The organism is uncultured Arcticibacterium sp. (genome assembly GCF_964021845.1).
In the GTDB taxonomy this organism is placed as follows: domain Bacteria; phylum Bacteroidota; class Bacteroidia; order Cytophagales; family Spirosomataceae; genus Arcticibacterium.
In genome coordinates this window covers 1-57,671 of sequence record NZ_CAXHZC010000002.1, presented here as the reverse complement: position 1 = coordinate 57,671, position 57,671 = coordinate 1, and the positions used below count along the sequence as shown (strand labels likewise).

The 57,671-nt window shown below is 37.7% G+C and carries 47 protein-coding genes (1 of these 47 running past the window's edge); 22 read left to right on the top strand and 25 right to left on the bottom strand.

Annotated elements, in window-relative coordinates:
* Both AADJ06_RS06970 and AADJ06_RS06965 read right to left on the bottom strand, forming a co-directional pair.
* Positions 1-898, bottom strand: partial view of a DEAD/DEAH box helicase gene (locus AADJ06_RS06970; protein ID WP_341225701.1) — the 5' portion only. 377 nt of this gene lie to the left of the window's left edge; 898 of the gene's 1,275 nt are visible here — the first part of the coding sequence; its start codon is at positions 896-898; its stop codon lies off the left edge, out of view.
* Between the two features lie 15 nt (positions 899-913).
* Positions 914-2,398, bottom strand: coding sequence for an FGGY family carbohydrate kinase (locus AADJ06_RS06965; protein ID WP_341225700.1), 1,485 nt, complete (start codon positions 2,396-2,398; stop codon positions 914-916).
* 583 nt (positions 2,399-2,981) lie between these two features.
* Here AADJ06_RS06965 and tnpA point away from each other — a divergent pair.
* The gene (gene tnpA / locus AADJ06_RS06960; RefSeq protein ID WP_341225699.1) at positions 2,982-3,440 is read left to right on the top strand and encodes an IS200/IS605 family transposase; all 459 of its coding nucleotides are present in this window, start codon (positions 2,982-2,984) and stop codon (positions 3,438-3,440) included.
* Between the two features lie 66 nt (positions 3,441-3,506).
* On the opposite strand, the gene AADJ06_RS06955 is transcribed toward tnpA, so the two are convergent.
* Positions 3,507-4,655, bottom strand: a complete 1,149-nt coding sequence (locus tag AADJ06_RS06955; RefSeq protein ID WP_341225698.1) for an amidohydrolase family protein — start codon at positions 4,653-4,655, stop codon at positions 3,507-3,509.
* 102 nt (positions 4,656-4,757) lie between these two features.
* Positions 4,758-5,237 carry a 2-C-methyl-D-erythritol 2,4-cyclodiphosphate synthase gene (gene ispF / locus AADJ06_RS06950; protein WP_341226210.1) on the bottom strand — a complete coding sequence of 160 codons (480 nt, stop codon included), beginning with the start codon at positions 5,235-5,237 and terminating at the stop codon, positions 4,758-4,760.
* A 399-nt stretch (positions 5,238-5,636) separates the two neighbouring features.
* Here ispF and AADJ06_RS06945 point away from each other — a divergent pair, with 399 nt between their 5' ends.
* From AADJ06_RS06945 to AADJ06_RS06935, 3 genes are all read left to right on the top strand, one after another.
* Entirely contained in the window at positions 5,637-6,662 is a 1,026-nt protein-coding gene (locus AADJ06_RS06945; RefSeq protein ID WP_341225697.1) for a hypothetical protein, read from the top strand.
* A 420-nt stretch (positions 6,663-7,082) separates the two neighbouring features.
* Positions 7,083-8,027 (top strand): hypothetical protein, encoded by a 945-nt coding sequence (locus AADJ06_RS06940; protein WP_341225696.1) that lies wholly within the window; start codon positions 7,083-7,085, stop codon positions 8,025-8,027.
* Positions 8,028-8,088: 61 nt separating this feature from the next.
* Positions 8,089-9,285 (top strand): porin, encoded by a 1,197-nt coding sequence (locus tag AADJ06_RS06935; protein WP_341225695.1) that lies wholly within the window; start codon positions 8,089-8,091, stop codon positions 9,283-9,285.
* 2 nt (positions 9,286-9,287) lie between these two features.
* On the opposite strand, the gene AADJ06_RS06930 is transcribed toward AADJ06_RS06935, so the two are convergent.
* A complete protein-coding gene (locus tag AADJ06_RS06930) occupies positions 9,288-9,842 on the bottom strand; it encodes a DUF255 domain-containing protein (protein ID WP_341225694.1) in 555 nt (184 codons plus the stop codon).
* A gap of 413 nt (positions 9,843-10,255) precedes the next feature.
* Here AADJ06_RS06930 and AADJ06_RS06925 point away from each other — a divergent pair, with 413 nt between their 5' ends.
* The 4 genes from AADJ06_RS06925 (at position 10,256) to AADJ06_RS06910 (ending at position 13,385) form a co-directional block, all read left to right on the top strand.
* On the top strand, positions 10,256-10,888 hold the full coding sequence (locus AADJ06_RS06925; protein ID WP_341225693.1) for a peroxiredoxin: 633 nt from the start codon (positions 10,256-10,258) through the stop codon (positions 10,886-10,888).
* Between the two features lie 107 nt (positions 10,889-10,995).
* Positions 10,996-11,610 carry a MarC family protein gene (locus AADJ06_RS06920; RefSeq protein ID WP_341225692.1) on the top strand — a complete coding sequence of 205 codons (615 nt, stop codon included), beginning with the start codon at positions 10,996-10,998 and terminating at the stop codon, positions 11,608-11,610.
* Positions 11,611-11,618: 8 nt separating this feature from the next.
* Positions 11,619-12,308: a DUF2461 domain-containing protein gene (locus AADJ06_RS06915; RefSeq protein WP_341225691.1), complete on the top strand. Its 690-nt coding sequence runs from the start codon at positions 11,619-11,621 to the stop codon at positions 12,306-12,308.
* A gap of 162 nt (positions 12,309-12,470) precedes the next feature.
* Positions 12,471-13,385 carry an OmpA family protein gene (locus tag AADJ06_RS06910; RefSeq protein WP_341225690.1) on the top strand — a complete coding sequence of 305 codons (915 nt, stop codon included), beginning with the start codon at positions 12,471-12,473 and terminating at the stop codon, positions 13,383-13,385.
* 73 nt (positions 13,386-13,458) lie between these two features.
* On the opposite strand, the gene uvrB is transcribed toward AADJ06_RS06910, so the two are convergent.
* Positions 13,459-15,489 carry an excinuclease ABC subunit UvrB gene (gene uvrB, locus AADJ06_RS06905; protein WP_341225689.1) on the bottom strand — a complete coding sequence of 677 codons (2,031 nt, stop codon included), beginning with the start codon at positions 15,487-15,489 and terminating at the stop codon, positions 13,459-13,461.
* Between the two features lie 128 nt (positions 15,490-15,617).
* Here uvrB and AADJ06_RS06900 point away from each other — a divergent pair, with 128 nt between their 5' ends.
* The 4 genes from AADJ06_RS06900 to AADJ06_RS06885 all read left to right on the top strand — a co-directional run bounded on the left by AADJ06_RS06900 (position 15,618) and on the right by AADJ06_RS06885 (position 18,271).
* Positions 15,618-16,460 carry a carbon-nitrogen hydrolase family protein gene (locus AADJ06_RS06900; protein WP_341225688.1) on the top strand — a complete coding sequence of 281 codons (843 nt, stop codon included), beginning with the start codon at positions 15,618-15,620 and terminating at the stop codon, positions 16,458-16,460.
* A 127-nt stretch (positions 16,461-16,587) separates the two neighbouring features.
* Positions 16,588-17,499, top strand: a complete 912-nt coding sequence (locus AADJ06_RS06895; protein ID WP_341225687.1) for an alpha/beta hydrolase — start codon at positions 16,588-16,590, stop codon at positions 17,497-17,499.
* Entirely contained in the window at positions 17,499-17,930 is a 432-nt protein-coding gene (locus AADJ06_RS06890; RefSeq protein WP_341225686.1) for an RHS repeat-associated core domain-containing protein, read from the top strand. The genes AADJ06_RS06895 and AADJ06_RS06890 overlap by 1 nt, the downstream gene beginning before the upstream one ends.
* Positions 17,931-17,998: 68 nt before the next feature.
* Positions 17,999-18,271, top strand: a complete 273-nt coding sequence (locus tag AADJ06_RS06885; protein ID WP_341225685.1) for a hypothetical protein — start codon at positions 17,999-18,001, stop codon at positions 18,269-18,271.
* A gap of 864 nt (positions 18,272-19,135) precedes the next feature.
* On the opposite strand, the gene AADJ06_RS06880 is transcribed toward AADJ06_RS06885, so the two are convergent.
* Entirely contained in the window at positions 19,136-20,002 is an 867-nt protein-coding gene (locus AADJ06_RS06880; protein WP_341225684.1) for a glycoside hydrolase family 16 protein, read from the bottom strand.
* A gap of 116 nt (positions 20,003-20,118) precedes the next feature.
* Between AADJ06_RS06880 and AADJ06_RS06875 the strand changes: the two genes are divergently transcribed.
* Positions 20,119-21,273: a DEAD/DEAH box helicase gene (locus AADJ06_RS06875; protein WP_341225683.1), complete on the top strand. Its 1,155-nt coding sequence runs from the start codon at positions 20,119-20,121 to the stop codon at positions 21,271-21,273.
* Here AADJ06_RS06875 and AADJ06_RS06870 read toward each other — a convergent pair whose 3' ends face one another.
* The 3 genes from AADJ06_RS06870 to AADJ06_RS06860 all read right to left on the bottom strand — a co-directional run bounded on the left by AADJ06_RS06870 (position 21,274) and on the right by AADJ06_RS06860 (position 25,939).
* A complete protein-coding gene (locus AADJ06_RS06870) occupies positions 21,274-21,759 on the bottom strand; it encodes a biopolymer transporter ExbD (RefSeq protein ID WP_341225682.1) in 486 nt (161 codons plus the stop codon).
* Positions 21,760-21,909: 150 nt separating this feature from the next.
* Positions 21,910-24,018 (bottom strand): M3 family metallopeptidase, encoded by a 2,109-nt coding sequence (locus AADJ06_RS06865; protein WP_341225681.1) that lies wholly within the window; start codon positions 24,016-24,018, stop codon positions 21,910-21,912.
* A 58-nt stretch (positions 24,019-24,076) separates the two neighbouring features.
* Positions 24,077-25,939 (bottom strand): heparinase II/III family protein, encoded by a 1,863-nt coding sequence (locus AADJ06_RS06860; RefSeq protein WP_341225680.1) that lies wholly within the window; start codon positions 25,937-25,939, stop codon positions 24,077-24,079.
* 237 nt (positions 25,940-26,176) lie between these two features.
* Here AADJ06_RS06860 and AADJ06_RS06855 point away from each other — a divergent pair, with 237 nt between their 5' ends.
* Positions 26,177-27,406 carry a PQQ-dependent sugar dehydrogenase gene (locus tag AADJ06_RS06855; RefSeq protein ID WP_341225679.1) on the top strand — a complete coding sequence of 410 codons (1,230 nt, stop codon included), beginning with the start codon at positions 26,177-26,179 and terminating at the stop codon, positions 27,404-27,406.
* A gap of 3 nt (positions 27,407-27,409) precedes the next feature.
* On the opposite strand, the gene AADJ06_RS06850 is transcribed toward AADJ06_RS06855, so the two are convergent.
* On the bottom strand, positions 27,410-28,111 hold the full coding sequence (locus AADJ06_RS06850; RefSeq protein ID WP_341225678.1) for a DUF4377 domain-containing protein: 702 nt from the start codon (positions 28,109-28,111) through the stop codon (positions 27,410-27,412).
* A 205-nt stretch (positions 28,112-28,316) separates the two neighbouring features.
* On the opposite strand from AADJ06_RS06850, the gene AADJ06_RS06845 reads away from it, so the two are divergent.
* The 4 genes from AADJ06_RS06845 to AADJ06_RS06830 are packed head-to-tail and all read left to right on the top strand — an operon-like array spanning position 28,317 to position 31,244.
* Positions 28,317-28,976 carry a TetR/AcrR family transcriptional regulator gene (locus AADJ06_RS06845; RefSeq protein ID WP_341225677.1) on the top strand — a complete coding sequence of 220 codons (660 nt, stop codon included), beginning with the start codon at positions 28,317-28,319 and terminating at the stop codon, positions 28,974-28,976.
* A 3-nt stretch (positions 28,977-28,979) separates the two neighbouring features.
* Positions 28,980-29,831, top strand: a complete 852-nt coding sequence (locus AADJ06_RS06840; RefSeq protein WP_341225676.1) for an ABC transporter ATP-binding protein — start codon at positions 28,980-28,982, stop codon at positions 29,829-29,831.
* Positions 29,828-30,526 (top strand): hypothetical protein, encoded by a 699-nt coding sequence (locus AADJ06_RS06835; RefSeq protein WP_341225675.1) that lies wholly within the window; start codon positions 29,828-29,830, stop codon positions 30,524-30,526. Before AADJ06_RS06840 ends, AADJ06_RS06835 begins: the two co-directional genes overlap by 4 nt.
* A 7-nt stretch (positions 30,527-30,533) precedes the next feature.
* On the top strand, positions 30,534-31,244 hold the full coding sequence (locus tag AADJ06_RS06830) for a hypothetical protein (RefSeq protein ID WP_341225674.1): 711 nt from the start codon (positions 30,534-30,536) through the stop codon (positions 31,242-31,244).
* Positions 31,245-31,333: 89 nt separating this feature from the next.
* Here the strand turns inward: AADJ06_RS06830 and AADJ06_RS06825 are convergent, their stop codons facing one another.
* Together AADJ06_RS06825 and AADJ06_RS06820 are read right to left on the bottom strand one after the other, a co-directional pair.
* Positions 31,334-33,463 (bottom strand): molybdopterin cofactor-binding domain-containing protein, encoded by a 2,130-nt coding sequence (locus tag AADJ06_RS06825; RefSeq protein ID WP_341225673.1) that lies wholly within the window; start codon positions 33,461-33,463, stop codon positions 31,334-31,336.
* 111 nt (positions 33,464-33,574) lie between these two features.
* Positions 33,575-34,036: a (2Fe-2S)-binding protein gene (locus tag AADJ06_RS06820; RefSeq protein WP_341225672.1), complete on the bottom strand. Its 462-nt coding sequence runs from the start codon at positions 34,034-34,036 to the stop codon at positions 33,575-33,577.
* A gap of 339 nt (positions 34,037-34,375) precedes the next feature.
* On the opposite strand from AADJ06_RS06820, the gene AADJ06_RS06815 reads away from it, so the two are divergent.
* Positions 34,376-36,835, top strand: a complete 2,460-nt coding sequence (locus tag AADJ06_RS06815) for a TonB-dependent receptor (protein WP_341225671.1) — start codon at positions 34,376-34,378, stop codon at positions 36,833-36,835.
* Between the two features lie 28 nt (positions 36,836-36,863).
* Here AADJ06_RS06815 and AADJ06_RS06810 read toward each other — a convergent pair whose 3' ends face one another.
* The 3 genes from AADJ06_RS06810 to AADJ06_RS06800 form a co-directional block, all read right to left on the bottom strand.
* Positions 36,864-38,030 (bottom strand): cytochrome-c peroxidase, encoded by a 1,167-nt coding sequence (locus tag AADJ06_RS06810; protein WP_341225670.1) that lies wholly within the window; start codon positions 38,028-38,030, stop codon positions 36,864-36,866.
* Positions 38,031-38,247: 217 nt separating this feature from the next.
* Positions 38,248-41,601 (bottom strand): ThuA domain-containing protein, encoded by a 3,354-nt coding sequence (locus tag AADJ06_RS06805; RefSeq protein ID WP_341225669.1) that lies wholly within the window; start codon positions 41,599-41,601, stop codon positions 38,248-38,250.
* 66 nt (positions 41,602-41,667) lie between these two features.
* On the bottom strand, positions 41,668-43,329 hold the full coding sequence (locus AADJ06_RS06800) for an AMP-binding protein (RefSeq protein ID WP_341225668.1): 1,662 nt from the start codon (positions 43,327-43,329) through the stop codon (positions 41,668-41,670).
* 138 nt (positions 43,330-43,467) lie between these two features.
* On the opposite strand from AADJ06_RS06800, the gene AADJ06_RS06795 reads away from it, so the two are divergent.
* Positions 43,468-44,733 carry a replication-associated recombination protein A gene (locus AADJ06_RS06795; protein ID WP_341225667.1) on the top strand — a complete coding sequence of 422 codons (1,266 nt, stop codon included), beginning with the start codon at positions 43,468-43,470 and terminating at the stop codon, positions 44,731-44,733.
* Positions 44,734-44,777: 44 nt separating this feature from the next.
* Here AADJ06_RS06795 and AADJ06_RS06790 read toward each other — a convergent pair whose 3' ends face one another.
* From AADJ06_RS06790 to AADJ06_RS06750, 9 genes are all read right to left on the bottom strand, one after another.
* Positions 44,778-45,317 carry a hypothetical protein gene (locus tag AADJ06_RS06790; protein ID WP_341225666.1) on the bottom strand — a complete coding sequence of 180 codons (540 nt, stop codon included), beginning with the start codon at positions 45,315-45,317 and terminating at the stop codon, positions 44,778-44,780.
* A gap of 98 nt (positions 45,318-45,415) precedes the next feature.
* Positions 45,416-46,375, bottom strand: coding sequence for a glycosyltransferase family 2 protein (locus tag AADJ06_RS06785; RefSeq protein ID WP_341225665.1), 960 nt, complete (start codon positions 46,373-46,375; stop codon positions 45,416-45,418).
* A 30-nt stretch (positions 46,376-46,405) separates the two neighbouring features.
* Positions 46,406-47,092, bottom strand: coding sequence for a methyltransferase (locus AADJ06_RS06780; protein ID WP_341225664.1), 687 nt, complete (start codon positions 47,090-47,092; stop codon positions 46,406-46,408).
* Complete coding sequence (locus AADJ06_RS06775) at positions 47,092-47,718, bottom strand: ribonuclease H family protein (RefSeq protein ID WP_341225663.1); 627 nt, start codon at positions 47,716-47,718, stop codon at positions 47,092-47,094. Before AADJ06_RS06775 ends, AADJ06_RS06780 begins: the two co-directional genes overlap by 1 nt.
* An 8-nt stretch (positions 47,719-47,726) precedes the next feature.
* Positions 47,727-49,490, bottom strand: coding sequence for a D-alanine--D-alanine ligase (locus AADJ06_RS06770; RefSeq protein WP_341225662.1), 1,764 nt, complete (start codon positions 49,488-49,490; stop codon positions 47,727-47,729).
* Positions 49,491-49,592: 102 nt separating this feature from the next.
* Positions 49,593-49,841: a NifU family protein gene (locus tag AADJ06_RS06765; protein WP_341225661.1), complete on the bottom strand. Its 249-nt coding sequence runs from the start codon at positions 49,839-49,841 to the stop codon at positions 49,593-49,595.
* Positions 49,842-49,912: 71 nt separating this feature from the next.
* The gene (locus tag AADJ06_RS06760; RefSeq protein WP_341225660.1) at positions 49,913-51,004 is read right to left on the bottom strand and encodes an Mrp/NBP35 family ATP-binding protein; all 1,092 of its coding nucleotides are present in this window, start codon (positions 51,002-51,004) and stop codon (positions 49,913-49,915) included.
* Positions 51,005-51,094: 90 nt separating this feature from the next.
* Positions 51,095-52,069: a GSCFA domain-containing protein gene (locus AADJ06_RS06755; protein WP_341225659.1), complete on the bottom strand. Its 975-nt coding sequence runs from the start codon at positions 52,067-52,069 to the stop codon at positions 51,095-51,097.
* Between the two features lie 101 nt (positions 52,070-52,170).
* A complete protein-coding gene (locus AADJ06_RS06750) occupies positions 52,171-53,898 on the bottom strand; it encodes an IlvD/Edd family dehydratase (protein ID WP_341225658.1) in 1,728 nt (575 codons plus the stop codon).
* Between the two features lie 112 nt (positions 53,899-54,010).
* Between AADJ06_RS06750 and AADJ06_RS06745 the strand changes: the two genes are divergently transcribed.
* Together AADJ06_RS06745 and AADJ06_RS06740 are read left to right on the top strand one after the other, a co-directional pair.
* Positions 54,011-55,222, top strand: coding sequence for a DUF937 domain-containing protein (locus AADJ06_RS06745; protein WP_341225657.1), 1,212 nt, complete (start codon positions 54,011-54,013; stop codon positions 55,220-55,222).
* Between the two features lie 219 nt (positions 55,223-55,441).
* Positions 55,442-57,671, top strand: a 2,230-nt coding sequence (locus AADJ06_RS06740) for a SprB repeat-containing protein (RefSeq protein ID WP_341225656.1), incomplete at its 3' end; no start/stop codon positions are given.

Genomic DNA, 57,671 nt, shown 5'->3' with positions numbered 1-57,671 from the left:
CTATTAAAACCCTGTTTTCGCCCGAACGGAAATGTTTCATCACATCTTTTCTGTCGGAGTGCTCTTTGCCGCTATGTATAGTTTCCGAGTCTATATCCACGCGTTTCATGGCAGCCATGACTCTTTCTGCACGAACCTTTGTCCTGACAAAAACTATCATTTTCTTGTCCGGGTTCTCTTTGATAATTCGCTCTAAAAAGAAACGCTTATCATCCATTTCGACATACACCAGCGAGTGAACAATATTCTTAGAAACAGGGTCTTTAGGCGAAATTTGAATCCTGATGGCATTTCTAACTAAAGAATAGGCCAGTTTTTTAATGGTTTCATTAATTGTTGCCGAGAAAAAGAGCGTTTGTCTGCTGAGCGGTAAAAACCGAATTACATCTCTGATATCATCAATAAAACCTAGATCCAACATGTGGTCAGCCTCATCTAAAACTAAGATTTCTACAGTACTTAAATCTAAATGTCCCTGACTTCTCAGGTCAAACATTCTACCTGGTGTAGTAACTAAAATGTCAATACCAGAAGATAATCTGTCAATTTGAGGGGCTTGGTCTGTGCCTCCAAAAAGAGCAAAGGATTTTATACGCGTATGTTTCCCAATGCTCTGAAAAACCTGATTTATCTGAATAGCAAGCTCATGCGTAGGAGCCATGACAAGGCATTTGATGCCTTTTTTCTTAGACCTTTTCTTTTGTTCATTAATAAGGTGAATTATCGGAATGGCAAAAGCCGCCGTTTTCCCAGTACCCGTTTGGGCAATAGCCAAAACATCTTCACCTTTCAATATAGGCGGAATGGCCTTGTATTGAATATCAGTAGGCTTTTTGAAGTCTAGTTGTTCTAGACTTTTCTTAATCTCTTCGGAAATACGGTATTGAACGAACCTCATTGCTATGCTATATGCTTAAACACACAAAGCTAGTGCATTTAGCCAGCTTTGATAAGCTTCTTGGTAAGCATCTTTATTGTTTTCCTTAGGTTCTATTACTTTTAGGAGCGTCAAACCTTCCATTGTTTGTTCCAAAGAATCAAATATTCCGGCACCAAAACCACCTCCTAAGGCAGCTCCCTTGGCACCATCGGTATCATAAAGTTCTACGGGCGTCTGCGTAGCATTTACCAAAGTTTCAGAGAAAACATCACTTAAAAACATGTTGGCTTGTCCAGCCCTAATTACTTTCGGGATAACGCCGTTTGCTTGCATCATGTCAAAACCGTATTTCAAAGAGAAGGCAATTCCCTCTTGAGAAGCTCTATAAATATGGGCATCAGAATGCTGATTAAAATCAAGATTCATAAACTGAGCACCTACTAGTTTGTTTTCTAGCATACGCTCCGCTCCATTACCAAAAGGTAAAACAGAAAGACCATTTGAACCAATGTTTACTTTTGAGGCGACTTGATTCATTTCAGGATAATCTAAGCCCTTGGCAATATTATGTTTTACCCAAGAATTTAAAATTCCAGTGCCGTTAATGCAAAGTAGTATTCCAATTCTGGTTTGCTCGTCTAGTTGGTGATTGACATGGGCAAACGAGTTTATTCTAGATTTTGGGTCATAAGAAACCTTATCACTTACTGCGTAAACAACGCCTGAAGTACCTGCGGTAGCAGCAATTTCACCTGGGTTTACCACATTTAATGATAAAGCATTATTTGGCTGGTCGCCAGCTTTATAGGCTACAGGAATTCCAGCTGGGATGCCGAGTTTGTTAGCTATTTCTTTAGATACTTCTCCGTGGTTTGAGAAAACTGGCTTTATCTCAGGAATTAAATCCATATCAAAACCATAAGTTTTCATTACATCTTCCGAGACCTGGTTGTCACAAAAATCCCAGAAAATACCTTCTGAAAGTCCTGAGTTAGAAGTGGTGATTTCGTTGGTAAGCATCATGCCTATATAATCACCAGGGAGCATTATTTTATGGCACTTCTCAAAGACTGCTGGCTCGTTTTCTTTCACCCAAGCCAGTTTTGAGGCGGTGAAATTACCTGGTGAGTTTAATAAATGAGCTAATGCTTTTTCTTCGCCTATTTGTTTGAAGGCTTTATCGCCTACTTCTACCGCACGGCTGTCGCACCATATTATAGACGGACGAAGCACGTTCTTGTCTTTGTCTACCATTACCAAACCATGCATTTGGTAGGAGATACCAATGGATACAAGGTCTTTGGTGTCAAAACCGCCTTTAGTAATAACTCTTTCAATGGCCTTTTGTGAATTCTCCCACCACATTTCAGGTGATTGCTCTGCCCAGCCAGCTTGTGGAGATGAGATTGCTGTTTCGGTATCTGGGTATTGTGCAGATGCTATTACTTTTTTAGTTTTAGCGTCTACCACAGAAGCTTTAATAGAAGAAGTGCCGATGTCTAGGCCGAGTAAATACATAGGGTATTTGAGTTATATAAGGTTTGAATCTCAAAGCTAAGGAAAATGTGGAATATTTTAATTGTCTATTAGACACTTAATTTAAGCTGGAAGTTTTTTAGCCCCAGCGGGGCGAAATGTTAATAGTAATTTGGACAACAAAGAGTTTAGAAACCCCATAGGGGTGACATGTAGTTTTTGATAAGTTCTTGTTGCGATAAACATGCCGCTCCGCTGGAGCTAGTTTTTTTGTGTTGGTGTTCTTCTATTAATATTTCGCTTCTCTGGAGCTTTTCCTCAGTCTGATGTAGAATTGGAAATTTATGCGTTTTGCTTCGCCAAGCTAGCCCCAGCGGGGTGAAATGTTAATAGTAATTTGCACAGCATAGCGTTTGAAACCCCAGAGGGGTGATATGTAATTGTTTACGATTAATTTACCATGAAAAACATGTTGCTCGGCTGGAGCTTTCTTAATGTATTTCTATTGATATATCGCTTCTTTGGAGCTTTCTTGATGCGTTTCTATTACTACCGGTTATACCAACTAGCTACTTAATTGACTTATAACTTTATCCATTTCAAACGAAATCGCTATTTTTATTCCATGGCTAACACATACACACAACTATACTTCCATGTCATTTTTGCTGTGAAAGGAAGGAAAAGCTTAATACAATCATCTTGGAAAGAGGAGCTCTATAAATACGTCTCGGGAATTATTTCTAATAATAATCATAAGATGATGATAATTAATGGGATGCCAGACCACGTTCATATTTTAATGGGTACGCAGGCTAACATTAATCTATCCGACCTTATCAGAGACATTAAGGCAAATTCCTCCAAATGGATAAATGAAAAACAACTCGTGAGAGGTAAGTTTGAATGGCAGGCGGGCTTTGGAGCTTTTACTTTGGGGCAGTCGCAACTGCCGACAACTATTAATTATATCAAGCAGCAAGAAGAGCATCACAGCAAGAAATCATTTAAAGAAGAATATCTCCAATTCTTAAAATCTTATGAAATAGATTACAAAGAAGCTTATGTGTTTGAAGAGATATAAATTTTAAAAAAAAATACCCTGAGCTGTAAACTCAAGGTATTCTCAATATCAACACTAAGTCATTCCCTATTCTGGAAACATACTCTTATCAATACTAGGAAGTATTTTCAAGGCATTTTTATAATAAAGCTTCTTCAAAACCTCATCAGATAAACCTAAGCCGTACATTGGCCAGAAAGCGTGATACTTTTTATGGTATTCAAAATACTCATCTTCTGTTTCTAATACATGGAAATACGTTTCATACTCTTCTGGTTTCCAGGAGTCTTTTCCGAATAAAACACGGTCTTGCCATTTGGTAAAGAACTTATTTGCCGCTCGCGGCTGACGTCCTAGTTCAGCTATTACCGCACCTATTTCCACGTAAGTATTTGGTAGAGCAATCATCAGGCTGTCAAGCTTTTGAAGGTTATTTGCGTACCAACCCATGTGGGCGTTTATAAATGTAGTGTTTGGGTGTTTTGCAAAAACATCATGCTGCTGCTCTATTAACTCTTCAAAAGAGTAATCACCTTTTGTGGTGTCTCTTGCTCTTCTTGGGTGTGTTTTCAATTCAAGCCACCTTTCGTTATACCTGTTTAATGGATTCCAGAAAGAAGCAGGCTCAGCAGTATGTATTAAAACAGGGATTCCTAGTTTGCCTGCCATATCCCAAACTGGGTCAATTCTTTCATCGTTAACGGCTACCACACTTCCGTCGGCATTGGTAACATTAAAACCAAGGCTTTTATAAATCTTAAGTCCACCTGCCCCACGAAGTTTTACATCGTCTTCTAGCATTTTTACTGCTCTTTCAGTCCAGCCAGGTTCACTTATGCCGTTAAAATCTATATTGGTGAAAATGATAAACCTGTTGGGGTAATTATCATTGACCGCTTTTACATAACCTACTAATGTTTCAGTGGATTTGTCTATGTCTCTGGTCCAGCCACGTCCACTTAGGTTAATCATAACTTTCATGTTTAGGCTGTCCATGTCGTGCACTATATCGTCAAGTTTAGCTTTGGTGTTCATTCCAAACTGATGATTATGGATATCTATGAAAGGAAATTTTGCGGTGGTAGGTACATTAGATTCAACTATCAACGTTGATTTTGGTGTATATTCTTCAAATGAGATTTCACCGTCAGTACTTTCACCAATGGCTATTTGCTGGGCTAATGATATTGTAGATATAAATAGAGTTATGAGTAGGAGGGTATATTTGTTTGACATAATATATGTTTAATCAAATTGGAATTAGCTAAAAGTAACTCTATGTAGGGAATCATTGCTTTTAACAAAATTTTATTTTTCCAAAATCGCAAAAGAAGTCTATTAATCCTTGAAAACTAAGCAAACTGCATGTGCTTCTAGGCCTTCTTTTCTTCCTACAAAACCCATGTTTTCGGCGGTAGTGGCTTTTATGCTGACACAATCTTCCGGAATGTTAATGCAAGTTGCAATCGCCTTTTTCATTTCTGGAACGTATTTACCAATTTTAGGTTCTTGAAGAATAAGTGTAGAATCAATATTTCCTACTTTCCAGCCTTTTTCAATAATCATTCTGTTCACTTCAGTAAGGAATATTTTACTATCGGCTCCTTTCCATTGCGGGTCAGTGTTTTTGAAATGTAGTCCAATATCTCCTAAAGAAAGGGCACCTAATAATGCGTCGCAAATAGCATGTAAAAGGACATCAGCGTCGGAATGACCCATTGAACCCACGGTATGAGGTATTTTTATGCCACCAAGTGTTAGTTCATAACCAGCCGCAAGCTCGTGGACATCATAACCATGTCCAATTTTAATATTCATCATGTTTCAAAAGTAACAAAACATTATGCGGATGATTTTATATTTAACCAACATTTTTTGTTTGAAAGATTTTTGAGAAGATTGGTTTTGGCGTAGATAGCGAGAAGTTTTTGCGACTTTCTTGTGAGGGTTTTACCGAATCTTAAGACCTGGTTTAGGGTGTTAACATTGTTGAATTACCAAATTTAACAATTTATTAATATTGGAATACGGGGGCTACTTTTATTAATCGTGACTTTTGCGACATAATTAAGAACATTTGTCAATGAGGCAAATGATAGGAGTGAGTTTAACTATAAAGTGTTTGTTAGGGCTTTCTGTTATGATTAGTGTTCTAGTCGGTTAGACGTTTGTTTCACTATTATAGGCAGCGGTATAAACCTAATTAGATTATAAATTATGGATCAATATCTATCAATTTTTTTCTTTTTGCTAGCATCGTATTCTGTGATTGCTAATGATTCTATCCAGACACTCGGGACTTGGATGTCTTCAAATAGAAAAACCCCATGGTATTATTTAGCCTCCTTTGCAGCTATAGGTTTGATTTTGACTGTTTCCTATAGTTGGTTTGCTAATAATGGTGATATATCATACGGAAGGTTAGAGAAGATCCCCTTCGTACAAGTTCAGTGGTATCATGGAATAGCACCTGTGGTGTTAATTCTTATGACAAGAATGGGAATTCCGGTTTCAACGTCATTTTTGATTCTGGCCACATTTGCATCTACTGTAGTATTAGAGTCTATGCTTCTGAAGTCTATAGTAGGTTACGGGGTCTCTGCAGTAACAGCTTATATCTTTTGGATAGCCATTTCAAGGGTTTTGGACGAGAAGAAGAGTATTAGAAATAATAAGCAAAGTGGGCTTTCGGGGCTTATTTATAAATTTTTTATCAAAAAGGATGGTGAAAAGGGCTTGAGTTACACCGACTTTCAAAAAAAGTATTGGAGTTCGCTTCAGTGGGTTTCTACGGGTTTCCTGTGGTGGAGTTGGTTAACACATGATGTAGCCAACATTTCAGTTTTCCTTCCTCGTCAGATATCAGGGCTTCAATTGATTTTAATACTGGTCTTTTTTACCAGTGTAATCTTCTTTATTTTTAGAGAAGGCGGAGGTAAAATTCAAGGTATAGTATTGACCAAAACTAATACTAAATATGTGAGGTCTGCCACAATAATAGATTTTGTATATGCTATTATTTTGTTCTTCTTTAAAGAAGTTAATTCTATACCAATGTCCACCACATGGGTGTTTATAGGACTTCTGACAGGTAGAGAAATGGCTATTACTACTTTATCAAAACACAGGAAAATTAAGAACCTTTTCCCTATCATTCGTAATGATTTTGGGAAACTAGTACTTGGGATGACCGTTTCTGTTGTGATAGCTTTGGGTGTGAATTACCTGGCGGCTAAATACTAATATTCCGTTTCAAAACGAGTTTTCTTAACCTTAACGTTATTTAATAGTGCTTTTACTTAAGAAGCTCTATTTTTTTTGTTATACCCTTGTTATCAGTGTGTTGTGGTTTTATGTTGCTTGTTTATACATCGACAAAAAGTGGAATTATGTCGAATTTAATGTAAAGTTAACAATTTCTTAATATTGGATTATTTTTACACACTCTGTTATTTTAGACTTTTGTGCCAATAAGTATATGAGTTAAGTATAAAAGTCTTAAAATAAGTGCCTTTTCCCGAATTAAGAGGATTTGTGCAAAGTGTTTTGGAGGTGTTTTGGAGTAGCACCGGCCGAAAAGCCTTTCAAGTTTTCTATTTGGGAGTAAGGATGGTATACAATTATTAGCTTAGCAAATATTATTTTAAAGGTAATTTTTAAAAAATGGAGCAGTTCCTTTCTATTTTCTTTTTCTTGTTAGCATCCTATTCTGTAATAGCCAATGATTCTATTCAGACTTTAGGAACATGGATGTCGTCTAATAAAAAGACTCCTTGGTATTATTTGGCCTTATTTGCTGCGGGTGGTTTAATACTGACAGTCGGGTTTAGTTGGTTTGCCTATGACGGTGACATATCTTATGGACGTTTAGAGAAAATTCCCTTTGTGAAGGTTGAGTGGTATCACGGAATAGCTCCGGTGGTTTTGATATTTTTGACAAGGAAAGGAATACCAGTTTCTACCTCTTTCTTAATTCTGGCCACTTTCGCTTCTACAGTAGTATTAGAGAGTATGCTGCTTAAGTCTATAATAGGGTATGCATTGTCGGCAGTTACAGCCTACATATTTTGGATTCTTATTTCCAAGGTATTAGATGAAAAGGCGAGTATCAGAGGGAGGAATAAAGAGTTATGGCTAAAGCTGCAGTGGGTTTCTACAGGTTTTCTTTGGTGGAGCTGGCTTACACATGATGTTGCTAATATTTCGGTTTTTCTACCAAGGCAAATTTCGTTTCTTCAATTGATATTAATCTTGGTTTTCTTTACAGCAGTTATTTTCTTCATCTTTAGAGAGGGTGGAGGTAAGATTCAAAACATAGTTAGAACCAAAACTAATACGAAGTACGTCCGCTCCGCTACAATAATTGATTTTGTGTACGCCGTTATTTTATTCTTTTTCAAAGAGGTTAATTCTATTCCAATGTCAACCACATGGGTTTTTATTGGATTGTTAACTGGTAGAGAAATGGCAATAACTACACTATCAAAGCATAGAAAAATGAAAAAACTGTTTCCTATTATCTCTAATGATTTTGGCAAATTAGTTATAGGTATGACCATTTCAGTTGTAATAGCACTTGGTGTTAACTACTTGGCTACTCATAGATAAGCACTTTTAGAAGACTGAGGAATTAGTCTTCTTTTAATACCAATATAGAATCAAGAAAAGAATGAATTTTTTAAAAAAGGCGTTGACCTTAATGGTATTGTTATGCCTAAGTTTTATCACTCAACTTACAGCTCAGAAGATTGAATCAGTTAGTGATAACTGGTATGAAAGACTCGGTTTTGGTGGCTATACTCAATTAAGATATAACAGACTTTTTGAAACTACAGATGAATTAGAGTGTGATCAATGCGACAAATCTTTAGGTAAAGACGGTGGCTTTTTCTTGAGGCGGGCACGAGTTAAGTTTGCTGGAAATGTAGCTCCTAAAATGTACGCCTATTTGCAGTTTGACATGGCAACTTCAGGAGGTAGTTCTCTAACCCACCTGTTAAGCCTTAAAGATGCATATTTTGATGTTTCTTTGGATGATGAAAGAGAATATCGGTTTAGAATTGGTCAGAGCAAGGTGCCATATAGTTTTGAAAACATGCAATCGTCTAGTAATAGGCTAGCTTTAGACAGAAACGATGCTTTAAATTCTGCTGCTAAAGATGAACGTGATTTAGGTGTATTCTTTTATTATACGCCTGTCGAAATTAGAAAACGACTTGCTTTTTTAACTAAAAGTGGTCTAAAGGGTTCTGGTGATTATGGAATGTTCGGCTTTGGACTTTACAATGGTCAAGGGGCTGGAAGAGTAGAGAAAAATGATAATATTCATGCGGTTGTAAGAATGACTTATCCTTTTGAATTTGCTAACGGTCAAATAGTTGAAACTAGTATTCAGGCATACAAAGGGAAGTACACAATACCCTTAAGTGAAGGGAACTTGTCTAATCAAAACTTATTTGATGATGAAAGAATCGGGGGAACATTAGTTGTTTACCCACAACCTTTAGGTTTTCAGGCCGAGTATAATGTGGGAAAAGGCCCAGAGTTTAATGCCAGCCTAATGGAAACTGAACTCAAAAACTTAAAAGGCGGCTATGCCCAACTAATGTATAGAGCCACCAAAGGCAAGCACACCTTCATACCATTTCTTAAGTATCAATACTATGATGGCGGAAAGAAATTTGAAGTAGACGCACGCTCTTATTTAGTACGAGATTTTGAACTAGGAGTAGAGTGGCAGTTTAATAAGTATTTTGAACTAGTAGCACTTTACATGATTTCAGATAGAACCTTTGAAGATGCCTTAAGACCGGTTCATCACGTTAAGGGTAATACTTTGAGGTTTCAACTTCAATTAAATTACTAATTTCATAGACTTACTAAAGAGGTCTTAAATATATCTTTATAGGTCGTTGCTTTATAAGCATCAAATGCTTCTTTTTTGTGATAATCTTCACCAATGAAGGTAATTACTTCATGAAAGGCTCTAGCCTCCATATAGCCAGGTATTGGTTGAATCATGTTAAACTCTTCATCTAAATAAACGATGCTAGGATAACTTAGTTTTCCCTGTAAAAGTGCTACAGCTATGTCGTTTGCTCTGTTTTGAGCATTGTATTTATACGTAGTGGTACCCAATGTGATATCTTCACGGCTTTCGGCGTCTAGCTTTACGGCGTAAAAGTTTTCATTTACATATTTTACTACTTCTGGGTTTTTGAAGGTTTTCTTATCCATTACTTTGCACCATCCGCACCAATCTGTATAAACATCGATAATTACTTTCTTTGGATTATTTTGAGCGGCAGCGTAAGCTTCCTCAATACTCATCCAATTAATAGTAGCTTCTGTTTCTTTTTTAAAAGACGAAGTTCCTATAAACAATAAAGCGGTTAAGAGTAAAACAGAGATTCTTTTTAACATGGAAAGTTTTTTTAATATGCTTCTTATAAACATGAAAACGCAAAAAACATTCCAATTATTCTATCTAAACTCAGGATTGCTCTGTACGAATACTCATTTATAGTGTTTTCCTTATTAAAAATATTCAATAAGTGACCATTTCAAAAGTCTTTGCTTAGACATTGGTATTTGTTTTCTATGATAACTCAGAAGTAACTTTTTGTTCTAATATGCAGTCTATACGCCTAATAAGTTTGTCTACGATGATTTATATTTTTAAGCAATTAAGTACAAGCGTCTATTTTTGATGAAAAAACAACTTGGAAAAATGCAATTAAAGTTAAAGGAAATGCTTGTCAAAATTGGTTTAAAGATTGGACTAAAGCGGCTCTTCACAGTAACTTTGCAAACTTGAATTAAAACAGAAATTATATATGTCGTTAGTAGGTAAAAAAGCACCAATTTTTAAGGCAGTAGCTGCCGTTGAAGGATATACTTTAGATGAAAATTTTTCACTAGAGAAGTACATAGGAAAGAATGAGGTTTTATTATTCTTTTACCCAAAGGATTTTACTTTTGTTTGTCCTACTGAGCTTATTGCTTTTCAAAACAAAATAGCTGAGTTTGAAGAGAGAGGTGTAGTAGTAGTAGGATGTTCTACTGATACGGAGCAAACGCACTTGGCATGGTTACGTACGCCAAGAAAGCAAGGCGGGATAGAAGGTGTTAAATACCCAATCGTAGCTGATACAGACAAAACTATCTCAAATAACTTTGGTGTTTTAGGTGGTTCATACCAAATGGCTGACAATGGTCAATTGGAGTTTGTAGGAGAGCCAGTAGCTTTCAGAGGAACATTCTTGATAGATAAAGAAGGAATTGTTCGTCATGAGGTTGTAAACTATTTCCCAATTGGAAGAAGTGTAGACGAAGAATTAAGAACTATTGATGCTTGGCAGTTTAGCCAGAAGTATGGCGAAGTTTGTCCTGCAAACTGGCAGTCTGGTGATGACACACTGAAAGAGAGTCATGAAAGTGTATCAGAATATTTAGCGGCCAACGCCTGATAAAAGAACTTTTCATAAAGTTTAGCCGTCTTAATTTTAAGACGGCTTTTTTTTGCCCTTTAAGTTTTGTATAATCTCAAATACCAGAAAGAAAAATTATAAGATTTATGAAGGAGACTTTTGCAACCATACTATTTCTAATTGCTGTTTTAGACCCGCTTGGCTCAGTACCAGTGTATTTAGAGGCTACTAAGCAGTTTGACATGAAGTATAAAAAGAAGGTGGCCAAAAGAGCTTCTGTAATAGCCTTTTTTATACTTGTGTTTTTTATAGTTATTGGCCAGCTTATTCTAGAAGGTATGGCCGTTTCTCTTGACGCTTTTCAGATTTCTGGTGGCGTTATTTTATTCTTGTTTGCTTTGACCATGATTTTTGGGGACGGAAAGCCTCAAATGGAAAAGCATTTAATCAAGGATTATAAGCACGTAACTATTTTTCCTGTAGCTATTCCTTCCATAGCATCTCCTGGAGCCATAATGGCGGTAGTGCTCATGACTGATAATCATATTTACAGTTTTCAACAGCAATTGATTTTTACGCTATTAGTGGCGGTAGTGGTTGGTTTGACCTGTTTACTTTTATTGGGTGCTAACATAGTTCAAGACAAAGTAGGGGAGTATGGAATTACCGTAATAAGTAAGATTATGGGCCTCATTCTGGCTTCGTATGCCGTTCAGAGTATTTTAAGTGGCTTAAAAGACTTTTTTCACATTGTAAATTAATTTTTTTTATGAAAGAGGCTTTTGATTTTCTTAAGGATTTAAGAGAGAATAACAATAGAGAGTGGTTTCAAGCTCATAAGCTAAGGTATGAGTTAGCACTGGAAAAAGTGATTACAGTGGCCGATGAAATTTTGCTATTGATGCGTAAAGATGACTTGATAGAAACGCCTACAGGAAAGAAAAGCTTGCAAAGAATATATAGAGACGTTCGCTTTTCAAAAGATAAAACACCATATAAAACTAACTGGAGTGGAGGTTTACGGCGAGCTACCGCTCAAAGAAGAGGCGGTTACTATTTCCATTTGGAGCCAAATGGTCGTTCTTATTTAGCGGGAGGTTTTTGGGGTCCGAGTAAAGAGGATATGAAACTTTTGAGGGAACACTTTAGCGAAGAAGCAGATGAATATAGAGCAGTAATTAATGGTGCCGATTTTAAAAAATATTTTGGCGAAGTTAGAGGAGAACAATTGAAAAAGTCACCGAAAGGATATGATATTGAGCATCCAGAAATTGACCTTTTACGATATAAACAATTTTTGCTAAAACATCCTGTGACAGATTTGGAAGTTTTGTCTTCTGATTTTCCTGAAAAGGCAGCCCATGTTTTTGGTAAAATGAGGCCATATTTCGACGTAATGTCTAGTTTTTTGACGACAGACTTAAATGGAATCGAAATAAATTTGGACGTTAAAAGCTAATTCTAGGTATAAAGGGGGCGTTTTTGGAACAGAATTGTGCCTTACGTCTATTAATTAGCTGAAAAGATGTATTCATCTACACAATAACTTGGTTTTGCTATCTCCTTTTGCTTAAGTTTGTAGCAAGATTTTGAAAAATTTAACCAAAAACTCTGATAAAATATGAAATTAACAACACGTCTAGCGGTGATTCTATTGGCATCGGCTGCATTCACCTCTTGTGTGAGTAAGAAAAAATTTGTAGACCTTGAGTCTCAGTTGGCACAGTCTAAAAGCTCTCTTGAAAGCTGCAGCGACGACCTATTGAAATACAAACAAGATTTAACTAAAGCTGAAAACGATTTAGCAAACGAAAGAGCAAGTGCTTCAAACACTGCAAAATTACGTGAAGAGCAAATTGCTGACCTAAGAGGTCAAGTTTCTGATTTGCAGTCTGCTCGTAATCAGCAAATGCAACAAGTAGAAGGTTTAACTGTTTTGTCTAAAGCAGCTGCTGATAACATTGATAAAACTTTAGCTCAACTAGAGCAAAGAGATCAGTATATCAATTTGCTTAGAAATGCTAAAAACAAAGCAGATTCTATGAATCTTGCACTTGCTATCAATTTGACAAAATCTCTTGACGTTGATATCGAAGATGAAGACGTAGAAATTAAAGTTGACAGAACAGTGGTTATGATTAACCTTTCTGATAAAATGCTTTACAGAAGCGGTAGCTCAAGAATCACTGCGAAAGCAAATGATGTATTGGGTAAGATTGCCAAAATTATCAAATCAAGACCTGAGCTTGACGTGATGATAGAAGGTTATACTGATGACCAGTCTATTAATACTGATTGTATTCAGGACAACTGGGACTTAAGTGTTAAAAGAGCTACTTCTGTAGTGAGAGTTCTTCAAAAGAATTTCGGTGTTGACCCTAATAAGTTAATTGCTGCCGGTAGAGGGGAGTATAACGCTATTGCAACAAACGAAACAAGAGAAGGAAGATCAACTAATAGAAGAACAAGAATTATCTTGATGCCTAAAGTTGAGCAATTCTACGACTTATTAAACCCAGATTTAGCTGGAAAATAATTAGTTAAAAGACTTATATGAAAAAAGAGATGTCCAACGGCATCTCTTTTTTTTGTGAAATATGTTATGGTTTTTATAAACCTTGAACTTCCTGTAGTTTCGCTTCTAGTTGTTTTATTTCGTCTCTAAACTTGGCAGCTTGTAAAAAGTCAAGTTCCATTGCAGATTGCTCCATTTTTCTTTTAGATTCTTGAATGAGTTTTTCAAGTTGAGGTTTGTTTAAGAACTGTGTTACTGGGTCTGCAGCAATATTATAAGTTTCGGGCTCTACATAATACCCTCTATTAATAGGTTTAGTATCTGCAATAGAGGTTTGGTCCATAATAGCTTCTTTGCTTTTTAGGATAGTGGTAGGCGTGATGCCGTGAGCTTCGTTATACTCTATTTGAAGAGCTCTACGTCTGCTGGTTTCATCTATGGCTTGTTCCATAGACTTGGTGACTTTATCAGCATACATAATCACTTTACCATTTGAGTTTCTGGCCGCACGGCCAATGGTCTGAATAAGGGAGCGAATATCTCTTAAGAAACCTTCTTTGTCGGCATCCATAATGGCAACCAGAGATACCTCTGGCAAATCAAGCCCCTCTCTCAAAAGATTGACCCCGACTAATACATCAAAAACACCTAATCTTAACTCTCTTAATATCTCAACTCTTTCCAGTGTTTTGACCTCGGAATGAATATAACGGCATTTTATGCCCACTTTGTCAAAATATTTGCTGAGCTCCTCTGCCATTCTTTTGGTAAGTGTCGTAACCAAAACTCGCTCTTCTCGTTTGATTCTAAGGTCAATTTCGTCGAGTAGGTTGTCAATTTGATTTAAACTTGGTCTAACGTCTATCTCGGGGTCTAAAAGACCTGTAGGTCGAATAATTTGCTCAATAATAACACCATCAGACTTGTTTATTTCATAATCAGCTGGTGTGGCAGAAACGTAAATTGATTGCCCGATTAACTCTTCAAATTCAGGGAACTTCAAAGGTCTGTTATCCATGGCGGATGGTAATCGGAAGCCATTTTCTACCAAAGAAACTTTACGAGAGCGGTCTCCACCATACATTGCTCGTATTTGTGGTAAGGTAGCGTGACTCTCGTCTACTACTAAAAGAAAATCTTCAGGGAAATAATCAAATAGACAAAAAGGTCTTTGCCCTGGCTCACGCTTATCAAAATACCTAGAGTAGTTTTCAATTCCACTACAATATCCTAACTCACGCATCATTTCTAGATCAAACTCGGTTCTTTCTTGAATTCGTTCGGCCTCATGAGGCCTTCCTTCTTCTTCAAAATACTTTATCTGTTTTACCATGTCATCCTGAATCTGTTTCATTGATTCTTGCATGACGTCTTTTCCAGTAACAAATAGGTTGGCAGGGTAAATGATGAGTTCGCCAAGGTCGTCCATTTTTTTACCATTAGCCGGGTCTATCATCTGTATTTCTTCAATTTCATCTCCCCAATAAAGAATTCTATAGGCATAATCTGCATAGCCAGGGAAAATATCAACGGTGTCTCCTTTTACTCTGAAGGTACCTCTTCCAAATTCAATTTCTGTTCGAGAGTATAATATATCTACCAAACTATGTAGAAATTGATTTCGGCTTAGCTCTTGCCCTTTTTTTATATGAACTACACTTTTTTGATATTCGGTAGGATTTCCGGCACCATAAATACAAGAAACTGACGCTACTACAATTACGTCTCTCCTACCGGACATTAGTGAGGATACGGTTTTGAGCCTTAGTTTTTCAATCTCTTGATTTATTTGAAGGTCTTTTTCTATATAGGTACCAGTGGTGGCTATGAAGGCCTCCGGTTGATAGTAGTCATAATATGAAACAAAGTATTCGACTTTGTTTTCAGGGAAAAACTGCAAGAACTCACCGTATAATTGAGCCGCCAAAGTTTTGTTATGGCTCAAGATGAGTGTTGGTCTGTTTATTTCTTTGATAACATTAGCTACCGTAAAAGTCTTTCCAGAGCCTGTTACCCCTAAAAGAACCTGATCTTGCTCTCCAGTATTTAGTCCTTGAACCAATTTTTTTATGGCTTGTGGTTGGTCTCCGGTAGGTTTAAAATCTGACGTAAGTTTGAACTCCATTCTTTATAGTTTTCTTGCTTTGCAATATAGTCCAAACAAATGCTTCATCCAGTATAGTTCCGGTTTTTGCTAATTGCTTAAAGTCGGAATAATTAATTAATTTAAAAGTTCAAACCTTATTTCTCTAAATGTTTAAAATCAATATATTTCTCAAACGCCTCAAATTGACTAGATGGCTGCCATTAGTTTCAATTTTCCTCTCTTTTAATATATGTGCTCAAAAAATAGTAAAAGTGGGGATGGCTCAAATTTTCTGTTTAGACAGTGATAAAAGTGGTAACCTAAGGAGAATAGAAAATGCCGTGCTGGAGTCAAAAGAGCAAGGTGCTGAAATTGTAGTATTTCCAGAGATGGCTCTAGTAGGTTGGGTAAACCCTGATGCTCATCATTTGTCAAAACCCATTCCAGGAGAAGATTCTGATTTTTTGGCTCAATTAGCAAAGAAGTACAGTGTATATATTTGTATAGGTTTGGGAGAAAAAGAGGGTGATAAATTGTATGACAGTGCACTTTTAATTAGCGATGAGGGTAACATTCTACTGAAGCACAGAAAGAATAATATACTTACGGAGTTAATGGAGCCATCTTATAGTAAAGGTAATGGTGTGCAGGTAGTTCAGACCAAGTTTGGTAAGATTGGTGTTATGATTTGTGCAGATACCTTTAAGGAAGATTTAATACAGCAGATGTCGGAGCTGAAGCCAGATTTAATGTTGATTCCCTACGGATGGGCAGCTAAGGTAGATGAATGGCCTGAACATGGAAAAGAACTTCATGGTGTAGTTAAGAATATTTCTGAGCGTATAAAGTGTCCGGCAATAGGGGTGGACTTAGTTGGTCAAATTTCTAAGGGACCATGGAAAGGCCTGACTTATGGAGGGCAGAGTGTTGCATACTCTAAATCTGCAGAGTTAGTACATATTTCTAAAGACCGGGATAAGGATATAGTGGTATTGGAAATTGAACTTTAATAATAGACTTTACCTAATCAACCTCGGGACTGATTTATTTATGAAATTTTAAATAGAAGGGGGCAGCTTAGGACAGTAAGTTGACTTGAAACCGCTAAATTGTGGACTAATATCAACCCTCTTAAAAATGAACGAAATTTCAAAAAAACTTATCGGGCTTAAAGCAGTCTTTTTTGTAGGCCTAATTATGATAGGCTTCTCAGCCAACTCCCAAGAGTATGAAACACTGACATACCTAGAAGGCGATACGGCAAGACTTCAATTAGACCTTTTTTTACCTCAGGACAAATCTGCTAAAGATGTACCCTTAATGATTTTTGTACATGGAGGAGGCTTTTCGGTAGGAAATAGAACTTCAGGACATTCGTTTGGCAGGTATTTGTCAAAAAACAATGTAGCCTATGCCACCATTTCCTATACACTATCTAGAAAGGGAAAAGGATTTGGCTGTGATACACCACAAGAAGACAAAATTATGGCCATGAGACTGGCTGCTAGCGAACTTTGGGAGGCCACTGCCTTTCTTTTAGAGAAGGCGGACGAAATTGGTTTTGATAAAAATAAAGTCTTCATTTCAGGAAGTAGTGCTGGAGGAGAGGCAGTGCTGCATGCAGCTTACCTTGATAGAAAAAAGATGAGCTTGCATGGCAACTCTTTACCTAGTGATTTTAAGTATAAGGGCATGGTTTCGGGTGCAGGTGCTCTGATTGACCTGAATCTCATTACTGAAAAAACGGCTATGCCTACTTTGTTTTTTCATGGTAATAAGGATAACGTGGTGCCTTTCGTTACGGCATCTCACCATTACTGCGGACCGGAAACAGTAGGGTGGATGATGCTTTTTGGCTCTCAGCCACTTTATAATCACATGAAGTCATTGGGCGTAAGTGCCCAGTTGCAGGCTTTTGTAGGAGGTAAACACGAGTTTGCGGGTTGGTACTTTCATCATAAACAAGAAGTGCTTTTAAACTTTATGAATAAGGTTTTGGCGGACGAGCAATTCTTTATTGAAGAAGAGGTTGTGGAGAGTGCTAAGTAATGGAGGAACTTCTTGACTATGGGTTTAGAATTTATAACCCAGTTATAGGAAGGTTTAACCATGTTGACCCTTTAGCCATGGATTACGCATATAAGAGTACGTATGATTATGCGGAGAATGACCCTGTCAATGCAATAGATTTAGACGGATTAGAAAAACTTGTTACCAGAGTGTACAATGTTCAACAAAAAATACAAAGTAACGGGAATTACTCATTTAAATTAAATCAGCTAGGCCTTCAATCAATTACAGGTGGTGGAGATTGGAGTGGTTATAAACAGAATGACGTATTTTACTATAACAAGAAGCAATATCAATCTTTAAATGACATAAAGGGTTATAAAGAGTCTAAAGATGGGCAACTAAAGGTCAATTTAGTATCTGGTAGTTTGCGAGCAGCTAGGACTATGCAAAAGTTGGAGATGACATAGAGCTCGCGAGCGTACCTGTTGCGATAGGTGGTCTTGCTTTTGAAGGTGTTGGAGCTTTACCTGGTTTAATGGGGGTTGCAACTGGAGCGGCATTGAATACATTCGAAAGAATTGCTGAAGGTCTGACGAATTGGATGTCTGGTGATAAAAATAAAACGATAGGCTCAGCTTTAGAAATTCTAATTGAAGAGGGTTCAGATCTACTAATTGACCGTGCCTTAAATGGTCCGACGCCCAAAATGTCAAAGAAAACCATAGAATTACTTAAGGTTTCAAATGAAACAGTCAGAGTTCCTACGGAAAGAACTGTCGGCGAAATAATAAACCCATCAGAAGATTAGATGAATTGTTAATTATGATTTGGTTAAATATAATATATTTTCTTGGCAGCATGTTAATGTTTATTCTTGCGAACTGGATATACATTAAATGGAAAGATAATTACCTTAAAAAGTTTTTACTTGAAAGTATGGATGAGATCGGAATGCGGTCCCAATTTAAGTTTATTGCCATACTGCTAGTTCTATTTGCGTTTTGTCTATCCTTTTTTATTAAAATATTAAAGATGTTATGAGTTATGAGTAGCGAATGGCGTCTAGTCGCTCCTATATGTAGTTTAGTTTTTGGTTTATTTTTCTTATTTACCAAAATAAAAAGTTTGAGCCGTATAAGAAGTACTCGTACTATTTAATAGTGATTGGATTTCTTGATTTGGTAATTAAGCTTCTTGATAAATGAAAGGATAGATTAGGTTTTTCCCCGATCTGCGAAGTCTGTGAATTCGTTGCAGTGTTTGAAGGTCTTATGACCTTCCCGTACAGATGGAATTAATGAAGAAGAGTAAAAAAAGAAAGTATAATTCCCTAGCAGAGTTTCACTTACGGGCTCTTCGGTGCACATATGAGAACTAGGGTTAGGTAATAAAATTTGAAACAATTTATAAAAAGAGAAAGAAATATAGAATTGCTAAAAAACACTCCGCTTTGCTAGGTCTTCAGACCTCGCAGGGGTGTTAGTCGATCTTCAGATCGATACTAATTAGAATTAAATGAGTAAAAAAGATGTAGGGTAGCATGGGAGCAGTGCAGGTCTGAAGACCTGCGAACACACGTACGAGGTCAAAAAGACCTCGCACAGCTGATTAAAGAGTTTATATTTAATGAATTAAGGGTTGTCAAATACTAAATAATGGTAGAGCCGTTTTTTTAAAGCGGCTCATAAGACATCCAATCTACTTCTACTTCGTATGGAGCTTCTGGCTTTTCTAAAGAATTGGGATTAGTTTCTACAGACCATTCGTCGGTATGCCAAAAGTTCATGCGGTATTTTGAAGGATGTTGCGGAATACCCAGTTTTGAGCCTTTATAATTCCAAAGAACCAAGGTATCGGAAGTTTCTGGGTGAATCATCCACCACCGCATCTCATCTGATTTCCAATCAAAACCATAGGTATAAAACTGTTTAGAGGCATTATAATCTGGAATTGCTGGAATAGTCTCTGGTTGGTTTTGTAGGCCAGTTAAATCTTTTGGGTTACCCGCATGACCTTCTTTTTCAATGGTATTGAGGATTTTCCCTTCGGCTAAATTGATGGTGCGTCCTATTCTTTGAAGGTTACCTGAAGGACCTGTCCAAGTACCCACATAAATAATTCTAGGGTCTGCAATTAACCATTCAAAGTCAATCTCGCTCAGGCCTAATTCCTTATCCATTTGATAGGTGAAATAACCAACTACGGCTCCCACATTTGGCTGTGTTTCTGTTACGTCTGGCACTTTGAGCCTTGTAGCGTATTGTCCAAAATGCGTTTCTTCTTTGGATATTATTTCTGGGCCTTTTCCCGCACCTGGTTTTTCATCTGGATTTATTTTTAAAGAGAGAATACTAGTGTTTGGTTCTGTGGGAGAGGGTATGCCCATACTATGTTTAAAAGCATCTTTGGTGCCTGCAGACCCATATTGGAAAAACTCGGATTTAGGATTTTCGAAATTTTCTATGAAGTGGTTCGTACTAGACTGCCATCTGGAGGCTCCTAGAAAGATTAGGCTGAGGAGTAAAAGTGCTTTTGTCATATATTAAAATAGGGTTTCGGTATTAGATTACCTTACAATTTAAGTAGAAAACAGTATTGACAATGGTATTCAGAAAAATTAAAGGCAATTTTGCGTTCTGAAAGTAGTATATATTTATGAGTACCGAGAAAACATTTGAGGATTTAGGATTATCGAAACCACTATTGACGGCGATAGCCGCACAAAACTATGGTAAGCCATATCCAATTCAAAAGGAAGCTATTCCTGCAGTTTTATCCGGAAAAGACATCCAAGGCATTGCAAAAACGGGTTCTGGTAAAACGGCGAGTTTCGTTTTACCGATTCTGGAGGGTTTCTTAAATAAGAAAGCTTCCAGAAGAAGGAATTTGAAAGTGTTGATTTTGGTGCCAACACGTGAGCTCGCTATGCAAATTTCGGAGGTGATTTCGGCGTTTACAGAGAACCTAGAAGATGAGGTTAAGAATTTAGCGGTATACGGTGGTGTAAAAGTAAACCAGCAAATGGTGCAGCTAAAAGACACCGAAATATTAGTGGCTACACCAGGGAGGTTGTTAGATTTAATTTCTAGCCAATCGGTGAGTTTGGCAAAAGTAGAAACCCTAGTGCTAGATGAGGCAGACAAAATGCTGGATTTGGGTTTTCAAGAAGAGTTTGGTCAAATCCTGAAACTTCTACCGCAAAAACGCCAAAACTTACTTTTCTCGGCCACGCTAGATACTAAAATTATTGACCTCAAGCGTCTGATTCTAACTGAACCAGTTACTATAGAAATAGAAGAGGAAGAAGAGGCGGTAGAGCAAATCAAACAAATAGCTTATATGGTGAGTATGGAGCGAAAAGGTCCACTGCTTAGATATATTATCAAGAATCAAGAAATTACGAAGGTTTTGATTTTTACGTCATCCATCAGAACAGCGGATAATGTTACCAATAAGCTAAATAGAAACGGGATTAAGGCGAGTGCTATTCACAGTAAAAAGACACAAAGTGCCAGAAACAAAGCCATGCTAGATTTTAAGCTTGGCGAAGTCATTGCTTTAGTGGCTACTGATGTAGCGGCTAGAGGTATTGATATTCATTTTTTGCCTTGTGTCATAAATTATGAACTCCCACGTTCGCCAAAGGATTATGTACACCGCATAGGGCGTACAGGTAGGGCAGGAGCTATGGGAGAAGCCATTTCATTAGTAACTGATGAAGAAGAGCATCATTTTTACATCATCCAGAAAAAGATGGGCAAACGCGTGGAAAAAGTAGCTACAGAAGACTTTGATTTAAAAGGGGTTTAATTAATAAACCATTCTTTCATAAAGCTTCTGTTCTTTTTGGCTTAACTCTACTACAGCTTTTCTAGAAGAGCCCGTAATGGCTGTTTCGTCTAAAATATCAACGGCGTTTTTCCAGTTAGAATCATCCGTTGGTTTTATGATGACCGTCCAAAGTTCAGGGTCAATGGCCTCTTTTTTCAAAGCAATAATTGTTTTTCTGATGCCTTCTGGCGAGAAGTTAGTTTCCTTAATGTCCTTTTCACTAAGTCTACCTATTTCTTCCTGATGCCAGTAAAGCTTATTGTCTTTCCCCAAAATAACGGTCATAGAGTTACTTTTCTTAATAGGAGCTCCTTCAACCCCTTTGTCACTCGGCATGTTTAAATCCATGGTGTTTGGTGTGCTAAAGGTGGTGGTGTAAATGAAAAATGTGATTAGAAGAAAGCCTAAGTCTACCAATGGGGTCATGTCTGGCTTGCCAGACTTCTTGTTTGTTACTTCTGCCATGATTGTATGATTTATAATGAACTAAATATTTAGTTGGAAGTAGTAAGAAGCAATCAAAACTAAAAGTATAGTTGAATGAATTTTATTTAATTTAAAAGAAAAGAGGAGCCAAATGACTCCTCTTTAATCAGTAAATTCGAATTCCATTTTCTATTTAGCAAAACCTCTATCACGCATTAATGCGTCAATAGTGGCGTCTCTACCTCTAAATCTTCTGTAGGCTTCGGCTGGGTCTTCAGTGTTTCTTGGGGCAAAGAGTATTTCTTTCATTTTCTTTGCTAATTCTTTGTCGTAAAAACCTCCTGGTGCTTCTGCAAATGCTTCTGCGGCATCAGCGGTAAGTACATCTGCCCACATATAACCATAATAGGCCGTGGCGTAGCCTTCTCCTCTAAACACATGATTAAAGTGTGGCGAACGGTGTCTCATGACCAATTCCTTTGGCATATTGATGTTTTCTAAAGTTTCTCTTTCAAAGCTATCTACATCTAAATCAGTAGGGTCCATCATGTGATATTTCATATCCATAATAGCAGATGCCATGTATTCCGTAGTACTAAAACCCTGGTTGAAATTAGACGCTTCTTTGATTTTAGCTACCAAACCTTTAGGCATAGATTCTCCTGTTTTATAATGAACCAGATAGTTTTCAATAACAGCGTCAGTACTTAACCAACGCTCTAATAACTGAGACTGGAATTCACCATAGTCCCTTAAGCTACCGTCTAGTTTTGGGTACTTAACATTAGCAGATAAATAATGTAAAGCATGCCCCATTTCATGGAAAAAGGTGGTAGCATCATCCCAAGAAATTAAAACAGGTTCGCCGGGCTCACCTTTTACAAAGTTAGAATTGTTAGAGCATAACACCGTTTCTTCTTCTCCCATGTCTGTATGACCTCTGTAAGTGGTAGCCCATGCTCCTGAGCGTTTCCCTTTTCTGGCGTAAGGGTCTAAGTACCAAAGCCCAATATGCTTATCAGAGTTTTTGTCTTTTACTTCCCATACGCGTACATCTTCATGAAAAACTGGAACAGTTCCGTCTGTGATTTCGGAGAATTTAAAGTCAAATAGTTCTCCTGCCACATAAAACATGGCTTCTCTCAGCTTATCTAGTTGTAAGTATTGCTTTACTTCGTCGCTATCTAAATCGTATTTTTTCTTTCTTACTTTTTCGGCGTAAAATCTATAGTCCCAAGGTTCTATTTTGATGTTTGCTCCCTCGGCATCAGCTACAGTTTGCATGTCTTTTACTTCTTCATCTACACGAGCTATGGCACTAGGCCAAACAGCATCTAGCAGTGCTAAAGCATTTTCTGGGGTCTTAGCCATTCGGTTTTGTAATCGCCATTGGGCGTAATTATCAAAGCCCAATAGATGAACTCGCTCATTTCTTAGTTGGAGTATTTTCACAATCACCTCATTGTTGTCAAACTCGTCACCATTGTCGCCTCTAGCATAGTAGTTTTTCCAAACCTTTTCTCTCAGTTCTCTTTCTGTGGAGTTGGTTAAAAATGGGTCCATAGAAGAGCGAGTATTGGTAATGGCATATTTGCCATCTTGGCCATTGGCTTCAGCGGCACTCGCAGCACTTTTAATAAATGCTTCTGAAAGGCCACCTAACTCACTTTCTTCTAAATAGGTAATGTAACCTTCTTCATCATGCAACACATTATTACCAAAAATAGTAGAAAGCTCAGACAGTTCTTTGTTGATTTCGGCATACCTTTTTTTCTTTTCAGCATCTAGTTCTGCACCGTTTAGAGCAAAGTCCTGATAGGTTAATAAGGTCACACGCTGCTGGTCTACTGGAAGCGGGTTTTCTAAGCTCGCTTCATAGACAGTTTTTACACGTTGAAAAAGTTTTTCGTTCTGCGTTATCTTGGAATTATATTCAGATAGCTGACCAGCCAAATCTCCTTCAATAGCTCTGAACTCATCTGTGGAGGTATTGGAACTATAAATTCCGTAGTATGGGTAAACCTTATCCAAGTCGGTTCCACTTTTTTCCATAGCCAGAATAGTATTCTCAAAAGTAGCTGGCTCAGTATTATTCGCTATTTCATCTAACTCCTTTAGATGATTAGCAATGCCTGTTTCCATGGCATCTTTTAAATGATTGACATCCATTTTGTCAAAGGCTGGGACACCTCCATAAGGGCCAGCCCATTTTTCTAGGAGAACATTTTCTGATGGCTTTTCGCAAGAAATAGCCAAGGTTCCCACTGCCAGGATGCAGGAGATGATGATTTTAGACATATTTAGTTTTTTGATGAATTCTTCAAAATTAGTGATTTTGAGTGGGTCAAATGTAAACTTATTCGAAAATGCTTAGGTCTAATGGTTTTACTTTGGCCTTATTATTCTCTGGAATTAGGGCTATTTGAATAGTCTCTTTTGCATTTGCTTCTAGCTTCATTTCAAAACCAACAATAATAGAGTTTGGGTTGGCCTCATCATAGCTATTTGGTGATTTTGTACTCCAGGTTCGCATTTTGACATTCTGATGGCTTAATAATCTGAGATGTAGTTTTTTATTGTTTTGCGTCAAAATGATATCTGAATTACTCATGGAGATAATGCTGGCATTAGTTGGCATTCTCCATTGCAGCGTTTTGGCTTCGGAGTTATTGACTAGCTTGTCTGTTATGACTACATAGCTATTGTCTTTAATGGCTACGGCTCTTTTACTGCTTTTGATTTGCGATTTATAAACTTCTGTGATGTCTGAAACTGCTGCTTTGACACTTTCGGTATCAATGATTTTGTCAATATTGGCGTAGCCATAAACCTCTTGAAATTGATTATTGAACGAGAGCGTGCTATGTGCCAGGTTATTATATCTATAGACATCCCATCTTTGGGCGTCTTGTTCTCTACCCCAAATTTTAACTCCCTGCGTCTCTAATAGATTATAATTAGAAGAACCGAAATCTATGGCCCAACGCTCACCCATGGCATCCATAACAAAAGAGCCAATATCCATGTGTGCATGGTTTTCATGAGGAGAACCGGCTTTGAAGCCTACAAATACTCCATTTTCTTGCCATGAACTTCGCATTAAAGCTACAGGGGTGAGGCCACTTCCAGTCCAAACTTTTTCTTTCGGGATTAGTTCTTTTTCAAGGTCAATACCACTACCCCAAACCATCATGAGCGGAGAGAGACGCTTGGTCATGTTTTTCTCGAGTGAGTTTTGAATCATTTTCTTTTCCCAGAATAGGAGAGACGCGTCTTGATTCAGTTCTGCAAACCAAAACATAGCTGGGTTTATTCTGATATTATCACTACAGTCGGAGTAGTTAAAGGCATTATAGGAGGGACCAATCATGTGCATCAAGTAGGCAGGTGTTTTATCAAAACCCGGGAGCTTCGTCAAGCCAAAATCTGACTTAAAAACTTTCATCATGGCATCAATGAAAAGGACATTAAAAGAAGTGCCGTAGCCCCAATATGCGTAGCCTTCTGGGTAGGCACCATCTGGAGCATACTGTTCCATGGGTAAAGAAATAGACTTTATAGCCCTTGAAATGGTGCTTTTTGCTAATTCTGGTTCTTCATCATAAATGGCTAAGGCTCCTAAGGCCATTCCTGCATTACAAACCTGATTCCAGTTATGATGAGCTGTTAAGAAACCATTATATTTTTCATTATAAGATGGGTTTATACCTTTCTCTATGATGGCATTTTTTACCACAGTTTTAGTTTTTGGGTTCAGGCCTTTGTAAAACCAATCATAGGCTATGGCAATAGCGGTGGTCATTTCAGCGACATCCAAAAAATGACTAGGATTCCAGTCCGAAAACTGAGCTATGTTAAGCATTTCTTGCTCCGCTTTTTCTAGGTATTTGGTCTCATTGGTGAGTCTATAGGCATAACCTAAGAAAAGAACACGACGAAGGTACTCTCTTGATACACTTAAAAGTCTTCGACCTGTCTGGATTCTTTCAAGAAGTGGAAGGGCTATTATTTGGTTAGCTTCCCTGATTAGGGATGTATGAACTTTTTGCCTTATCGGACTATGTTTTATTGCCTTTTCAATAAGTGCCTCCTGATTTTCTAAAAACAATATGCGAGGATGTTCTATGATGTTCTCGGCAAGCTCTTGACTATAACTTTGGAAGCTTAAGAAGGTGAATACCAAAAGAACGCAAGATTTTATAAAGTACTTTGTTTGCATAGCAGCTATTGGGGTTGAATTATGTTATGAAATTAGGGAATAAACAACGCTACATGGCACTGCCATAGATAAGAGTGCTTAAAACGAGTTTAAAAACTATTCGAAAAGGAAGAATATCTCGTGATGAGGGCTATTGGAAGCTGAAAAGGCAAATTGGGTAGTTGAAAATAAATTGATTAAACGGCAGCTTCATGTAACTTTGCGACCGTTTTGAGAATTATAACAATAATCTTACGCATGAAAATTAATTTTAAGAGGTCAATCATAGGCCTTAGCTTTCTTTCAGGAATCTCCTTTTCATTATCTGCTCAAATAAATCCATCTCAAATTACAGTTCCCAAGGGGTTTACTGTCAAAATAATTGCCAAAGATTTAGGTTCTCCTAGACATATGACGGTTTCTAAAAATGGCGATATCTACGCTAATAGAAAGGCGGATAAAGGTTTTGTGTTATTGAAAGATACTAATAACGATGGCAAAATTGATGAAACTAGGGTAATAGGCGAAGAAGTAGGAACGGGAATAGTAGCACATGACAGGTATCTATACTATTCTTCTAACACGTCAATTTACAGATACGAACTAGATAAAAATTACAATTTTCCTAAAAATCAAGAGCCAGACAAAATGGTTGATGGTTTAATAGATAAAGGCCGTGATAACGCAAAACCTTTTGTTCTTGATGATGATGACAACATCTATGTAACAGTGGGCTCCTGGAACGACCCATGTAGAGAGCCTGAAAGTGGAGCAGGAATGATGCCTTGCCCAATATTGGATGTAGCGGGTGGTATATGGAAATTTAACGGACGAATCTTAAACCAAAGTTTTTCTAATGGAACGAGATATGCTACGGGTGTTAAAAATGCGGTGGCAATAGATTGGAATAAAGAAACAAATAGTTTGTTTACTGTAGTTCATGGTCGTGGTCAATTCCACGATTTTTATCCGCAATATTATACTGCGAAACAAAGTGCAGAATTACCAGCGGAAGCCATGTATGAATTGAAAAAAGGTGATAATGCAGGTTGGCCATATATTTATTACGACCAAAAACAGAAAAAGAAAATACTGGCTCCAGAATATGGAGGGAATGGGAAGAAGACTGGTGGCGAAGATGCCATAGACCCACTGATGGCTTTTCCTGCTCACTTAGGACCTAACGACCTTTTGTTTTACACAGGGAATTCTTTTCCTAAGAAATATCGAAATGGAGCGTTTATAGCTTTTCATGGTCAGTCCCCTGAGCTTAAGAAAGGTTACTTTGTGGCCTTTGTGCCTTTTAAGAAAGGAAAACCTACAGGGAAATGGGAAATCTTTGCAGATAACTTTGCAGGCGTAAACTTAGCGAATCCTTCAGGACCTATTCAGCATAGACCCTGTGGTTTGGCTATTGGTCTTAATGGTGAGCTTTATGTTAGCGACGATTTGAATGGTACAATTTTTAAAATTGAGTACGAGAAGTAACAATTAGTTACTTCTTTTGAAAGCTAGTATTTCGGTGTTATTTCCGTCATAAATGATAAGCTTTTGGTTCTCTATTTTGTAGGAATTAATTTGATTTAAGAGTGGGCCATATTGGTCAGCTAATTCCATTTCTTGGCACATTTTTTTTGTGCCAATCACGTTGCCAAGGTTAATTTTATTGTCCATTACGGATTTAATTTCACCTACGAGGTTATTACATCCATCATTTGCTATCATTTTTCTTAATTCAAGCTGGAATTCGATTGTAGGGGTATTTTCGCCTAAGACAGGAGCATTGTTAAGTTCTACTAAGGTCCATTTGTTATCAAGAAGAAGTTTTGGCTCATACTCCTTTTGCATAACTTTTAATAGTTTATAATTTTTTAAAGAAGCATCAGCAGCAACTGGTTTTAAAGAATTCTCCTCTTTTACCAAAAGTTTGTATACGTAACCTTCTTCGTAATTAAAACCGTCAATGGAATCATAGAAAAGTTTCCAATTGTTAGCGTTTTTTATGTTACCCTTTTGAATTTCTAGGCAGTCCTTTTTTCCAACTCCCACGCAGTCAGACTTTTTGCCATTCACCCAGTATACCGCCTCTGTGGAGGTAGTAGTTGCTTTTGAAGTACTTGAGCTAGAGGATGATGTAGCACAAGAACTGAAAACTGCCAAAATGGCTATGGATAGTGTGTTTCTTAAAATCATGTTTGTCTGGTTTATTGAATACTTTAACTCTTTTTGATGGCCTGAAGTATAATAAGGTATCAAATAAATCAAGTTACGTAATACTTATGTAACGGTTTTTTTTGTGTTTGATATTGCTTAACACTTCTGTATAAAATAAATATTTAAAAGAAATGACTGGGTAGTCATGTAATTTGTTATATTTGTGACTGTATAGTCACAATGTATGCCTAAAGAGACGTTTTTTAATATTGGCGAAGCCAAAAGAACACTTATCACAGAGGCTTTTCTCAGAGAGTTTGCACTTAAACCTTTTGACGAAGCTTCTATTTCTGAAGTAGTGAAGCAGCTCGGGATAGCAAAGGGGAGCGTTTATCAATACTTTGAAGATAAGCTTGATTTGTTTTTGTATCTTTTGAAAGAGAGTGGGGGTGCTAAGAAAAACTATGTAGGTAGCATAGAAAGAGAGAGCTTTCCTGATTTTTGGGTTTTCTTCAAAGCTTTATTTAAAGCAGGTTTGGAGTTTGATAGAGAGCGTCCTTTACACAGCCATTTTCTGTTTAATCTTATAAAAAACTTACAATCACCTACCATAGAGCATCTTTATAAAGACATGCTGAGTAGTTCGGTTTTAGCCTTTGAGGAAATGGTCAAAGTTGAAATTGCAAAAGGGCTTTTTAGAAATGATGTTTCGTCTGAAATCATGGGCTTTATGCTATATAAAGTAGGGGTGAGCATTCAGGAACAAATGGAATTTAAGGGCTTCATAAATCCCAAGGAAAGTATTTTTAATAGTGAGCCTGTTTATAAAGACAAACACGAGCATTTGATGAATATGGTGGACGATTATATCTTAATGGTTAAACCGACTTTTGATAAAAACTAGATTATGATTCAAGTAGAGAATTTGGTATTTCAATACCCTAAAAATGATGCCCCAACATTGAAGGGGCTAAATTTTCAGATAGAAAAGGGAGAGGTATTTGGTTTTTTAGGGCCTTCTGGAGCAGGGAAAAGTACAGCTCAAAAAGTGCTTTATAAGATTTATCAAGAATATCAAGGTTTGGTGAAAATTGAGGGTAAAAATTTAGCAGACTGGGACAGTTCTTATTTTGAGAAAATAGGAGTGGGTTTCGAATTGCCAAATCATTACTTAAAGCTTACAGGAAAGGAAAACCTAAACTTGTTTGCGTCCTTTTATCAAAGTAAGAAAATGAGAAAAGTGGAAGAGCTTTTTGAAATGGTAGATTTGAGGGAAGACATGAATAAGCCGGTAGAGGCCTATTCCAAAGGAATGAAAATGCGACTCAACTTTATTAGAGCTATTCAGCATGACCCTGATATTATATTTTTCGACGAACCTACATCTGGTTTAGACCCAGTAAACGCCCATAAAATAAAGCAGCACATTTTAGATTTGAAGGCTGCAGGTAAAACCATTTTTGCCACCACGCATAGTATGGAAACTGCCGATGAGATTTGCGATAGGGTCTCTTTCATTGTGGATGGGGAATTACAAGTGACTGATACCCCTAAAAACCTTAAGAAACAGTATGGAAGAGAAGGGCTAGATGTAGAACTTTATAATGGCATTACTAAAGAGTTTTCGTTAAAAAAACTGGGGGATAATCAAGACTTTATTGATTTTATAAAACAAGATGAGGTTAAGCGAATCCATACGCAAGAGGCTACATTAGAGGAGGTTTTTATACGTGTAACTGGTAAATCACTAAAGGTATGAGTAGCTTTTTTACACAATTAAAATGGCAGTTTTTGCTTTTGCAGAAAAACAGCATTATCACCATCAGTTTTGTGGTGACTCTGATATATGGAGTGTTATTGTATTTCTTAAGAGATGTGGGCTCTTTAGATAAATTGGTTGTTTCACTAGTTCTAAACGACCCATCTGTTATTGGCTTCTTTTTTATAGGTTTGGCTATTTATACTGAAATAAAGCATCAGGTTTTACCGGCCATCTTTGTGACTCCTGTAAACCTTCATTCCATTGTCTTGGCTAAGGTTATCTCCATTTCATTAATAGGTTTGGTTTGCTCTCTAGGGCTTGCCATCTCCATAAAAGGTTTTGATTTTGATATATTATCATATACTGTAGGCTCATTTGGTATTTGTGTTTTGTCTTCTTTACTCGGGCTTTATATGCTCACCTATGCCAATGATTTTTTAAAGTTTGCTATGATGTCGGTACCTATCTTTTTGATATTTATAAATGTCCCTTTATTAAATTATTTGGGAGCTATAGACTTGGGTTTTGTGAAATATTTGTTTCCAATAGAAGGTAGTTTAGGCTTAATAGATGCGGCTATTAGCGGCACTGAAATAAGTTTTTTGTATTCATATTTGTCTATTTTCCTCATGGTTCCGCTATTCTATTTTCTAGCTTTTAACAGGTTTAAAAATAAGGTGGTTCATCAATAATAGTTTTATGAAAAAGATATTAAAATTAGCTTTAACCGATTTTAAAATCATCTTTAGAGACCCTTCCTTAAGGCCTTTTTTGGTGTTGCCTCTTGTTCTGTTTGTTTTGATAATATGGGGAGTGCCTTATTTAGTAAGTCAATATTCTTTTTTGGAGCCTTATTTACCACTTTTTTTGGTGGTTGCGGTGATAGAAAATACCCAAGCTTTTTGCTTTATAAGTTCCATGGTTTTAATAGACGAAAAGGAAACTGACGTTGCAAAGGTTTATGGTGTAGTACCTTTATCAAGGCTGGAGTACCTACTGTCACGTTTCTTTATCCCTTACTTTTTTACAGTTTTTCTAAATGTGCTTCTGTTTTTCTTACAGCCATTCTTTGACATTAGTATTGGAGCTAATATTGCAATCTCGTTTTTAGCTGCTTTGGTAGTGCCAGTATATGTGCTGACTATAAATGCACTAGTTCAAAATAGACTAGAAGGCATGGTTTATATCAAAGCCTTAAATATGTTGGTGTTAGTACCAATAGCTGCTTTTTTTGTTCCTGAAAGTTTCAAACACTTTTTCGGTTTTTTACCAACGCATTGGATATTTCAAAGCATTGAAAATGCAACAAAGGGAGTTTCTACTAGCTTATATGTTATTCTAGGGTTTGTGTTCTTTAGTCTGTTATTATGGTTTGTCTCAAAAGTATTTGTCCGAAAGCATTTTGTCTGAGTATTTCTTTGTAAAAAAGAAATCCCGCCCAAAAGGACAGGATTCCAAAAAGTCTTATGTCTATAATCTTTTGTCAAAAGTCTAATTGACTACATATAACTCTCCACCTCTTTGTCTTCCAGATTAAAAGGCTGACTGTAGAGTCGTTTTCCTGTAGCTGCTGCTATGGCATTGGAGATGGCTCCGCCGGTAGGAGGTAGAGCAGGTTCTCCAAGTCCTGTTGGTGATTTCCCATTATCCACAAAATAAGCCTCCACTTCAGGTATTTCATTCATTCGGATAAGTCGGTAAGTATCATAGTTTTTCTGGTCTGGCTCTCCTTTGGTAAAGCTTAGTTTACCATACATTGCATGGCCTATTCCGTCTATTACTGCACCGTAAATTTGGTTTTGAGCACCAGACTGATTGATAACGATACCACAATCTGTGACTGCGTAAACTTTAGTAAGAGCTGGTTTTCCTTTCACTTTTTTCATCTCGGCTACTTGTGCCACATAAGAGTTATGAGAGAAATACACACTGAAACCTTGTGATACACCTTTTTTCTTACCCCATTGAGATTTTTCGGCGGCTAATTCTATGGCTGCTTTAAACCTTTCGGGCTCGTAATTTACTTTGCCTACGGGGTCTTTCATTACCTTATCTAGCAATTCAAGTCGGAACTTAACGGGGTCTTTACCCATGGTGTGTGCTACTTCGTCTATAAAAGATTGCTCGGCATATGCCAAGAAATTAGTGATAGGTGCTCTCCAAGGGCCCGTGGTAATTGGCGATTTATAATTTACCGATTCTATCAATAAATTGTCGATAGCACCAGCTGGGAAATTATCTTGACGGGTACAGTTACCTGCATTTAAGCCTACACCTTTTAAAGAAAAGGCCGTAACCTGTCCATCTTTGATAGCTGCCTTAAACCTATATCTTACGGCAGGTCTGTAATACCCACCAGTAATGTCGTCTTCTTTTGTCCACGTAACTTTCACAGGCATTTTTATAATGCTGGAAAGCTGAGCTGCTTCCACAGCATAGCCGTCGTCTAGTCTTCTACCAAAACCACCACCCATTTTGGTGAGTTCTAAACTTATTTTGTCTTGAGGAATGTCTAGTAATTTAGAAATAGAGCCAACTGCCCTGGCGGGCGTTTGGGTTGGTCCTGCTAATTCTACCGTGCCATTAGATTTTACATTGGCATAGAAATTCATAGGCTCCATAGGGCTGTGTGATAAGAAAGGACATTGGTATTCTCTTTCTAGCACTTTATCAGCTGCCGCAAAAGCTGCTTCTGGGTCGCCATCTTTTCGCATCTCGGTGCCACTTTTGGGATCGTCTAACTGCGATTTGAAGATGTTGTCATGGTCTTCAGAGCTTTCTAGATCACCATCTTTTTCATAAACAATGTGCACTTTTTTACGAGCTTGCATTATTTCCCAAGTGCTTTTCCCTACTATGGCTACATTGTTGTCAAATGAAACCACGTCAATAATTCCTGGCATTTTTAGAGCTTCAGTAGCATCAAAAGACTTCAGTTTCATGCCAAAAGCAGTAGGTCGCTGAATTTGAGCATTGACCATGCCTTCTTTTTTGAAATCAATACCAAAAAGTGGTTTACCTACCAGTAAGTTTTTATTGTCAACACCAGCATGCCAGCCACCTATTTGTTTATAGTCTTTGGCATCTCTTAAATTTACATCAGTAGGTGGAGTTAATTTAGCAGCATCTTCTACTAGTTCGCCGTAGCTTATTTTTTTGCCATTGGCAGAAATTACTTCACCGTTTTCTGTTTTCAATGTGCTAAGAGCCACGCCCCATTTATTGGCGGCAGCTTCTTTTAATAACTCTCTGGCGGTGGCACCAGCAGTTCTTAGCCTATCCCATGAGTGTCTAATAGCACCACTTCCACCGGTTAACTGTCGTTCAAACTTATCGGAGAAGTTGGCTTGTACTACATCAACACTCTTAAAGTCGACATCAAGCTCTTCAGCCACAATCACCGGAAATGCTGTTTTTATCCCTTGTCCAATCTCAGGATTAGGAGAGTAAATGGTGATTTTTCCATTTGGAGCTATGCTCAGAAAAGAGTTGAACTCATGACCAATGGCCGACGGGTTAACTAACTCTGCAGCTACGGCCTTATTTATGGAGTGGAAACCTATCACTAAGCCACCTGTAAGCACAGATGCTGATTTTAGGAATCCTCTTCTTGTATTTTTGTTATTCATTGTTCTTCGTTTTTTGAAGGGAGTATTTTTGAAGTCAGGTGTTGAGTGTCAGATGCTGGATGTTACTCTGAAATAAGCGTCCGACATCAAATATCCGTCACCAGACATTCCTCAACCCATTTTTTCTCCTGCCAATTTTACCGCTTTTTTGATTCTATGATACGTACCGCATCGGCATATATGAGCCGACATAGTGGCTTCAATTTCCTCTTCGCTCGGTTTTTTATTATCTCTTAAAAGAGCCGAAGCAGTCATCATTTGTCCTGCTTGGCAGTACCCACATTGTGGTACGTCTAACTCATTCCAAGCTTCTTGTACAGGATGGTCTCCGTTTTCTGAAAGTCCTTCTATGGTAGTTATTTCTGCATCTGCCACGGCTGATATTGGCATTACGCATGAGCGAATAGGGTTACCATTCATGTGTACTGTGCAGGCACCACATTGAGCTATTCCGCAACCATATTTAGTACCTACTAGGTCGGCGTGTTCACGCAAATACCAAAGCAAAGGCGTAGAAGGGTCAATGTTTGTTTGATAATCTTGACCGTTAATTTTAAGTTTTAATTCTGCCATAAGACATTTAAAAGGTTGAATGATTGTACAATTTAAGGTTTTTATTGATTTTTCAATAGTCTAAATAGACCAATTTTATAAGAAGGAAGATTCTTTTGCCTTTTCATTCTAAGCATGTGTCGCTTATGAATACAATTTTCCTTGAAAATTGCTAGCGTCGGATAAGTGATTCGCTAATTGTTTCAAATGATTTTGGGTGGGAAATTGGTAGGAGGCCGTTTGCCTCTTATTTTTAGAGCATGAATTAGCCAAAAGTGGGATCATTTTGTCTCATTACACTTTCATAGGACAGTTAAATACGGTGAATAATTTATTTTCGTCAAAATTATAATTCCTAAAATGAATAAAGCTTTTTCAGCAAGTATTGCCGTTTTATTATTTGTATACACTTTTTCAGCAAAATCTCAAACGTTTCACACACTTACTGGAACTGTTATTGATTCTGTAACCAATGAACCTCTGTCTTTTGCTTCTATTAAACTTGAAAAAGAAGGCAAATTAATTGCCGGCGTTCAGAGTACGGATGATGGCGAGTTTAGCATAAAAACATCTACCAATGAGGTTTATATTATTAAGATAGAATATGTGGGCTACGCCCCAAAATCTGTTAAAATTAGCACTAGAGAAAATAATGCTAGTCTCAATTTAGGAGCATTGGCCTTAGCTCCACTTAGTCAACTTTTAGAAACGCTTATAGTTACTGGGATAAAACCTAATATGGTGACAACACTAGAAAAACAGGTTTTTGACTCTGAACAATTTGAGGTGGCAAAAGGAGGCACAGCTTCCGATTTGATAAAGAATATTCCTTCCGTCATGATAAATGTGGAGGGTGAAATCTCCGTAAGGGGTTCAAAGGGCTTTGTGATTATGGTAAACGGAAAGCCGAGTGCTTTAGACCAAGTCACTATTTTGTCACAAATTCCAGCAAACACTATTCAAAAAGTTGAGATTATTTCTGTGCCATCTGCTAGGTATGAAGCAGACGGCAAGGCAGGAATTATCAATATAGTTACTAAGAAAGGAGCAATGGATGGTTTGAGCCTTTTTACAAATGTGCAGTACGGTTTACCAAGAATAAGGGCTTATTTCAACGAAACAGAACCTCAGAGGCATGGTGTAGATGCTACATTGAGCTATAGAAAAGAGAAACTAGAACTAAATGTTGGTCTTAATTACCTTCAGAATGATATAGCAGGAAGAAGAGTGGGAGATGCTTTTACTATCATAAATGATGTGAAAACTACTTTTCCGAGTGAGGGCGAAAGAAGTTTTATTAGGAAGAGTTATGGCCTTAGGGCAAACGGAACGTATTATTTCAATACCAGTAATGAGCTTACCGCAGGCGTATATTTAGGTAGCCGTGAACAGTATAGGACGGCGAATATAGTTTATAATAATACAAAGGCTAGAGCTACATCTGGTGAGCCTATTAGTGCATTTTCCTATTATAATGGAAACCAAGTTTTGAAGGCTGGAGACTTTCAGGTTTATAATTTAGATTATTTACACAAGTTTGAAGACCGTTCGTCAATAAGCCTTTCTGGTTTGTTAGAAAATGCTCAGCTTGATGGTAATACCCAAAACAGAAACTTAAATCGTTTCGACTACGCAGATACTCTGCAGTATACCTTTAATACAGGGCAAAATCCTTTAAATGCCTTACGTTTAAAGGTAGATTATGAGAAACCTATAAAAGTGGGAGTATTAGCTTTTGGTTATCAATACAGGCTTCAAAACCAAGATGGTGTTTTTAAATATTTAGAGAAAAGTGGTAATAAGCTCTCATTTGTTCAGAATGATGCTTTCAGTGCAGATATACGCGTAGAAAACCGAATCCATGGCCTTTATGGTATGTATACTGCCAAATTTGACAAACTAGAGTTTAGTTCTGGATTACGGTATGAAAAGTCGGACAGAGTTTTTAAAGATGGTAAGTCTGATGATTTTCACCTTGACCTGTCAAACTTCTTTCCATCGGCTAATATCATGTATAGCCTAGGGAAGCAGTGGAGATTAAAAGCCGGTTATAGCAGAAGAGTGCAGCGGTCTACTAATAACGAGTTAAATCCTTATCCTGAAAGAGAGCATTCTGAAACATTGGAGCAAGGCGACCCTAGAATTAAACCAGAATTTATAGGTATTACAGAAGTGGGAATTAGCAAGGACGCCCAGAAGCTTTCTGTGTACATGAATCTTTATCATCAGCACATCACTGATATAGTGAACAGGGTAAACAGCGTATATAACGACACTATTTTGAATAGAATTTACACCAACGCTGGTGTGGCAAATTTGGTTGGCTCAGAGTTAGGCTTGACTTGGGCCGCTTCTAAGAAGTTAAAGTGGTTTGTAGGAGGTAATGTTTACCGACTTAAGATAGACGGAATGCTTTTTGAAAATGCCGTAAACGTAGATAGCAGAGGTTGGGTTTATTCATTGAACTCAAATCTGTCTTATAAAATAACACCAAGTTTAAGTACTCAGTTTAATTTGTCTTACATGTCTGCCAGAAATACTGCTCAGGGCGAAGACTCTCGTTTTTATCAGCCTAACCTTTCTTTAAAGAAAAGTTTTATGAACCATAAGATGACGGTGGCTGCTCAGTGGCAAAATATGGCTTTTGGGAATATGGCGGTAAATCAGCAGCGAATTACCACATTTGGGGCAAACTTTTATACCACCACTAATTATATTCAGGAGACCAATATTATCCTACTAAACTTAAGTTTCAATTTTAATCAGCGAGACACTAAGGTCAATTTACCTTCAAGTGAGTTTGGCGAGAAGGAGTTTTAAGTAGCACGCTTTGGCTTAATGGGTTAGTCTAAATTTCAATGTCGCCACCCACAGGTAAACCACTGGGCACTTTAAGAGGTATTTCTTTGTCGAAATTTGAGTCGTTTAAAGTGTTTAAAAATGAAATGATAGGAGCCATATCTTTCACTTTTAATTTTAATTCGTTTACCAGTGTATCCATTTGAGCATGGCCTACTTTTTCGTGTTTTTCTTTCCCGTCGGCTATGTCTTCGTAAAACTCCAGCACTTCTTTTAAATTGTTAAAACTGCCATTATGCATGTAGGGAGCCGTAAATCTTAAATTTCTTAAGGTTGGAGTGCGGAAGGCATAAGTACTGTCAATTCCGGAATCAAATGCAGTTAATTTATCGTTTGTAGGTATTCCCAGTGTATGAGCTTTGTAGTCTGAAAACATAGGACCATTATGACAGTTTCCGCAGCCTACTTTTTTAAACGTTTCAAACCCATCTTTTTCAGAAAGTGAAATGGCACTATTGTCGCCTCGCATGTATTGGTCAAATCTAGATTCTGTAGCTAATAGCGTTCTTTCAAAGGTTGCAATTGCCTTTCCAATGTTCTCTTCGGTTATAGGTTTGGTTCCGTCAAAAGCCTCTTTGAAGAGCACGGTGTATTCGGGGATGTTTTTCAGCCGAGTAACTATTTCTTTAAGAATTCTTTCTTCAGAGAAATGGTCGCCTCGCATCTCTTCGTAGGTTTTAATAGGGAGCAAAGCTTGCTCTTCTAAGCTGTTTGACCGTAAATCCCAGAACATTGGGGAATCTTCTGGAGAGTAGTAATTTTTAGTATTAATGCCGTTAAAGGCTGTATTTAATATGGTATGGGCATTTCTTTTGACAAAAGGTATATTGTTTGGTTGTTTGAAAACTCGTTTACTGCCAAAGCCTTTGCCGTTTACGCCGATTGACAAATCTCTAAACTCGGCATAGCCATTATCTGGGTGGTGGCAGGTAGCACAAGCCACGTCTTTATCACCAGACAAGATAGGGTCATAAAAAAGGAGTTTGCCCAGTGCTACTTTTTTGGGAGTGGCGGGATTGTTTTTCGGGTCAATAACTTTGTTTGGCAGAGCCGCAAAAACATTAAGATTATTCAGTAACTCCTTCTTTAGTCGTTTCTTTTCCTTGATAGCCTGCTCTTCTAAATTACTATTTGAGCATTGCCAAAACAGTAGCATACTTAGAAAAAACAAGAGAGCATTTTTTAGAATCACAAGAAAGGAACTTCGTGGGCTTTTATAATCAAAAGCAATATACTATTTCTAAATTTTATTTTACTCTTACTGCAGTATAGTGTAAAGAGGGGAAAGTTTAAAGTTCTCCGCCTTCTATAAAAAGAAAGCCCATCCAAATAGATTTGAATGAGCTTTTTTGAATTTATTCCAAAGAGAAATACTACCTACCAAACTCCAGTGACTTAACTCCGAAAAGTGGTTTGCCGTTGGTATCTTTATTTTTAAATACTACGTATAAGTCATTAATTCCTTTGGTACGCTTTAGTTTTACGGTTATAGGTGCTGTGTTTGTAGCTCTTACCGTTGCCTTTCCTATTAATGTACCATCTGCACCGCCAATTCTAAATTCGGCTATACCGCCAGCAGTTTGGCCTGCCATTCCCAATGCCAGTAGTTTAACGGTAGAAATTCCTGTTAGGTCTAAGCTGTTGTATTTTATCCAAGTGTTATCTCCTGTGGCTACTACTACCTCGCCTAGGTCGGGTACATCAAAATCCATGGTGCCTTTTGAGTCGTCAAACTTATTTGCTTCTACTAATGGGCTTCTCAGAGCTAAAGTATTGGATCCACTTTGAGAACCTATGACGTCTCCACCTTTATCTAAGTAGGTTGCTTGAATTAAATAAGCACCCGCTTTCTTGTCTTTATGTGCCGATGCTGTATAAACTCCTTTTGCTGGTAAAGATGCCTTTTCGTCATTAACAGAGAGTATGTATTTTACCATTGCTTCAGCATCAGCTTTGGCAAGTGATGGGTGAGGAGCCATGGCTGTCTCGCCCCAAACACCAGAACCACCAGAAATTATCTTCTCAGTTAGTTTGGTAATGTTTGTGTTATTTGCTGGGTATTTTGAAGCAATGCTTTTATAGTTTGGCCCTATAGATTTTTGGTCTAAAGTATGACAAGCCATGCAGTCTGCATCTGCTATTAACCTTCTGCCGTTTGCGTTGGCTACGTTTTGTTGATGACCTATCGCAATTGCGTTTTTATCATAACCTACTAAGTAATCAATACTCACCACTACGTCTTGGCTGTTAATGCCTTTACCTATAGTACCATCTTCTATGTCATTAACTTTCACATTATAGCTGATAGGGGCTGAGCCCAAATAGAAACTCTGATTTCCTTTTACAGAAATATTGACATCAGGTATTTCATTACCCACTTTGATAATCAAACTTTCTTTGGCAGAGCTACCTAAAGCATCAGTTACAGTCAAAGTAGCCACATACTCACCAGGGGTTTTAAAAATCACTGTTGGGTTTTGTTCTGTGCTGTTTTCTGCACCTCCTGCAAAATTCCATGCATAGCTTAAATCATCACCATCATAATCAATAGTGCCGTCTGTACTAAAAGATGTTGCCAAGGGAGCTTTTCCTGTTGCTTTATCTGCAGCTATTTTGACCGAAGGAGGTCTGTTACCTGCATTATAATCTATTCTGGTTAAAGTAGCTTCTTCGTTTTGAGCAGACCATTTCGGACCATACTCTAACAAATACATGACGCCATCTTTACTGAATGTCATGTCCATGGGATGATTAAAATGAGTGCTTGGCATAAATGGCTCCATACTGCTGTATTTTCCATCTTTATCAAGTGTTACCACCATAATCCAGTCTCTTATCCACTCGTATAAAAACAGCTTGTCGTCATAGTAAGAGGGAAACATGCTTTCGTTTTCTCTAAAATCTTCTGAATGATACACAGGTCCTGCCATAGGGTTACAGCCACCTTTACCAAAAAGAGGGTAGTCTTCTGACGCTCCGTAGCCATAATACATCAAGGGCTCTCTAGCCGGAGGTAAGTTTGTAAGTCCCGTGTTATGAGGCGAATCATTTACAGGTTTTAAAACATCATAAGGCTCTCCAGAAACTTTCGTTTCAAAGTTATACTTATTGTAAGCTCTGTTATTTCCTACTACAATAGGCCATCCAAAAAAGCCAGGTTCTGTAGTTTGGTTAAATTCCACCAAGCCCTCGGTACCTCTACCTTCTACTGTTTTACCAGCATCAGGTCCTACATCTCCCCAATATAATCGGTCAGTTTTTTTATCAACAGATATTCTGTAGGGGTTTCTACAGCCCATTACAAAAATCTCAGGTCTGGTATTTGGTATTCCTTCAGGGTACAGGTTACCTTGAGGAATGGTGTAAGAACCCTCTTTAGTTGGTTTTATTCTAAGAACTTTTCCACGTAGGTCATTGGTGTTTCCAGCGGTACTAAGAGCATCCCAGCCTTCTCTTCCGTCTCTGAAGTCAATAGGAGCAAAACCATCAGATGCAAAAGGGTTAGTATCATCACCAGTAGAAAGGTAAAGGTTTCCTTTAGAATCCCAATCTATAGAACCACCGGTATGGCAGCATCCATCACCTTTTATTTTAACCTTAAGCATAACTTTTTCTGATGCCATGTCTAGCTCATCTTTTTCTTGGTCGTAGGTGAATCTAGAAAGGTATTGCTCATTATGGGCTTCTGTGTTTGGTGTATAATAAATATAAACCCAGTTGTTTCTTTTGAAATTTGGATCTAAACCTATGCCCATTAAGCCATATTCATAGGTACTAAATACATCTAGGCTATTGGCCGTTTTAAATTCTTCTTTTTCTGGAAGCCAAACTTTTACGTCACCTCTTCTTTCTACTAGTATTACTTTCCCATTGGGCATAGCAGCTAATTCAGTAGGTTCGTTTAGATTACTGGCTAAAACGGTTTTTACAAACCTATTTTCCTCTGGTGCCTTTAATGAGTATGATTTTGAGTAATCTAGCTTATCAGCCAAAACAGACTTCAAACCTTCTAGCATATGCTTTTGCATAGGCTCTTCGGTTTCAAAAGTAGAAAACACGTGCCCATAATTTGTATAGAAAGACTTGCCTCCGTCAAATTCATGATACCATGACATAGGATGCCAGTCGCCATTTGTACCTTGCTCGTAAGAGTCTTCATCTACTGTTATAAGTACCTTTATTAAATCATTTTGAAGCGACTTGAAGCTGTAAAACTCATCTTCTCTTTCAAAAGTCTTTGGTAAGTGTTTTGTGGCTGGGTGACTGTTGTCTTCCACAGTCATTTTCCCGCTTTGAATGTTAGAAACCGTACCACCTGGATGAGATTCAAAGTAACCACCTACTAGTTTATTATACCATGGCCATTCGTACTCGGTATCTGTAGCGGAGTGAATTCCCATGAAGCCTCCACCAGCTTGAATATATCTTTCAAATTCTGCTTGCTGACGATGGTCTAAAATATTTCCTGTAGTATTTAAGAAAACCACGGCAGAAAACTGCTTAAGATTGTCTTCGTTCATGTCTTCCGCATTTTCAGAGAAAATCATGTCAAGGTTTTCTTCTTTGCCTATTTTGGCAAAAAATGCTTTTCCTGGCTCAATAGACTTATGACGCCAGCCTTTTGTTTTAGAAAATACGAGAACTTTTTGGTTTTGAGCCATACCAATGGAAAGCATGGTACATAGTAAAACAGGCAACAAGAGAAGTTGCTTTATGTTTATTTTCATAGTAATAATAGGTTTTTAACAGTAATGCTTGCAAAAATAAGCATTGTAGTGGCTTAAAGCGTGCTTTTACTCCCAAACAATTGTGTTTGGATGGTCATACCATGCTTGAAAGTGATTGTCAAATTTGTTTTCAATCACAATTCGTTTGATTTTTAAAGTAGGTGTAAGGCAGTTATTCTCTTCACTCCAAGCCTCAGAAAGTACTACCATCTTTCTTATTTTTTCATAAGACTTTAGCTTAGGATTTAGCTCTTCCAAGTTTTTTGCAAGGGCGGCTGTTACTGACTCCCTACTTTCTTGTAATCCAATAGGCGATAAATTTACCAATGCTATGGGCTGTGGGAGAAGTTGCCCCACCACACATATTTGCTCTATCATTTCATTATCTGCAAAGCCAAGTTCTATTTGAGCAGGAGCCACATATTCACCTTTAGAGGTTTTATACATTTCTTTTACCCGTCCAGTGATTTTAAGGAAACCTTCAGCATCTAGCTCTCCCACATCGCCAGTATGTATAAAACCTTCTTTGTCAATGGTGTTGTCGGTCATTTCTGGCTCTTTAAAGTAGCCATACATATTCCATGGAGAGCGGGTAAGTATTTCGCCATTGTCAGGATCTATCTTTACTTCCATTTTTGGAAATACTTTCCCTACACTGCCGTCTTTAATGTTGTCAATAGGCATCATACAAACTGCTCCAAGGTTTTCACTCATGCCATATACTTCCTGTATTGTTATTCCTAAGTTTCTAAACCATTTTATAAGGGTAATAGGCATAGGAGCCGCTCCTGTAAGAATAAGTACGGCATCCGTAAGGCCAAGCCCAGCGGTGATTTTCTTTTTTATAATATTTTTGACCACAGGAATTTTTAGGAGAACGTTCAGGTTTTTTTGTGGCATTTTAGCTAAAATGCCCAATTGAAATTTGGTCCATATTCTGGGAACCGCCAAAAAATGAGTAGGGGAGGCCACTCTAAGATTTTCGGCAAAAGTGGCTAGAGATTCGGCAAAGTAAACAGTTCCTCCGGAGAAAATACTTCCAGCTTCCACCACATTTCTTTCAGCTATGTGAGAGAGTGGTAAATATGAAAAGAAACGACATGCGTCAATGTTGAGCTTTGTTAAATGCCTGGTGTTATAAATTCCTTCAGACATACTTCTGTAAGGCATCATTACGCCTTTAGGGTTTCCCGTAGTACCTGAAGTGTATATTATAGTGAAAATGTCGTCTAAGTCAGGATAGAAATTTACTTCAAGTGGGTCGTTCGTTTTAAGAATGTCGTTCCATTGTAAATGAGCCTTGTCTGGGTTATATGCAGGGAAAGAAATACAGGTAATTCCTTCTGGAATACCCGGTTTTAGTTCTTGGTATTTGTCAATTTTTCCTACAAATAGTATTTGGCAGCCGCTATGTGTTATCACATGATTAATTTGGTCGCCAGTTAGGGTAGGGTAAAAAGGAACAGAAATATGACCAGCCATCATAATAGCAAGGTCTGTTAGTATCCATTCGGCACAGTTTTTTGACACCAAACCTATGTTACTTTTCTCTGGAAGTTTCTGTGATTTAAGAAAATTGGCCATCCTCCTCACTTGGTCGGCTGCTTCGGCCCATGTGAGGTCCCTATAGGTATCTCCAAAAGGTTGCTTAAGGTATACTTCCTTTGGCTTAGTTTTTTCCCAGTGATAAAGGTAATCTAGGAAGGTTTTTTTATTAGAAATCTCCATTTCAATAGGGTTAAGTAGGCGTCTGAGAATTAAAGATAAGTATTATTTAGAGAAGATATATTGCTCTTAAATCTAGCATTTTTGAAAATTGAAAGCTTGCTGTTTTCTTTTTCATAATAAAGCTACCAAATTTACAGCATGCAGAATATGCCATTGGCTGAAAGGCTACGCCCTAAAAACCTTGACGAATATATAGGTCAAGAACACATTCTTGGAAAAGGAAAACCTCTAAGGAAATCTTTAGAGGCAAATCTAGTGCCTTCTATGATACTTTGGGGACCTCCTGGAGTTGGGAAAACCACCCTATCTTTGATGCTTGCTGAGCTTACCAAGCGGCAGTTTTTTTCGCTTTCTGCTATTAGTTCTGGCGTGAAAGACCTGAGAGAGATTTTGAAAAAGCCTTCTGGTTTGTTTCCTCCCATTTTATTCATTGATGAGATTCACCGATTTAATAAATCTCAGCAAGACACCCTATTAGGTGCAGTAGAAAAAGGGAAGGTTACTTTGATAGGAGCTACTACCGAGAACCCTTCTTTTGAGGTTAATTCAGCTTTGTTATCAAGGTGTCAGGTGTACATTTTAGAAGCCTTTGGTCAAAAGGAGCTTAATGCCATACTGGAAAGAGCTTTAAAAGAAGACGCTCAGCTGAGAGAGAAAAACATAAAAGTAGAAACTACAGATTCGCTTTTTAGAATTTCTGGTGGAGATGGAAGAAAGTTATTAAACCTGCTGGAAATGGTGGTCAACTCTCAGTTTGGTAATCCTGAAGTCATTATCAAAGATGAGCTGGTAGAGGAGGTGGTACAGAAAAATATGGCTCGCTATGATAAATCTGGCGAGCAACATTATGATATTATATCGGCATTTATAAAGTCAATGCGTGGCTCAGACCCTAATGCTGCGTTGTATTGGTTGGCTAGAATGCTGGTAGCAGGTGAAGACCCTATTTTTATAGCAAGGCGAATGCTGATTTTAGCATCGGAAGACATTGGCAATGCTAACCCAACGGCAGTAATTATGGCAAATGCCTGCATGGATGCTGTGAAGAAAATTGGATACCCAGAGGGTAGAATTATCCTATCTCAAACCGTGGTTTATTTAGCCACTTCACCAAAATCTAATGCTTCCTATATGGCAATAGATGCAGCTTTGGCTTTAGCAGAAAGAACATCTCATTTGCCGGTACCAATAGATTTAAGAAATGCACCTACTAAGCTTATGAAGGAAATAGGCTACGGGAAGTCGTATAAGTATAGCCATAGTTATGAGGGAAACTTTGCTCCGCAGAACTTTATGCCCGATGATTTAAAAGGTCAAAAAATATATGAGCCGGGTAATAACCCAAGAGAAAACGATATTAGGAGAAACCTCAAAAACTGGTGGAATGACTGGTACGAATACTAAAAAAGCCCTTATGGGGCCTTTTTGAAATGTTAAAAAAAACTTTTCTATTTAGAAAGGGAGATATTGAAGTCTAAACTTGTATAGCTTTTAATGGTGGCATCAATTAAAAAACCAGTTACTAAATCAAATGAGGCAACTTGGTCATTGTATGCATCAAGAAGATCGTCTAAGCCAGATTTTAGGACTAAATTATTATCATCTCCTTCTGGGTGAAAATATAGTATAACCGATTTATCTAAGGTAGATTCAATAAGTTGAATATCTAGTCTTCCGTTATTATAGCTATAGGTATTGCTGACAATTCCATTAGGATTTACGTTTAACTCTCCTATACCAAATTCTGCATTTGAGGTATAAGTTCCATCAGCATTGAACTCAATAAATAGATTTTGGTCCCTCAGGTCCAGAACAGAGTTAGTTTCTTCATCTGATGATGACTTGAAATTTGACTCCGCACTAGAGATGTTCCATTTTCCGGTTACTTCTACCTGAGCTTGTACATCTTCTGAATCGTCTTTACTACAAGACACAAAAATACTAGCGGTTAAAATGATTAAGGAGAATTGAAGAAGTCTGTTTTTCATGCTACTGTAAAATTTTAGTTAAACAAGTTAGTTACGAAAATCATGCCTTTTTTTAATCAGCTGTAATTTAAAGTATGAAACTTATTTAATGGCAGAATTTAGATTTGCTCTTCAATGATGTAGTCATTTCTATTAATATTTTGCTTCACAAATAATTCACCCAGAAAACCTGCTAAGAAAAACTGAGTACCTATAATAATAGCTACTAAGGCTAAAAAGAAAAGAGGATTGTCGGTGACGTTTCTATAAGGTAGACCCTTCCAGAGATAGTAGAGCTTCTCGAGAATTAGCGAAAATGTAATAATTGAACCTAAAACAAAGCCAAATACCCCAAATGCCCCAAAAAAGTGCATAGGCCTGCGGCCAAACTTATTAACAAAAGTGATGCTGATTAAGTCCAAAAAACCATTGATGAAGCGGTCGATACCGAATTTTGTATGACCGTACTTTCTAGCTTGATGCTGCACTACCTGCTCACCAATTTTCCCAAAGCCATTCCATTTGGCTATAACAGGAATGTAGCGGTGCATTTCACCATATATTGTGATGTTTTTAACTACCCTTTTGTCGTAAGCTTTTAAGCCGCAGTTAAAGTCGTTAAGTTTAACCCCTGATATTTTCCTAGCTGCCCAGTTAAATATTTTGCTGGGTAGGTTTTTGGATAAAACGGGGTCGTGTCTCTTCTTTTTCCAACCCGAAACTAGGTCGTAGCCCTCTTCTTTTATTTTTCTATAAAGTTCTGGTATTTCTTCTGGATTATCCTGCAAATCGGCATCCATAGTGATAATTACCTCACCTTTAACCACTTTAAAACCAGTGTCTAGTGCCGCCGTTTTGCCGTAGTTTCTAGTGAACTTAATGCCGTGCACTCTTTCATTTTTCTTATGCAAATCTTGAATTACTTGCCAAGAATCGTCCGTACTACCATCGTCTATAAATAAGATTTCGTATGAAAGACCAGCTTTTTCTAGCGTTAGGTCAATCCAATCATGAAGTTCAGGTAAAGATTCATCCTCATTAAGAAGAGGAATCAGAACGCTGATTTGCGGTTTAAGCATGGCAGGAAAGCATTTTTTTGTATTACAAATTTAAAAAATAATGTAGTAATCTTTCAGGAGGGCTTGAAAATCATCTGAATAAGTTTGATTATCAGCTTCTTTGATAAAAAGCTCTTCCAGAGTATACATAAGTTCATTCTTAGAAAACTGTGCCATTTCTCTAAAAACCTTTGATTCTTTTTGATGTCTTACTTGAAGTTTTTTATTCATCTTAAAACCTACTGAAAGCATAAGGTTTTCCATCTGAAACATTTCTGGAGGAGGTAACATAATGAACGCTTTACCTTCAGACTTAAGTTTTAGACTAATTTGCTTTGCCAGTTCTTCTAGCGTCAATGTTCCTTGGTGTTTCGCTTTGTTTTTTTTTGCATCTGGAGAGTTTAAAGCATCTAAATAAAACGGAGGATTGACTATGAGTAAATCGTAGTTGCTTTTTGAAAAAGACTTTATGTCTTCGTGGTAAAGGCTAATTTGGGAGCTTTGTTTGACGTTTTCTGTGGCTTGACTGTAGGCATCTTTGTCTATTTCTACAGCGTCTATTTCAATACTTTTATTCTTTTGAGCCAGCATAAGACTTAGGAGTCCTGTCCCTGTGCCTATATCTAAAACCTTGTCATTTTCGGAGACATTTACCCAAGCACCAAAAATGCAACTGTCAATACAGACCTTCATGGCACATTGGTCTTGCAGAATGGTAAACCGCTTAAATTTAAACATTACTTTCTTCCAAAATCTGCAGGGTTTTCGCCCCAGTTTTTAGTGTCCCACTTAAGAATAGGATTGGCATAACTATTGTTTTTGAGCCATTCTTCTGCTCTTTCTGTCAGTTCTTTGAGTTCGGCATTTACGTCAGTCCATTCTATTTTAGTATTGGCTTTTTTCTTACGAACCCAAGCCATGGCTGTTCTAGAATCTGTGTAAATAGGTAAGTTAACCTCATGTTTTTTTAGCAAGGCTAAAGCATGAACAATGGCTAAAAATTCACCAATATTATTTGTGCCGTCTCTGAATGGACCTTTTTTGAAAAGAAGTTTACCAGTTCTGAAATCAAAACCTTGGTATTCCATGTCGCCACTTTTGGTGTTCCATGCGGCATCCACCACCACACTAGCTTTGGTAGGAGGGGTAGCATTTGGGTTTATGCCAGCTTTCTTTTTGCCTCCTTTAGTTATTACCTGCGAGTATCTTTTTGAGAAAGCATCTTTAGCTTCACTTTCAGTTTCGAAGGATTTGTATTGAGCACCTTGGAAACCATCAATTTGTTTCTTACAGGCGTCCCAGGTAGGGTAGATGCCTCTTTTGTGCCCTTTCCAGACTACATAAAATTTCTTCTTTTTTGCCATTTATAAGTTTAGGCTTCTATTTCCGAAGACGCAGTAAAGAGCTGGTCAAAAGATGTTTGCAAATCGGATTCGTTGATTTTTTTGACATCAAAATTAACATCGCCTGCATATAAAGCACGAATGGCAGCGGTTTTGTCAATCAATGACTTAACAAAAGCATGCTTCGGAGAACCAATGGTCTGTCCAAACTCTTCAATGTTTGCTTTAAACATTAAAGGCATTGGAATTAAATAGTAATTTCCATTTTTTGCTGCACAAATGCAGGTTGGATTATAATCCTCAGAGGCACTTAGCTCATTGTACTTTTGCTGTGCAAAAACATAATCTTCTTCAGTCTCACCAAAAAGAACAGCGGCTTTCTTTCTTTTTAAGTCTTTGGCAGTTGCCATATTTTGGTCAATCTGCTTAAGAAGCTGCCTGAATTTAAATGTTCGTTTTCCTTCGCTAATTCTTTGTACTACGGACTGTCTTATAAGATAGTTTATGGCATGCGTAATGTTTAAGCCTATTTCCGCCATTTGCTTGAAAATAAGACTGCTAGGAGACATTCCTGGGAGTGTATTAGGGTCATGGAAAACCACGCTATCATCTTCCGTCAGAAAACCGTCAATTCTACAAACTACGTTTTGGCCTAAGTCGGCAAAAGCTTTTTTACCTTGTTCCTCTATCTTTTTAAGGTTATCAAAATGTGTATCAATTGGAATGCGTTTTTTAGTTACGTTAGATTGATATTTAGATTTAAAGTCAAAGCTTTCTATGTCGCCATAAATTTCTGTTGGCGGAAGAGTAAATATATTAAAGTCTTCATCTTGGATTATACCCATTGAAAACTCTTGGCCCGTTATAAATTCTTCTATCAATACGAAGTCTTCCGAATTATTTGAAGAAAGAATGGCAGTTTTATTATCCTTCAAGTACGCGTTTAAGGCTTTAAGTAAATCGGCAGGGTGGTTTATTTCCTCATTGTTTAAAACTACCGGAAAACCAATTCCTTCATCCAGATTAAGCATTCTTTCCAGAATGTTCTTTTTTTGACGGGTTGTTAGTTTTATCCAGTCCTTTTGAGCAATGATGGAGTCAAAAAAGCATTGGTTCATTCTCTTTGAGAACTCTTCCATACTTCTCTTTTTTACTATCCCTACGCCAATGGATGAACCTTGGTGCGGAGCCTTTACTACCAATGGGAAGCCCAAAGTTTTGGTGAGCTCACTAAATAGGGCAGATTTATCTGCAGTATCCCATTCTTTACGGCTTATAACTCGAGTTTTTTTCTTTTGACCATTTGATTTGGCCAAAAGGGCATTTTGAAAAGCTTTATTGATGCCAATGGCGGAGCCTAAAATACTGGGACCTACATATGGTATTCCGTACCATTCAAAAAGGCCTTGGATGTTTCCATCTTCTGCATAAGGACCATGCATCACAGGAAAGGCTATGTCTATCCGCTCAGATAGTTTTTCTATTTTTATCTGTTTCCCTATCTTATAAATAAGCTTATAAAGCTGGGTTTCATTAAGTTCACCCAGTGCTTCAATGTATAGGCGGTAGCCGTTGTTGAGGTTTTTTGAGGGATAAAAGTCTTTAATTGATTCTGCGTAGATGAGTTCTGGCTTTATTTCAATGAAATTTCCAATACTGTCTACAAAAATCAGAAGTGGTTCGTAAAGGCTTTTGTCAAGGTGTTCGTAAGCAGTTTTTCCACCTTTAAATGAAATCTCTCTTTCTCTGGAAGGCCCACCGAAGAAAATGCCAACTTTAAGTTTAGTACTCATTTCGACGTAAAATTTTATAAGGAAACACGTTTGATATGCAAGGTAAATAAAAAAGCTACTCACCAAGGCAAGTAGCTTAATAAAAATACGTTATATTTTTTCTTACTCTGCTGGAGTGAGATTAAGTGCTTCTACTTTTTTGATTTCTGGAACGGCTTTTAAAATAGCTTCTTCTAGTCCAGCTTTGAATGTCATGGTAGACATAGGACATGAGCCACAAGCACCTAAAAGCTCTAACCTAACAGTGCCTTCTTCCGTAATTTCTACTACGTTTACATTTCCACCATCAGCCTCTAAATACGGCCTTACCGAATCTAACGCTGTCTCCACACGCTCTTTTAAAGAACTCATTTTCTGAAATTTTATTTGTACAAAAATACTTTAGAAGTGAAGAATATCCTAATATAAATCACTACTTATACTTACGCAACCTGAACACGTTCAGTTGCTGGTTGGGCTGCATTTCTTATAGCTAATTGTTGAGCTAAATTTTCAGCGGCCTCTTTAAATGCTTCGGCACTAATGCTGTTTTCATCCATCATTACTGGTCTTCCTTCGTCGCCGCCTTCTCTAATCCCCTGCACTATGGGTATTTCTCCTAATAAGGGTACAGCAAATTTTTGGGCTAATTCTTTACCACCATCTTTCCCGAAAATGTAATATTTATTTTCAGGTAATTCTTCTGGTGTAAAATAGGCCATGTTTTCAATGATGCCTAAAATAGGAACATTGATTTGGGGCTGCTTAAACATTGCTAAACCTTTTGTAGCGTCCGCTAAAGCTACTTTTTGAGGGGTAGTTACTACCACGGCACCTGTTACAGGCACAGTTTGAACTAAAGAAAGGTGGATGTCGCTAGTGCCTGGAGGAAGGTCAATTAATAGATAATCTAAGTCTCCCCAATCTACATCACCTAAAAACTGTCTTAGAGCTTGGCTGGCCATAGGTCCTCTCCAAACTACAGCATTGTCTTTAGGTGTTAAAAAACCAATGGAAATCATTTTGATGCCAAATTGATTCACAGGGTGAATCATATTTTTGCCATCCTTTTGGGTTATCAAAGGTTGCACATCTTCTGCTCCAAACATTAATGGAATGGAAGGTCCAAATATATCAGCATCAATTATCCCAACTTTTGCTCCTGAGTTTTTAAGAGCAATAGCAAGATTAGCCGTTACAGTAGATTTTCCTACTCCGCCTTTTCCAGAAGAAATGGCAATAATGTTTTTTACACCCGGTAACTGAGGAGAGTTGTTTCTGATAGAGGTTACTTCTGCAGACATATGAATGTCTACCGTAATGTCTTTGCCGAGGTGCTCATGAAGGGCGTCCATGCATCGCTGACGGATTACCTCTTTTAAAGGACAAGCTGGTGTGGTAAGTACAACCGTGAACTTGATGTCAGACCCATTTACCACCACATCCTTAATCATATTAAGGGTAACAAGATCTTTCTTTAAGTCTGGTTCTTCTACATGACTTAAAGCCGCTAAAACATTTTCTTCCTTAATCACAAATACTCTTTTAAGTTTTTAAACATAACCTACCATCCGAACAGCCTTAGCATCGGGAAAGTTTTGCAAAACTAGAAAATGTACTAAATATTAGATGAGCTGAGCCTTTACTATTTCCATTTCTTGGTCCACATTTACAGAATTACTCAATTCTTCTAAGCGAGAAACCAAATTCTTTAGGAATTTTTGATGGCCGTCAGAGTCAGAATGAAAAGGTTTGTGTTTTAATTGACTTTGAATTTTTTGCCAACGATCAATAAATTCATTAAGTGGAGAAGAAAAGGCCGTTTTCCTAAAATGCTCCAATACATATTTTTGACCTGTTTCATTCACATGAATCATGTCATCTGCATAATATCTATAGTCTCTAAGGTCGTCTAAAAGAATCTCGTAGGCTGGGAAATAATAAGTGTCTTTAAAATCTTGGGTAAAATAATGGGATGCTAGTCTTAGCGTACTTTTACTAAGATTGTTACCTTGAAGAGTATCTCTAGTATGCCTTACAGGACTTACGGTAAAGACAATTTTAATCTTTGGGTTAAGTTGTTTTAACTTTTCATAAAGTTGTGTAAAACGAATTCCTATTTCCTTATTTGTGAGCATTTCCTTCTTAAAAAGCTCCGAATCTTTTTTATGACAGTTTGATACTACGTAAGCATTTTGTTTGAGCCGATAGGCGTAGGCAGTACCCATAGTTATAAAAAGGTAATCTGCTTTTTTTAGGAAGTTCCTTACCTTTTGATATCGTAAATTTAATTCACTTTCAAGCTCTTTTTTGTTAGATCCAAATAGTTTTGAATGGAAGTCATAATGATACCAGATGCCATCATTTTCAGTAAAATAGCTAGACTTAACTGGGTATTGATTAATACTTTGTGTTAAAAGTCTAAAAATGGATACAGGGTTAAATACAACCCCAAAGGGGTTATGCATACACTCCATTTTATTGTCAACTAGATAGTTGCCAATATTGTCGGAAAAACAAGAACCTATGGTCAGTATTTTTGAATTCCGCTCTACCTTAAACGGAAATTCCGAAAGTTCAATTTCGGTTCGAAAATTCATGAAACAAGCTACTTTTAGGGTATGAGATATGGGGTTCTACCTTAAAATTAGCTTGTTTCTTTTATTTAAACAAGTATATGCTACGTATATACGCCTGAATGCTAGTGAGATTCTCTATTTACTATACTTCCTGAAGAACCTATAAGGAAATCCATGTCGGCTCCTTCATGGGCTTGGTTTACGGTGTCAATATAAAGTTTGATATATCCTCTGTTAAATTCTAGGTCTATTGGCGTCCATTTTTTTCTTCTTTCTGCCAGTTCTTCGTCCGAAACATGAAGGTGTATTTTCTTTGAAGCTACATCGCACTCAATGATATCTCCGTTTTCAACAAGGGCTAATGGACTTCCAAGAGCAGATTCTGGTGAGGCATGAAGAAAAACAGTTCCATAGGCTGTTCCGCTCATTCTTCCATCTGATATCCTAATCATGTCACTAACTCCTTTTTGAATTAGTTTTTGAGGTAAAGCCATGTTGCCTACTTCTGGCATACCAGGGTATCCTTTTGGACCAACATTTTTAAGAACCATCACACAATTTTCGTCAATATCTAAGTCTGGATTATCAATTCTTTCATGATAGTCCTCAATGGTTTCAAAAACCACTGCACGCCCTTTGTGCTTCAATAATGATGGGGTAGCTGCCGAGACTTTTATAACAGCACCTTCAGTGCAAAGGTTACCTTTCACCACAGTAATACCACCTTCTTTAATAATAGGGTCGGTAATTGGTCTTATTACATCGGTATTCCAGTTTCTAGCCTTTTTAGAATTTTCAGTTAATGTTTTACCGTTAACGGTAATAGCCTCTTCGCTAAGATGTGCGGCAAGCTCTTTAAGGATAACCTGAATACCACCGGCATAGTAATAGTCTTCCATTAAGTACTTACCAGAAGGCATAAGATTAAGTAAAAATGGAATTTTAGCACCATGCTTGTCAAAATCGTCAAGACTTAGTTCCACACCTACTCTTTTTGCAATAGCTAGCAAGTGTAAAACAAAATTAGTAGAACCACCTACTGCTGAGTTTACTTTTATTGCATTAATGAAGGCTGGTTTGGTCAGTATTTTTGATATTTTAAGGTTTTCTTTTGCCATTTCCACTGCTCTCATTCCAGTCATGTGAGCATTCATCTTTTTACGAGAATCTGCCGCTGGAATAGAAGATACCCCAGGAAGAGTCAATCCTAGAGCTTCCACCATTGTAGCCATGGTAGATGCAGTTCCCATTGTATTACAGTGGCCAATACTTCTACTCATGCAAGCTTCGGCTTCTTCCATTTCGTCCAAAGTCATTTTGCCTGCTTTTACATCAGCATCAAATTTCCAAACGTCTGTACCTGAGCCTAAATCTTTTCCTCTAAATTTTCCATTTAACATTGGTCCACCAGAAAGTACAATAGATGGTATGTCAACACTAGCTGCACCCATTATTAATGAAGGTGTGGTTTTGTCGCATCCTGTCATAAGTACCACAGCATCAAAAGGATTTGCTCTAATACTTTCTTCCACTGTCATGGAAGCCAAGTTTCTGTAAAGCATGGCTGTAGGCCTTATGATAGTTTCGCCTAAAGACATTACGGGGAATTCTATCGGAAATCCACCAGCCTCATATATTCCGTTTTTTATAAACTGTGCTAATTCTCTAAAATGTCCGTTACATGGAGTTGCTTCAGACCAAGTGTTACAAATACCAATGACTGGCTTGCCTTTAAATTGGTGTGCAGGATAGCCCTGGTTCTTTATCCAGCTACGATATATGAAACCATCTTTACCTTCTTTACCGAACCATTGCTCACTTCTTAATTTACCTTTTTCTTTAGCAGCCATACTTTATTCCTATTAGGTTGAATTTATTAAAATTATTTCACCGCAAATACCTCTTTTTTTTGTTTTTTTGCAATCTATTATTTGATTTTGAGTACCAAAAGAGATATTGAAGATGACATTGTTTCAGAAATTTGATGAAAGCATAACTGAAGAGCTAATAGAGAGCTTGAAAAAATTGGGCGAAAGGAATTTGGGAGACACTAAAGGAGCGATTGATGCGATTTTCTATACACTTTTAGCTGGATTGATCAGAAGGGCCAATAGTGACATGAGCACAAGTATGCTTGTCAATCAAATAAAAAAAATTCATACTAAAGATTTAAAAGAATTTAACCTGAAAGAAGGTTTCAGTTCGGCAAAAAAACTTACAGATTTTGTAGATATAGGAGAAAGAAATATGAGTCAAATATTTCCTTCTTTTAGAAGTCAATTATTAAATCTTGTAACTACACACAGTGGTACTAGTAAACAAGAAACTGCAAAATATTCATCTTTTGTAAATGCCTTGATAATTAGCTTTTTGGCGGAAAAATTAGAGGAGGGTATAAGTAAAGAAGATTTGATGAATTACCTAAAGGAGCACCGCGATCCTCTTTTTGAAAGGGCTCCTGAAGCTCTTGTGGAGAAGATGATTCCTGCCCTAGGAATGCATGATTTAAGAAGCATGAAAATGCAATTCGCTAAGAAGAAAGAGGAGCGTGAAATGGAGGCGGATTCAGAGGCAGCTACTGATACTGAGGAGGAAGCGGATGTGGTGAGTTCCTATGAGTACGAAGAGGAGTCAGGCGGAATGTCGAAAAAAACGCTTCTTATTGCTGGAGTGGTGGTGCTGGTAGGATTACTTGGATATTTACTTTACGATTCAAGAGAAGAACTTTTTGGTTCTGATACTCAAAATGAGTCATCGGTAATTGAAATGCAAGAAGATTCTCTGGCTATTCAAGATAGTTTGGCACTAATGGCCGAAGAGGTTCCTCAAGGAGATGCTGGTTGGTTGGCAGTGAAGGAATTGATAGATGGAGGGCAGCTAAATGCAGATAATGAGGTTAAAATTCAATCGCTTTCTTTTAAAGAAGGAATGATAGAATTGGAAGATGCTAATAATTCAATTATTGATAGCCTTGTATCTCAGTTTAAATCTAACCCAAGATTTCAGATTCAAATTAAAGGTGGAGACTCAAATGGCAGTTCTCAAATTGGAATTAAAAGAGCTTTTCATTTAAAGAAATTAATTCAAAACAAAGGGGTAAATGCTATTAAAATTGATGCGATTTCTGACCCTGAGAACCTTGATTATCTGAAAATAAAATTGGTATCTAAGTGAGTTGAAGCTTTTCGGGTTCTTGTAAATACTCCTTTAAGGTGTATAAGGGGAATTGTATTTAATCTATGCGAAACGCTATTTGGTATGCCAAATAGCGTTTTTTTTATTTTTGGCATTATTATTTCTGTCTTTTTAGTTTTTTCAAAAATGGCGTAATGGTTTTGGCATGGGGATTGCTCTTAATAAGAGTAGCAGACTTTGATAATGAACCCCTGAATTATGTCAAAACTTTACGCCAACGCTTACTTGAAAAAAATAAATTGCTCGAAACTCTTCTTCGCAGTACCGTTTCTCTTTGTCTTTCTTGCCATAAATATTGAGCTGAGTGCTCAGTGTACGGTAGGTTCCACGTCAATAACTTGGCAAGGAGCTTCGTCAGGTAGCCAGACGGTCATTCCAACTTCTGGTTCTGCGGGCGGTCCTCCATCTGCGGTTACTGATCAAGTGGCTGGTTGTACGAGTTCCCAAAGTGTCAATCCTTTTGACTTTAAAACTACTATTTCAGACCCAGATGGAGTTTATGATGCTAGACGTTCAGGAACTAGCGGAATCTATGGTTCTGGAATGTTTTCTTTAACACTTGACAATTTTGATAATGGGTGCGGTGGCTCAAGTGGTAACGGAAACTGTAGTAGTTCAAATAACGCTGCATATTCACCAGGGGATGAGGTCGTAGTTACTTTTGATTTTGAATATCCAGTTTTAATTTCGGAGTTGTTAATAGTTGATATTGATCAATCTGATTTCTCGAATCCCCCTGCTGGCCAAAGTTCTTTCCAAGATAGAGTTACGCTATCGGCCATTGGTGCGGATGGAGGAAACGCTCCTTTGAATTTATCAATGGTTACGAACGGTACTGTAACTATTTCAGGTCAAACAGCCACGGCAAATTGGCAGACAGGAGTAGATAATGGTGTGGCACCTACCGATGGTAGAGGGCAGTTACGCGTATCTAGTTCTACAGCAGTTAAGTCTTTAACATTAAGATATATAGCGGGGCCAAATGATCCTAACCCGGCTCAGCAAGCCATTGCAATTACTAATTTTAATGTATGTTGCCCAAGAGTGGTAAATATTTCAGGGAATGTATTTGCAGATTGTGAGTCTTCGTTTGACGGCACGGTGAATGGAACAGGTTTAGGTAACCCATCAGGAACGGCCTTATATGCAAATGTAGTAGAACCGGTCTCAAATACTGTGGTCGGTTCTGCTTTGGTAAATAACAATGGTACCTATAATGTTCAGGATATACCTTCAAACGACACTTATCAAATTGTTCTTAGTACTACACAAGGTACATTTGGAGTAGAGCAAGGTGCCGCACCATCTGCAAGTCTTCCTCCAGGTTGGAATTTTATTGCAGAAAACTTAGGAAGCGGTTCAGGAAGTGATGGGACGGGGAATGGTGTTCTTACTTCCGTTGTTGTAAATACATCAAATGTTTCAAACGCAAACTTTGAAATAAACAGGCCCATAATTCCTTCTGCAACACCAACTGCGGCACTTTGTAATGGTGATAATGGAAGTGCAGCCTTATCTGCCACGGGTGGTGTAGGTTCTTATACCTTCACAAGCTCAGGAGGAACAGTTTCAGGAAGCACATTGACTGCTCCCGCAGGAACTTATACTATTACCGCTACAGACGGTATTTCATGTACTGGAACTACATCGGTAACTATTAGTGAGCCGGCAATGGTCGATGTATCTGCTGCACCAACAGAGCCTTTATGTAATGGAGGGAATGGAAGTGCTGCCCTATCAGCCACAGGTGGAAATTCATCATATACCTTTACAAGTTCAGGAGGAACAGTTTCAGGAAGCACCTTAACCGCTCCCGCAGGAACTTATACTATTACCGCTACAGATGGTAATTCATGTACTGGAACCACTACTGTTACTATTACTGAACCAGCTGCATTATCAGCTAGTCTATCTTATAATAATGTAGTTTGTAATGGTGAAAGTACTGGTAATATCAATGTAACAGTTACGGGAGGTACGGGTCCCTACACTTTTTCATGGACAAGGAATAATGTTGCCACTGGACATACGGGTCAAAATTATTTGAATATACCTGAAGGTGATTATAGAGTTTTTATAACAGATGATAATGGTTGTACTACTTCCAGGTTTGTTGAAATCAATGAGCCAGCAGCAATCGTAGCAGCAGCGACAGCAACCGATGCTTTATGTAATGGAGCAGATGGCAGTGCAGCACTTTCGGCAACCGGCGGAAATAGCACTTATACCTTCACCAGTTCAGGCGGAACAGTAGCAGGAAGTACCTTAACAGCCCCAGCAGGAACGTATACGATTACGGCCACAGATGGCAACAGCTGTACAGGAACAACAACAGTCACCATCAATGAGCCAGCAGCTATTGTAGCAGCAGCCACAGCAACCGATGCCCTATGTAATGGAGCCAATGGCTCTGCAGCATTATCAGCCA

Bases quoted from the DNA above. Each gene is read 5' to 3' on its own strand.
- AADJ06_RS06900 (WP_341225688.1), top strand. From the start codon at position 15,618: ATGTTTAAAATCAATATATTTCTCAAACGCCTCAAATTGACTAGATGG.
- AADJ06_RS06805 (WP_341225669.1), bottom strand. From the start codon at position 41,601: ATGAAAATAAACATAAAGCAACTTCTCTTGTTGCCTGTTTTACTATGT.
- AADJ06_RS06745 (WP_341225657.1), top strand. From the start codon at position 54,011: ATGACATTGTTTCAGAAATTTGATGAAAGCATAACTGAAGAGCTAATA.
- AADJ06_RS06865 (WP_341225681.1), bottom strand. From the start codon at position 24,018: ATGTCTAAAATCATCATCTCCTGCATCCTGGCAGTGGGAACCTTGGCT.
- AADJ06_RS06930 (WP_341225694.1), bottom strand. From the start codon at position 9,842: ATGTTAAAAAGAATCTCTGTTTTACTCTTAACCGCTTTATTGTTTATA.
- AADJ06_RS06785 (WP_341225665.1), bottom strand. From the start codon at position 46,375: ATGCTTAAACCGCAAATCAGCGTTCTGATTCCTCTTCTTAATGAGGAT.
- AADJ06_RS06910 (WP_341225690.1), top strand. From the start codon at position 12,471: ATGAAATTAACAACACGTCTAGCGGTGATTCTATTGGCATCGGCTGCA.
- AADJ06_RS06925 (WP_341225693.1), top strand. From the start codon at position 10,256: ATGTCGTTAGTAGGTAAAAAAGCACCAATTTTTAAGGCAGTAGCTGCC.
- AADJ06_RS06800 (WP_341225668.1), bottom strand. From the start codon at position 43,329: ATGGAGATTTCTAATAAAAAAACCTTCCTAGATTACCTTTATCACTGG.
- AADJ06_RS06860 (WP_341225680.1), bottom strand. From the start codon at position 25,939: ATGCAAACAAAGTACTTTATAAAATCTTGCGTTCTTTTGGTATTCACC.
- uvrB (WP_341225689.1), bottom strand. From the start codon at position 15,489: ATGGAGTTCAAACTTACGTCAGATTTTAAACCTACCGGAGACCAACCA.
- AADJ06_RS06755 (WP_341225659.1), bottom strand. From the start codon at position 52,069: ATGAATTTTCGAACCGAAATTGAACTTTCGGAATTTCCGTTTAAGGTA.
- AADJ06_RS06870 (WP_341225682.1), bottom strand. From the start codon at position 21,759: ATGGCAGAAGTAACAAACAAGAAGTCTGGCAAGCCAGACATGACCCCA.
- AADJ06_RS06770 (WP_341225662.1), bottom strand. From the start codon at position 49,490: ATGAGTACTAAACTTAAAGTTGGCATTTTCTTCGGTGGGCCTTCCAGA.
- AADJ06_RS06945 (WP_341225697.1), top strand. From the start codon at position 5,637: ATGGATCAATATCTATCAATTTTTTTCTTTTTGCTAGCATCGTATTCT.
- AADJ06_RS06845 (WP_341225677.1), top strand. From the start codon at position 28,317: ATGCCTAAAGAGACGTTTTTTAATATTGGCGAAGCCAAAAGAACACTT.
- AADJ06_RS06965 (WP_341225700.1), bottom strand. From the start codon at position 2,398: ATGTATTTACTCGGCCTAGACATCGGCACTTCTTCTATTAAAGCTTCT.
- AADJ06_RS06830 (WP_341225674.1), top strand. From the start codon at position 30,534: ATGAAAAAGATATTAAAATTAGCTTTAACCGATTTTAAAATCATCTTT.
- AADJ06_RS06920 (WP_341225692.1), top strand. From the start codon at position 10,996: ATGAAGGAGACTTTTGCAACCATACTATTTCTAATTGCTGTTTTAGAC.
- AADJ06_RS06815 (WP_341225671.1), top strand. From the start codon at position 34,376: ATGAATAAAGCTTTTTCAGCAAGTATTGCCGTTTTATTATTTGTATAC.
- AADJ06_RS06880 (WP_341225684.1), bottom strand. From the start codon at position 20,002: ATGACAAAAGCACTTTTACTCCTCAGCCTAATCTTTCTAGGAGCCTCC.
- AADJ06_RS06915 (WP_341225691.1), top strand. From the start codon at position 11,619: ATGAAAGAGGCTTTTGATTTTCTTAAGGATTTAAGAGAGAATAACAAT.
- tnpA (WP_341225699.1), top strand. From the start codon at position 2,982: ATGGCTAACACATACACACAACTATACTTCCATGTCATTTTTGCTGTG.
- AADJ06_RS06875 (WP_341225683.1), top strand. From the start codon at position 20,119: ATGAGTACCGAGAAAACATTTGAGGATTTAGGATTATCGAAACCACTA.
- AADJ06_RS06855 (WP_341225679.1), top strand. From the start codon at position 26,177: ATGAAAATTAATTTTAAGAGGTCAATCATAGGCCTTAGCTTTCTTTCA.
- AADJ06_RS06895 (WP_341225687.1), top strand. From the start codon at position 16,588: ATGAACGAAATTTCAAAAAAACTTATCGGGCTTAAAGCAGTCTTTTTT.
- AADJ06_RS06840 (WP_341225676.1), top strand. From the start codon at position 28,980: ATGATTCAAGTAGAGAATTTGGTATTTCAATACCCTAAAAATGATGCC.
- AADJ06_RS06885 (WP_341225685.1), top strand. From the start codon at position 17,999: ATGGGGGTTGCAACTGGAGCGGCATTGAATACATTCGAAAGAATTGCT.
- AADJ06_RS06890 (WP_341225686.1), top strand. From the start codon at position 17,499: ATGGAGGAACTTCTTGACTATGGGTTTAGAATTTATAACCCAGTTATA.
- AADJ06_RS06795 (WP_341225667.1), top strand. From the start codon at position 43,468: ATGCAGAATATGCCATTGGCTGAAAGGCTACGCCCTAAAAACCTTGAC.
- AADJ06_RS06780 (WP_341225664.1), bottom strand. From the start codon at position 47,092: ATGTTTAAATTTAAGCGGTTTACCATTCTGCAAGACCAATGTGCCATG.
- AADJ06_RS06935 (WP_341225695.1), top strand. From the start codon at position 8,089: ATGAATTTTTTAAAAAAGGCGTTGACCTTAATGGTATTGTTATGCCTA.
- AADJ06_RS06765 (WP_341225661.1), bottom strand. From the start codon at position 49,841: ATGAGTTCTTTAAAAGAGCGTGTGGAGACAGCGTTAGATTCGGTAAGG.
- AADJ06_RS06790 (WP_341225666.1), bottom strand. From the start codon at position 45,317: ATGAAAAACAGACTTCTTCAATTCTCCTTAATCATTTTAACCGCTAGT.
- AADJ06_RS06825 (WP_341225673.1), bottom strand. From the start codon at position 33,463: ATGAATAACAAAAATACAAGAAGAGGATTCCTAAAATCAGCATCTGTG.
- AADJ06_RS06820 (WP_341225672.1), bottom strand. From the start codon at position 34,036: ATGGCAGAATTAAAACTTAAAATTAACGGTCAAGATTATCAAACAAAC.
- AADJ06_RS06775 (WP_341225663.1), bottom strand. From the start codon at position 47,718: ATGGCAAAAAAGAAGAAATTTTATGTAGTCTGGAAAGGGCACAAAAGA.
- AADJ06_RS06850 (WP_341225678.1), bottom strand. From the start codon at position 28,111: ATGATTTTAAGAAACACACTATCCATAGCCATTTTGGCAGTTTTCAGT.
- AADJ06_RS06810 (WP_341225670.1), bottom strand. From the start codon at position 38,030: ATGCTACTGTTTTGGCAATGCTCAAATAGTAATTTAGAAGAGCAGGCT.
- AADJ06_RS06750 (WP_341225658.1), bottom strand. From the start codon at position 53,898: ATGGCTGCTAAAGAAAAAGGTAAATTAAGAAGTGAGCAATGGTTCGGT.
- ispF (WP_341226210.1), bottom strand. From the start codon at position 5,237: ATGAATATTAAAATTGGACATGGTTATGATGTCCACGAGCTTGCGGCT.
- AADJ06_RS06835 (WP_341225675.1), top strand. From the start codon at position 29,828: ATGAGTAGCTTTTTTACACAATTAAAATGGCAGTTTTTGCTTTTGCAG.
- AADJ06_RS06955 (WP_341225698.1), bottom strand. From the start codon at position 4,655: ATGTCAAACAAATATACCCTCCTACTCATAACTCTATTTATATCTACA.
- AADJ06_RS06940 (WP_341225696.1), top strand. From the start codon at position 7,083: ATGGAGCAGTTCCTTTCTATTTTCTTTTTCTTGTTAGCATCCTATTCT.